35 protein-coding genes and 1 tRNA gene are annotated in these 44,732 nt (G+C 50.1%); 24 read left to right on the top strand and 12 right to left on the bottom strand.

Features of this window, described 5'->3' with window-relative positions; genetic code table 11:
- Nucleotides 1-16 precede the first annotated feature (16 nt).
- From HRU10_07145 to HRU10_07105, 9 genes are all read left to right on the top strand, one after another.
- Nucleotides 17-1,162: a hypothetical protein gene (locus HRU10_07145; protein NRA27007.1), complete on the top strand. Its 1,146-nt coding sequence runs from the start codon at nt 17-19 to the stop codon at nt 1,160-1,162.
- Nucleotides 1,163-1,315: 153 nt separating this feature from the next.
- On the top strand, nt 1,316-2,443 hold the full coding sequence (locus HRU10_07140; GenBank protein NRA27006.1) for a hypothetical protein: 1,128 nt from the start codon (nt 1,316-1,318) through the stop codon (nt 2,441-2,443).
- A 36-nt stretch (nt 2,444-2,479) separates the two neighbouring features.
- Nucleotides 2,480-2,950, top strand: coding sequence for a hypothetical protein (locus HRU10_07135; protein NRA27005.1), 471 nt, complete (start codon nt 2,480-2,482; stop codon nt 2,948-2,950).
- Between the two features lie 52 nt (nt 2,951-3,002).
- Nucleotides 3,003-4,607: a hypothetical protein gene (locus HRU10_07130; protein ID NRA27004.1), complete on the top strand. Its 1,605-nt coding sequence runs from the start codon at nt 3,003-3,005 to the stop codon at nt 4,605-4,607.
- Between the two features lie 239 nt (nt 4,608-4,846).
- Nucleotides 4,847-9,637, top strand: coding sequence for a hypothetical protein (locus HRU10_07125; protein ID NRA27003.1), 4,791 nt, complete (start codon nt 4,847-4,849; stop codon nt 9,635-9,637).
- 554 nt (nt 9,638-10,191) lie between these two features.
- Complete coding sequence (locus HRU10_07120; protein ID NRA27002.1) at nt 10,192-10,749, top strand: hypothetical protein; 558 nt, start codon at nt 10,192-10,194, stop codon at nt 10,747-10,749.
- A 207-nt stretch (nt 10,750-10,956) separates the two neighbouring features.
- Nucleotides 10,957-11,400 carry a hypothetical protein gene (locus HRU10_07115; GenBank protein ID NRA27001.1) on the top strand — a complete coding sequence of 148 codons (444 nt, stop codon included), beginning with the start codon at nt 10,957-10,959 and terminating at the stop codon, nt 11,398-11,400.
- A 23-nt stretch (nt 11,401-11,423) separates the two neighbouring features.
- Nucleotides 11,424-12,302 (top strand): hypothetical protein, encoded by an 879-nt coding sequence (locus HRU10_07110; protein ID NRA27000.1) that lies wholly within the window; start codon nt 11,424-11,426, stop codon nt 12,300-12,302.
- 430 nt (nt 12,303-12,732) lie between these two features.
- A complete protein-coding gene (locus HRU10_07105) occupies nt 12,733-13,584 on the top strand; it encodes a transposase (GenBank protein NRA26999.1) in 852 nt (283 codons plus the stop codon).
- 842 nt (nt 13,585-14,426) lie between these two features.
- Here the strand turns inward: HRU10_07105 and rdgB are convergent.
- A complete protein-coding gene (rdgB, locus tag HRU10_07100) occupies nt 14,427-15,041 on the bottom strand; it encodes an RdgB/HAM1 family non-canonical purine NTP pyrophosphatase (protein NRA26998.1) in 615 nt (204 codons plus the stop codon).
- An 87-nt stretch (nt 15,042-15,128) separates the two neighbouring features.
- Between rdgB and HRU10_07095 the strand changes: the two genes are divergently transcribed.
- The 11 genes from HRU10_07095 (at nt 15,129) to HRU10_07045 (ending at nt 29,745) form a co-directional block, all read left to right on the top strand.
- Nucleotides 15,129-15,749 (top strand): outer membrane lipoprotein carrier protein LolA, encoded by a 621-nt coding sequence (locus tag HRU10_07095; GenBank protein ID NRA26997.1) that lies wholly within the window; start codon nt 15,129-15,131, stop codon nt 15,747-15,749.
- A 20-nt stretch (nt 15,750-15,769) separates the two neighbouring features.
- Nucleotides 15,770-18,064 carry a hypothetical protein gene (locus HRU10_07090; protein NRA26996.1) on the top strand — a complete coding sequence of 765 codons (2,295 nt, stop codon included), beginning with the start codon at nt 15,770-15,772 and terminating at the stop codon, nt 18,062-18,064.
- A 110-nt stretch (nt 18,065-18,174) separates the two neighbouring features.
- The gene (locus tag HRU10_07085; protein ID NRA26995.1) at nt 18,175-19,071 is read left to right on the top strand and encodes a 4-hydroxy-tetrahydrodipicolinate synthase; all 897 of its coding nucleotides are present in this window, start codon (nt 18,175-18,177) and stop codon (nt 19,069-19,071) included.
- 32 nt (nt 19,072-19,103) lie between these two features.
- A complete protein-coding gene (locus tag HRU10_07080; GenBank protein ID NRA26994.1) occupies nt 19,104-19,832 on the top strand; it encodes a 4-hydroxy-tetrahydrodipicolinate reductase in 729 nt (242 codons plus the stop codon).
- Nucleotides 19,833-19,860: 28 nt separating this feature from the next.
- Nucleotides 19,861-20,475 carry a Holliday junction branch migration protein RuvA gene (gene ruvA / locus HRU10_07075; GenBank protein ID NRA26993.1) on the top strand — a complete coding sequence of 205 codons (615 nt, stop codon included), beginning with the start codon at nt 19,861-19,863 and terminating at the stop codon, nt 20,473-20,475.
- Nucleotides 20,476-20,514: 39 nt separating this feature from the next.
- Complete coding sequence (locus HRU10_07070; protein NRA26992.1) at nt 20,515-22,683, top strand: adenylate/guanylate cyclase domain-containing protein; 2,169 nt, start codon at nt 20,515-20,517, stop codon at nt 22,681-22,683.
- A 23-nt stretch (nt 22,684-22,706) separates the two neighbouring features.
- Nucleotides 22,707-23,921, top strand: a complete 1,215-nt coding sequence (locus HRU10_07065; GenBank protein ID NRA26991.1) for a FecR domain-containing protein — start codon at nt 22,707-22,709, stop codon at nt 23,919-23,921.
- Nucleotides 23,922-23,982: 61 nt separating this feature from the next.
- On the top strand, nt 23,983-25,314 hold the full coding sequence (locus tag HRU10_07060) for a hypothetical protein (GenBank protein NRA26990.1): 1,332 nt from the start codon (nt 23,983-23,985) through the stop codon (nt 25,312-25,314).
- Between the two features lie 31 nt (nt 25,315-25,345).
- Complete coding sequence (locus HRU10_07055; protein NRA26989.1) at nt 25,346-26,338, top strand: hypothetical protein; 993 nt, start codon at nt 25,346-25,348, stop codon at nt 26,336-26,338.
- Nucleotides 26,339-26,350: 12 nt separating this feature from the next.
- A complete protein-coding gene (locus HRU10_07050; protein ID NRA26988.1) occupies nt 26,351-28,489 on the top strand; it encodes a cadherin repeat domain-containing protein in 2,139 nt (712 codons plus the stop codon).
- A gap of 29 nt (nt 28,490-28,518) precedes the next feature.
- Nucleotides 28,519-29,745, top strand: a complete 1,227-nt coding sequence (locus HRU10_07045) for a cadherin repeat domain-containing protein (protein NRA26987.1) — start codon at nt 28,519-28,521, stop codon at nt 29,743-29,745.
- 35 nt (nt 29,746-29,780) lie between these two features.
- Here HRU10_07045 and HRU10_07040 read toward each other — a convergent pair whose 3' ends face one another.
- From HRU10_07040 to HRU10_07015, 6 genes are all read right to left on the bottom strand, one after another.
- Nucleotides 29,781-30,656 carry an amino acid ABC transporter permease gene (locus tag HRU10_07040; GenBank protein ID NRA26986.1) on the bottom strand — a complete coding sequence of 292 codons (876 nt, stop codon included), beginning with the start codon at nt 30,654-30,656 and terminating at the stop codon, nt 29,781-29,783.
- Nucleotides 30,646-31,440, bottom strand: coding sequence for a transporter substrate-binding domain-containing protein (locus HRU10_07035; GenBank protein ID NRA26985.1), 795 nt, complete (start codon nt 31,438-31,440; stop codon nt 30,646-30,648). Before HRU10_07035 ends, HRU10_07040 begins: the two co-directional genes overlap by 11 nt.
- 12 nt (nt 31,441-31,452) lie before the next feature.
- Nucleotides 31,453-32,244: an amino acid ABC transporter permease gene (locus tag HRU10_07030; GenBank protein NRA26984.1), complete on the bottom strand. Its 792-nt coding sequence runs from the start codon at nt 32,242-32,244 to the stop codon at nt 31,453-31,455.
- Nucleotides 32,237-32,968 carry an amino acid ABC transporter ATP-binding protein gene (locus HRU10_07025; protein NRA26983.1) on the bottom strand — a complete coding sequence of 244 codons (732 nt, stop codon included), beginning with the start codon at nt 32,966-32,968 and terminating at the stop codon, nt 32,237-32,239. Before HRU10_07025 ends, HRU10_07030 begins: the two co-directional genes overlap by 8 nt.
- A 449-nt stretch (nt 32,969-33,417) precedes the next feature.
- Nucleotides 33,418-33,504: transfer RNA gene (locus tag HRU10_07020), tRNA-Leu, on the bottom strand.
- A 136-nt stretch (nt 33,505-33,640) separates the two neighbouring features.
- On the bottom strand, nt 33,641-33,991 hold the full coding sequence (locus tag HRU10_07015) for a nuclear transport factor 2 family protein (protein NRA26982.1): 351 nt from the start codon (nt 33,989-33,991) through the stop codon (nt 33,641-33,643).
- 167 nt (nt 33,992-34,158) lie between these two features.
- Between HRU10_07015 and HRU10_07010 the strand changes: the two genes are divergently transcribed.
- From HRU10_07010 to HRU10_07000, 3 genes are all read left to right on the top strand, one after another.
- Nucleotides 34,159-36,237 carry a M3 family metallopeptidase gene (locus tag HRU10_07010; GenBank protein NRA26981.1) on the top strand — a complete coding sequence of 693 codons (2,079 nt, stop codon included), beginning with the start codon at nt 34,159-34,161 and terminating at the stop codon, nt 36,235-36,237.
- Between the two features lie 72 nt (nt 36,238-36,309).
- Nucleotides 36,310-36,756 (top strand): superoxide dismutase, encoded by a 447-nt coding sequence (locus HRU10_07005; protein NRA26980.1) that lies wholly within the window; start codon nt 36,310-36,312, stop codon nt 36,754-36,756.
- Between the two features lie 16 nt (nt 36,757-36,772).
- Nucleotides 36,773-37,564: a dienelactone hydrolase family protein gene (locus tag HRU10_07000; GenBank protein ID NRA26979.1), complete on the top strand. Its 792-nt coding sequence runs from the start codon at nt 36,773-36,775 to the stop codon at nt 37,562-37,564.
- 117 nt (nt 37,565-37,681) lie between these two features.
- On the opposite strand, the gene HRU10_06995 is transcribed toward HRU10_07000, so the two are convergent.
- Complete coding sequence (locus tag HRU10_06995) at nt 37,682-38,128, bottom strand: MarR family transcriptional regulator (protein ID NRA26978.1); 447 nt, start codon at nt 38,126-38,128, stop codon at nt 37,682-37,684.
- A gap of 102 nt (nt 38,129-38,230) precedes the next feature.
- On the opposite strand from HRU10_06995, the gene HRU10_06990 reads away from it, so the two are divergent.
- On the top strand, nt 38,231-41,629 hold the full coding sequence (locus tag HRU10_06990; protein ID NRA26977.1) for an MFS transporter: 3,399 nt from the start codon (nt 38,231-38,233) through the stop codon (nt 41,627-41,629).
- 1,063 nt (nt 41,630-42,692) lie between these two features.
- Here HRU10_06990 and HRU10_06985 read toward each other — a convergent pair.
- The 4 genes from HRU10_06985 to HRU10_06970 all read right to left on the bottom strand — a co-directional run.
- Entirely contained in the window at nt 42,693-43,073 is a 381-nt protein-coding gene (locus HRU10_06985; GenBank protein ID NRA26976.1) for a hypothetical protein, read from the bottom strand.
- Nucleotides 43,074-43,382: 309 nt separating this feature from the next.
- Nucleotides 43,383-43,697 carry a type II toxin-antitoxin system RelE/ParE family toxin gene (locus HRU10_06980; GenBank protein ID NRA26975.1) on the bottom strand — a complete coding sequence of 105 codons (315 nt, stop codon included), beginning with the start codon at nt 43,695-43,697 and terminating at the stop codon, nt 43,383-43,385.
- Nucleotides 43,685-43,942 carry a type II toxin-antitoxin system Phd/YefM family antitoxin gene (locus tag HRU10_06975; GenBank protein ID NRA26974.1) on the bottom strand — a complete coding sequence of 86 codons (258 nt, stop codon included), beginning with the start codon at nt 43,940-43,942 and terminating at the stop codon, nt 43,685-43,687. Before HRU10_06975 ends, HRU10_06980 begins: the two co-directional genes overlap by 13 nt.
- A gap of 521 nt (nt 43,943-44,463) precedes the next feature.
- The coding region (locus tag HRU10_06970) for a hypothetical protein (protein NRA26973.1) at nt 44,464-44,732 on the bottom strand (269 nt) is incomplete at its 5' end.

Genomic DNA, 44,732 nt, shown 5'->3' with positions numbered 1-44,732 from the left:
AGCATCTCGTTTTTCCATGCCTGAAAGGATGAATGATGCATGGGTGAAAGTCATGTATTATATTAGCGAGTTAATAACTACCAATGGAACTTCGACAAACGGTTTCACTGCTGAATCAACATCTGGCAATTGGATAAGATTTTTCCCAAGACTGTCCCAGGGAAACTTTTCCGGGATAACCCGAACTGGAGATTCGGGCATTATTTTTTCAGAAGGCAGCCATAACACAGGCGGCCTGACAATAGCTCCTTGGAATAATCAATATGCGGGCATTCGGATTAACAATTTAGGTCATGTCGGAGTTGCTGAATTTAACCCCCAAGCTCGGCTTCATGTGGCTCGAGATGGGCGAAGTGGTGATAACACTACAGCAAGAACAGCCAAGTTCGAGTCAGGTCTAACGAACGGTGCGCCAGACGTCCTAATCGTAGACAAAGATAACTCGTCTTCGCGCGCAGCGCTGCAAGTGAAAGGAGCCGGAGGTTCGAAAAATATTCTTTTTGCCGCTTCGAACGGAAACCTTGGAGTGGGAATGGTAAATCCAACCGCGGGGGTAGAGATTTGGAAAGATACAATCAAATTAGCATCGTCGTCGAATGGAGCTAATACTTGGTTTCCATACACGGACGGTCGTGTCTACATCACAGGAAATCGGGACCTCGGAGGAGGTGGGGACACTATACTGCGCTCGTATTCGGCATCAGGGGGTTACAGCGAGAAATTTAGAATTGAAGGCGATACCGGCAACGTCGGCATCGGCACCACCAATCCGACCCACAAACTATCCGTCAACGGCACTATCCGCGCTAAGGAAGTCATCGTCGAATCCGGCTGGTCCGACTACGTCTTCGAAGACGACTACCGTCTAGCTCCGCTCGCCGAAGTCGAAGCCCACATCACCGCCCACGGCCACCTCCCCGGTATCCCCTCCGCCACCGAGATCGAGCAAAACGGCGCCAAGCTCTCCGAACTCGTCACCCTACAAATGGCCAAAATCGAAGAGCTCACTCTTCACTTAATCGAGAAGGAAAAGCAGCTCGAAGAACAAGCCGCGGAAATCGCAGAAGTGCGCGGAAGTAATGTTCAACTATCCACTGATCTTTCAGATTTACGCAGATCAAACGCTCAAATCCTTCAGCGCCTCATAGCCCTCGAAAACTAACCGCACACCAAACCCAATATTCCGCGCCTTCCGCGGCGAAAACACTCTTCCTTCCCGGGACCGCCGAGCCCCAGCTGGGCACCCGAAATCGCCGATACTAATTTCACTCTCCATTCCTCCAAACACCTTTGCGCGAGTCATAAATTCCTACCAATGAAAAATCTTATCAGATACCTCCTCCTGTTTTGCTCAGTATGCATTGCTCAAGCGAACAACACATTCCCGAGTTTAGGAAACGTCGGCATCGGGACGACATCGCCACAGGAAAAACTGCACGTAAACGGAGCATCTTATCTAAGGGGCAATGTTAAGATTTTTGCTAATGAGGGGATAGGGAACGACGGAACGGCATATTTACAGGCTCGAGACAACTCGGGTGTGAGTGATATTGGAATGCAGTTCAGAACTCAGGAGAATGGCAATTACATCAATGTTCTTCGACTCTCGTATGATGGCAACGTCGGCATCGGCACATCAAATCCAAGCGCAAAACTCGATGTAAATGGTGACATCCACATGCTGGGAGGAGCATTACAATTCAATAGAACCTACGTTGATTCCGGAAACGTTCTGACCTTTCACACGAAAGATAACAACCGGCATGGAGACTTTTCATTCACTTCAGAACGCACAGATAACAATACTTCAAAGAATCTGTTGTTCATCGAAGGAGATTCGGGTGAGGTCGGTATTGGAACAGCCAGTCCAAGCGCAAAACTCGATGTAAATGGTAACATCCACATGCTGGGAGGAGCATTACAATTGAATAGAACCTACGTTGACTCCGGTAACGTTCTAACCTTTCACACGAAAGATAACAACCGACATGGAGACTTTTCATTCACTTCGGAACGCACAGATAACAATACTTCAAAAAATCTGTTATTTATCGAAGGAGATTCGGGTGAGGTCGGCATCGGCACAACCAACCCGACCGAGAAACTAGCGGTCAACGGCACCATCCGCGCCAAGGAAGTCATCGTCGAGTCCGGCTGGTCCGACTACGTTTTCAAAGACGAGTACCGCCTCGCCCCCCTCGCCGAAGTCGAAGCCCACATCACCGCCCGCGGCCACCTCCCCGGTATCCCCTCCGCCACCGAGATCGAGCAAAACGGCGCCAAACTCTCCGAACTCGTCACCCTACAAATGGCCAAAATCGAAGAGCTCACCCTCCACCTAATCGAAAAGGAAAAGCAGCTCGAAGCCGAACGCCTCAGAAACAAGGAACAAGCCGCAGACCTCATGGATATTTTTGTACGACTCAAAGCCCTAGAAAATTGATCTGCCGACTCTAGATAATTTCAAAACTCAAGACCTATGACACACAAAATTAAATTTATAGCGCTTATCGCCCTCAGCGTTTCGAGTATCGTGCACGCCGCAGATACGGTCACCATCGCCAATTCGACCTACGGACCTAATAATTCAGGAACCGCAGACACTGTGGAGGCGGGTGGATCTAATGGCCAGTTGGGCACAAAGAAAACTGACGGTGTCCAAAATTACAATGTTCGGGCCAATTCAGGCTCAAGAGTTGTATTCTCCGCACGGCAACGTGTAGTGCTCCGGCCTGGATTCCGCGCTTACACGGGCTCACAATTCTTAGCGATGGTAGACTCTGATTGGGATGGCTATTCAGATCAGCAGGAGGCGAGTGGGTTTTACGGCAGCCTCTCCCAAGCAAAAGCCCAGCTGATGGAGCTCGAATTCTCGAACAGTTCTACGCAATGGCGCAGTACAAGTTGGAATACCTTCACCCATTCGGGCCTGCTGCTCATTGCACACTAAAGTTTATATTATCATCCAGCGCTTGTTGTAATCTCCCCCCTATTTTCCGATCATGAAAAGGCTCCTACGCTCATTTGCTATTTTCCTTATTGCCGTCAATTCGCAGGCGTCTGAACACCTCCAACATCCCGATTCCTATCAATTAACGATTCGGCCGTTCGTTACGGGGAAATCTGGAAGCAATCAAGACATCGACATCTATTTTGGAGGAAATGACGGCTCGCCCAACTTTACGTATACTGGAAGCGCGGGCGCCAATGAGGAGCTTGATGTCATTATATCGCCACACGCTCATCCGGGTGACGTCTTTAGGCGTGTAATGCCTTTTCCCTACAGCAGTGACAAAGCGCCGTCTCTCTTAGGACCTGCGTGGAGGGCAGAATATTTTTCACTCACCGTCGTATCGACGGGCGTTACCGAGGTGACTTTTCAGTTTACTTCCAGTAAACACGTCGAAGTTCAGAGAGTGTCCACAGGAGTGGTCAGTGATCAGCACACGGTTGCGGTAAGCAACGGCACCACTCAAATCGACTTCTTCCTGCGCCCGATAATTTCCAATCCAATACCGGCGGGAAAGATCTACAATGACATTTCTACGAGCCAGTATTTAAAGATCAGTTTGGGCATTTTGCCAAATGGTAAAAGCGCCGGTTTTCTTGCTGTAGGAACACATTCCCATCGTGTGGGTGACGAGGAGAATTTTGTAGATTTTGAATCCTTTGGGCAGGCAAATGCGCCAATTCGTTTCTATCCCTATGAAAATATTCAGAATGCGACATCTTCAAATACGTTCACTCGTTCAATTCCTCAGGGCACAGTTACAGCATCCGTAGTAAATATGAGTAGTACTTGGGGGAACCCAAACGGTGAGAATTACCAGAAAATGGGCCTTAAATTCGTATTCGACTTGGGTAGTAATGAAGTTGTCTACGAGTTCATAACCGACTATTACAAAATCGGTGTTCCTGGAAACGATCCTAATATTCACCCTGGCATTTACGACAATGACGGAAAGAACTACGTCGGCGAAGATGAGTATGTATTCGATATCTACCGCACGGAGACTACACGCGGCGCCTCAAACACAATGCGTATGCACGTGTTTAAGCAAGCGATTGGATCGATCGCCGCCGCGGGACCGGAAGTATATGAACTCTATCACATCGACGAAACGAATCACTTTTATGAGTTTAGGGACAACAGTGCTGGAGATCCTAACGAGGGTATAGTCATCATCAAAGAAAAGGGCAGTTACCCAGCCAACCGCGTTCGCTACTTTGACTGGGATGGAGCCGTGTGGGGTGCCCCGGCATCTTCTACAACCACCGCGCAAACCTCTGTCAAAGTCACTGACCTCCCGGACAACCTCTATGACTATTATGGTGTCACACGGACCACGATTGACGGCGAAATTAAATACGACGTTTACGACGATGTAAAATCTCGCGACAGGCTCGAAAATGGTAAAATAAACCCCCTTCCCACCAGCAACCCTATCCTCAGCACCAATCTCAATGGTTCCTGGGAAAGATATAAATATCAGAAAAGTCTCAGTAGTCCTTACTTTGGCGAACTCAAAGAGTCCTACCACCCATTTTTAGATGAGCAGGGGCCAGCTCCGGTTGGGATAATACGTTCAGCTCAGCAGGCCTATTAAAAAAGACTTACAGCTATACAAATAACTGGAATGGCCGTGGTAACGCCGCGAATACCATCCTGACTTATCACGACAGCAAACTGGTAGGTAAGGTTGATTACGACTACGCTCCAATAAACGTCGGCGGCCAACTCATCTGGGAAACGAAGACCAAAGATTATCCCTCAGAGGGCGGCACACCGGTCACATCCTACTCAGCGTTTTTCCGTCCTGACACACCCAGCCATGATCTACGAGGATTGCCCGCCTACTCGATTACGCCTGATGGCCGGAAGGAGGTCACCTGGTATCATAAAGGGAGTTATAATGCATCGACAGGCGTTTTTACCAAGGGCAGTGGCAGCCACTTCCGCGTCCTCACATTGAACGGTTTTGAAAACAATGTCTCGGGAAGTTCGCTTAAAACGGCGTGGGACAGCACCACGATTCCAGCCATATACATGCATCCCAGTAAATCGACTATCGAAGAAACGATTCGCGATGCCCGAGGCTTTACCGTCCAGACAGCCACCTATCTCTATGAAAACGGCAAAGGCGCCACGATCGACCGCTCCAAGATGGAATACGACGGCGCGGGCAACCTCACCAAGCGCACGACACTCAGTGGCCTAGAATACACAGCCACCTACAAAGGCGGACGCAAGACATCCGAGACCTCTGAGGCTGGGGTCACTATGGATTACGAATACGACGCCTTTGGCCGCGTCCACAAAGAAATCGAAGACTTTGCCCCATACAAAGATGCCGAGGACAACACCATGGTTTTCCCGACCACACGTGTATTCGAATACGATGCGGAAAACCGAGTCACCGAGGTGAAGACAATCAAAGACGGCGACCCAGCCTCAGCAGGAGGCATCACCCTCTCGCAGGCTTACGACGAAGCCAGCCGCCGCACTTCATACACAGATGCATATGGACGCACCATCACTACCACATACGAAGACGGCGGAGACAAAGTTACGACAACATTCCCCGATGGCACAACCCTCATAGAGGAGAGCTATATGGACGGTCGTCCAAAAGTAACACGAGGCACTGCTACGACTGGTAAGTATCACAAATACCGCTATAAAGAAAGGGATGGCTCTACTGACGATTATGTCTTGAGGGAATCAGTCTATCCACACGTCACGACAGACAGCGCCGCAACCTCCGCAGTTTGGTGGAGTGTTACTGATCATGATTTCATGGGGCGCCCTTTCTTTGGCGCAGGCACTTTCTCCGGTACAGGCGAAGCTCATTGGTGGAAAACTTACGATACTCAGGGCCGCGTTATAATTGAAGAGCGCGAGGGCCAACCCGACACCCTTTACAGCTACAACCAATACGCTGAGCTCTTGAAAATCACACGTGATGTCGATGGTGATGGAGCGTCCAAAACCGACTCCATGGACGAAGTATCCTACCAGGCCACCAACTATAAAAAAATCGGCAACGACTGGTATATCGAATCCAAAAAAGGCATCTACCCGAAGGACAATAATTCCACACTCCTCATTTACTCCACCACCCGCGAGCAGCTCACCGGACTCTCCACATCGCGCGCTGCCTACACCGAGACCGAGGATGTAAACGGCAACAAGCAGACCGTTAAGGTCTCCATAGACCGAGCCAATGGACTTGTCACCGAAGAATATACCAACGACCTCCAAACTCAAAAAGCCTACTCCTATAGCCAATACGGGCGTCCCATTGAAAGTACCTCTTTTTCTGGAGTGCAGGTGCTAAAATATTACGACAATCTCGGCCGCCTTAAGAAATCCAGCGACCGGACCGGAGACACTACCCTCCGTTATGCCTCCAACTCCCTCAAACTCGAGGAGACACGTTTCCCCCATCACCCAGACGCTCGCGAAACGTATACCTACGATGAAAATATGCGCATAACCAAGCGCTTCACCTATACTACAGCGAGTAACTGGGTAGCATCCCGCTACGCATATAACAACCGTGGGCAACTCACTAAAGTCTGGGGCCATGTCCCCTATCCGGTCTATCGCGAATACGATTCCCGAGGGCTTTTATCGACCCAAACGACCTATCGAGACACATCGACAAACTTCACGCACTACAATTGGCCCTCCGAAATCGATGCCTCCGCTGGCGACACCACGACCTTTTATTACCACCCCGAAGATGGCACACTGGAGAAGGTCAAAGACGCCGCCGGCAAAGAGCGCAAATACGAATATAATAAAAGCGGCCAGCTTACCAAACGCACCTTCCCTCAAAGTAACCGAGAGACTACTTACGAGTATTTCGACTCAGGCAGCGACCGTTCGGCACGTCTCAAGAAGGTAGACTATGCAGATGGCTCGATGACAGATCTCGAGTATACCTATCACCGCTTCGGCGGCATCAAGACGGTCAAAGACGCTTCCGGTACCAGCACCCATACCTACCGCACCGGATCCGACTACCAGCCCGATTATGTGACGTTTCCGAACAGTCTCTACGGCGCTAACCACAACCGTCTCGATTTCACCTACTACGGCGATGGCCGACTGAGCGGGATCCGTGTCGGCAACGGCAGTACCTGGAAACATAGCAACGACTACGGCTACGATTCCGTTACTGGACGCCTCGACACCCTCACATCACCCAACGGCAACTACACCTTTGGATACCTTTCCAATAGCGACCTCATCAATGTCGTCGACCGCGCTTCCGCCAACGGACTCCACTACTACAAAGACGTAGATTACTATTCCAATCGCAACATCCCCGAACGCGTCGAGACCACCCTCGTCCGCGGACAGGTCCCGCTTGCCCTCGTCGAAGGCTACACCTACGAGCACGATATACGCAACCGGCGCACCGCAGAGACGCGCGATGGCTTCGCCTCATGGTATGCCTACGATGGCCCCGTAAAGGTTTCCTACGGCTATAACAACCGCAACGAACTTACCTGGGCACAGGGCAACTGGGAGCCCGAAGGTGCTAACACTAAACTTCCCGACCACACCTTCGGCTACCAATACGACGCAGTCGGCTCACGTATATCCACAAGTAAAGGCAACACCTCGGGCGACGATCAGACCTACGACAGCAACGAGCTCAACCAGTACACCTCACGCGCCAATAGCACTGAACATTGGTTCGCTGGAACGGCAAAAGGAGGCACAGTTAAGATCAATAACCAAAACCCTGATGTCACCGCCGGGTCCTACTTTGCCTGGGACTATACCTCCAACGCGAGCTCTGCTAAACGCCTCACAGCCAACATGACTCTGACCGGCGGCGGAAACAGCGTCTCGGTCTCACAGTCGCGCGAAGTCCCGGCAACGAACGAAATCTTCAGTCACGATCAAAACGGCAATTTGACTGGAGACTCGATGTGGACCTACGCCTATGACGGCGAGAACCGCATCAAACAGATGACCCATACAAGCGGGATGACCTACCCGCACAAACGCCTGTCTTTCAAATACGACTACATGGGCCGACGCTTTGAGAAAAAGGTCGAGACCAAAGCCAACAGCGGTGCTGGCTGGGTCACTCAAGAAACACGCCGCCACCTCTTTTCCGGCTCCCTCATCCTCGCCGAGACGGTCAACGGCAGCCTCAAAAAAGCGATGACCTGGGGACCTGACCTCTCCGGCTCCATCGGCGTTGCTGGCGGCATATCCGGCCTCTACGAAATCGAGGACTTCACCGCACAACACAGCGGCAATTACATCGTCACCTCCGACGCCTCTGGCAATGTGACCTCGCTCATCAACGCCGAGACCAACGAACCTGCGGCTATGTATGCCTACGGCCCTTTCGGCGAACGCGTCCGTGCCATCGGTCCCTATGCTCAGGCCAACACCTTTCGCTTCGCCAGCAAACCGTTCGACCCCGAGACCGGCCTGTCCAACTTCGGCTTCCGGCATTACCATGCCGACATCGGCCGCTGGACTGCGCAAGACCCCCTCTACGAACAAGGCCGCATCGCCATGCTCTCCAAGCTCGCCTCCGCCAGCCAAAGCGCCATCCGCTGGACCTCTATGGCGCACCCGGGCATGGGCGGCCTCAAGGCCGCATCCGAGGCTCAGGACGCCATGCTGTCCAACACCAGCCTCTCCCACAAAGGCGAGCAAGTTTCCTTCGGCGAGTTTAAGAATACGACCCTCGTCCAAACCTTCCGCGGCGCCGGCAAGGGCTACTCGGCCACCTCCGCCTCCTGGGGGACCAGCTCCGTAAAGATGGGGAATGCGCCTACATCTTCTCCTATAGCCACTTCTGGAGGCCACATTGGCTGGCGTGAGGCAAATCTATATGGATACGTCGTGAATAATCCATTTGGAGGCTACGATGCACATGGTTTGGAGACGGATGAAAAGGAGAAACCAAAGACGGAACGGAATTACAAGCATGACGGGCTCACCACGGTATATAAGTTGGACGGGACTACATTTGCTTCCTCACCTAGTAGAGGCTCTGGCTCTCGAAATTCGCCAAGCGCAACTTCTCCGTCCGCCGAAAACTCATCGCAAATAAGTGAGTCGGCTAGCCCAGGTAATCCTTCGACCCAAAAGAAGGAGGATATGAATGTCTATGCATTCTATGACCCCGAAGGCTACCCTGGTTACGGTCACGTTGGTCTTGGCGTGGACCTCGAAGATGGTCGAATGTTGAGAGTAGATTATGCTCAGGATATACGGGGGCCTGACAAATATTTTGATAATATTGAAGATGCTTCACAGGGGCATGTGGTTATAAAGCTTCAAAACCATAAGCTCGACGACGGATGGGCTACGGATAAGGTATTGGAGTTCTTTAACTCACCAACTAAAGAACAAATTGGCGGTTTTGGTCGCGTAAACTTGTCTGGAATCGGTATGGGGAATCATAGTTTGGCATATTGTTCAACGATTGCTGCGAGGTGCCTTGATCGCGCTGGGTATCAAACAGGATTTGATTTTGGCATTCGTGGTGGAACCGTCCGCGGATTACTCTCGCCATATATGGGAATAACTCATGGAGGAGGGACTAAATATTGGCCTAGGAATGGAGCGGAGATTATAGTTCCAGAAACAAAGTGATGAGAAATAGCATAAGATACTTCATTATTTTTTGCCTGTGTACTGCTTTTCTAGCTCTAACATATAATACTGTAGCTTATAAGCTGAGGGAGACCCAATTGTGGATGAACTACAATAGGTCTAAATTAGAGATAGATGGAATTTACTACGGGCTTTTGAATTACTCCAAGGGAGAAGGGAAGTTACCTGACTCCTTGGAACAAGTTGTAGTGAAGGGTTATCTTCCCGAGTATTCCCCCTACTATAGTTGCTCGATGGTTAACGGTACTGATTACGTCGAACAGCTTTCGGTTCATTATTCAGAAACTGATTATTTGATTATATTTTCAGAAAATCGCGTTAGCATCTCGATCCCTGATTCGTTGCTAATAGAAGTCGGAAATGATGATCCAGATATGTTAAAAATCATTACTGCGGAGGATATTAACTGACGGCACATATCGCGCCAGCTGCTTCGCATCTGATCACGCTATCTGCTGTCTGCGCTGCGTCACACTCGGCACGGTGGCCTCGTTATAGGGAAAAAAAGGGACGAAAATATATTTATAGACATTTTGTATCCCAAGCCGACGGATCATCAGCCGATGGATTTGGCGGTGCTGGAGGAAGCGTTGAAGACGAATTCTGACGAGGGAAAGCGTATTCGTGCGGTGCTCCAGGCGCGGATGGGGGATGTGTCGGAATTTATGAAAACGCTGAAGCAGCGTTTTTCGATTTGGTTTAATCGCAGCCGCGGGCGTTATGGTCCCGTGTGGTGCGATCGGTTCAAAAGCACTGTTGTCGAAGATGATCCGGCGGTGCTGCGGACAGTGGCTGCCTATATCGACTTGAATCCGGTGCGAGCGAAGCTGGTGGATGATCCGAAGGATTATAGTTTCTGTGGCTATGCTGAGGCCCTGGCCGGACAGGGGCAATTGCGAGCAGCTCTGTGTGCGATGACCCTGCATGATGATTTATCCAAGGCATTGGCACTGTATCGCACTGTCATCTTTGCCAAAGGTGTCGGGCCGAAACGCAATGGTGAGGGAAGGCAAAATGGGGTCGGGAAGGCAAAATGGGGAAGGCAAAACGGGGTCAGTCTAAGAAAACTTAAATCTTGTAAAAAAACCTAACCAACTGAGCCAACCGCCAACAACCCGATCCACGCCCTCGAGCCAATTTACGTCCCCGGCCTGGCGAGCACAGTCGTCGCCAGCTAGGCTTTCAGCGCTATCTGTCACCGCCTCTGCTCTCATCCTTCCCGGGGTGCTCCGCTCTGGCAGTTGCCTCCGCGGAGACCTCCCTCCGGTCCAGGTATTAATCTAGCACTCGCACGGCGCATGAAGCCAGCAAGCTGGGCGCCTACTGCGGCAGGTCGACCGGCACGCTGTCCTTCGGTGTTAGGTTCTCCAAACCCATTGAAGTATCAAACTGGAGTTAATAAAGGTTCAAAAACTGTCTCTGAAATCCACATCCACCCTAATGTTAACATGATAACAATTTGTCAGCATTACGAAAAAAGTGATGCGGGTGGAAGCAAAATCTTCGAGACGCCAGTCTCTGCCCAAGATATAGTAAATTCGGAAGATGGAATCCGTATGCATGTTATTATCCCAAATGGTGATATTCATTGGTATGAAAGGCCGTCTGGTGCATATTCAGGGGCTAAGGTCGGGGAGGCGCTATTTTTACAGGGCCAAGACATTGGAGGTGTGCACCTCTACAGAGATAACCAAACTGCTTGGTTGTTGAACAACGGTAGTTTCGGAAAACTATCTAATTAGCAAAACGGAAGAATTTACGAACAATGAAACTTTGGGAAGTGTTTTTTAAACAAAGTCTTACCTCTTATTATTTGATGGTCGTCGGCCTCTCAGTTTTTGGGGAGGTAGAAGAGCATGACATTACAGAGTCTTTTGTGTATGGGAGATCTCTCGAGAAAGATTCATATGGTGTTTCGCTTTATGCTCCGCCAATTCCGGAAAGTTCTGATGCTGTTATCAGTTTTTCTGGTGATGGTTTTTTTTCGGATTTAGACGATTTCATTATTTGGAATAAAGGTGGTGTTTCTGGTATCATCACGGTTAAGTCAAGTCGCGTTAAAGACTCTCGACTCTATCGGAATGGATCTTTTGTCCCTTTATCGCACATCCATAATATCTATGAAACTTTTATTGTTGATTCCGCTTTTGTGGATGAATTGATTTCTTTTATTGAGGATGATAGGTGGAATGGCCTCAATGGAAAACTTCTATCGGATCGATCCTTTCGCGACGGATATAGTTGGATGATCGACTCTACTTTTCCTGGTGGCGAATTTGTCGTAGGATTCGAAAATATTAGAAATTCGGAATTTGAAGCCGAGTTTTTTGCGATTATCGCAAGGCAAGTTTTTGATAAAAACCTTAATAGGCGCCTCATGAAAAACCTAGCAAGATATATGAACAAGAACAAGGCGTTCTATGTTCACTATATCGGTAACAAGAAAGTTATGTTCTTTGGATCTTTATTAGAGGATGACTTGAGCGAGATTCAAAGCCTGATAGCCGATGCATTATCAGCATCTTTAATAATCGATCTTTCTAATGTGTTACATCTAGAAGATTCAGTAAGGACCTGGTTAGGTTCCTATGAAGGTAAATACAGTTCATGGATAACGACAGAGGAATTGGAAATATTCAAGTAGGCTATTTAAATACACGATTAAATAAATACACTGACTATTTCAATACACAATGAGGGTGCAAAACGGGGCCAGCAGTGGTCTTTCATTAGCTGTTACCACTTTTTTTGACATCGTGATTTTGCTCAAATTGACATCGTAGGGTTTTGGGCGGTTTTGCCGGATTGAGGTCGTACTTTGTGCTCATTTTTGTCGTAGGCTTACGATGAAAAAGGCCCGAGGGGTTTTATCCATCGGGCCTTTCTTTTTTATAGAAGGGTCAGTTGCTGAGAAAGGAAAACGGCACATTTGTGATCTTTTCTGAAATATGCGAACACGACGAATTTATGGGGCGTCTAAGAGTGCGGTGTATCACTGCATGACGCGGACGGTGAATGGGGAGTTTTTCTTTGGGGATCGGGAGAAGGAAATGATGCGGAAGATGTTGTAGCAGGTGGCTGGGTTTTCTGGAGTGGAGGTGTTGGCTTATGTGGTGATGTCGAATCATGTGCATGTGTTGGTGCGGGTGTGTGGTGCGGCGAAGGAGGTATCGGATGTGGAGTTGGTGCGGCGGTATGCGCTGTTGTATCCGAAGCCGACGGATCATCAACCGATGGATTTGGCGGTGCTGGAGGGGGCGTTGAAGACAAATTCTGACGAGGAAAACCATATACGTGCGGTGCTCCAGGCACGCATGGTCGATATGTCAGAATTTATGAAAACACTGAAGCAGCGTTTTTCGATTTGGTTTAATCGTAGCCGCGGGCGTTATGGTCCTGTGTGGTGCGATCGATTTAAAAGCACTGTTGTCGAAGACGATCCGGCGGTGCTGCGGACGGTGGCCGCCTATATCGACTTGAATCCGGAGCGAGCGAAGTTGGTGGATGATCCAAAGGATTATCGTTTCTGCGGCTATGCTGAGGCGCTGGCCGGACAGGGGCAGTTGCGAGCAGCTCTGTGTGCGATGACCCTTCACGATGATTTATCCAAGGCATTGGCACTGTATCGCACTGTGATCTTTGCCAAAGGTGTCGGGCCGAAACGCAATGGTGAGGGTGCTGGGATAAGCGATGAGGCTTTTCGTGAGGTAATGGATGCTGAGGGAGCGTTACCTCTGCCCGTGTTGTTGCGTCAACCCATTCGCTATTTTACTCAGGGTGCTGTGATCGGGTCGTCCCATTTTGTAGAAAAGCATATCCAAGACTGGATGGAACGTATTGGTGATCGTAGGAAGCGGCTTCCCAAGTCTATTGAGGGCGCAGCGATGTGCGGGTTAACGAGTTTTAGAGGTTTGCGAAAACAGTAGAGTGATCATGGCACGTTCTTTGTGCTTCACGAAAGGCATTGGAGACGCAGAGAGAAGAGCCGAGCTGGAGCTCAGCGTTCCCAGGAGTGGGTGCTGTTTCGAGATTTCAATCCAGATTACGCAATAGATGAGGCAGAATCTTCTGCACTACAAAGTCATACAGAAGCCTTCGACGCACCATTCGGCTGTGCATTCATGCATTTTTAATACCTTTCGCATCAACGTCTGGCGCCTCCTCGCTCGCTCCTATTGCATAATCCAGGATTAAGGAAGCGGCGCGAAGGGAGACCGATCAATATCGCAACTGCAGTACCAAACATAACGGCCTCGGTAGTCTCATCTCTGAAAACCCTCATAATAATTAGCGTTTATTCGCGTTCATTCGCGGATAAAAACCCAAACCATCGAACTGATCTAGGTTGTGGACCGACGACGACAACGAACACGACAACGATTTAAAAAACAAATTCGCATCCATTCTGCGTTTTCCGCGTCCGAGCCCCAGTGTTCGCCATCCCGGGAACGCCGAGCCCCAGCTCGGCATTAATTGCCCGAAATAATCCGCAACAGATCTCACCCCCAGGAAACCCATAGCACAGATCGGCACAACGGATTATAAAAATTAGCGTGGATTCGCGTCCATTAGCGGATCGAAAATAAAAACCATCGAATTGATTTAGGTTTTAGACCGACGACGACAACGAACACGACAACGATTTAAAAAACAATTCCGCGCTCATTTCGCGGCCGAGCCCCAGCTCGGTATCAACCGCACCAAAATGACCCGGGACAGATCTTATCGCTAGGAAATGCAGGGTGTCTAAAAGGAAGCCTTACAAAACCTAAGCTTGGCCTTCTTGGCCGGTCACCACTCTCAAAAGCATACGCACTGCGTGCGCGCGGTGGCTCAGGTTGCTCTTAGTTTCTTCTCCTAATTCGGCGAAAGTCTCATCAAAACCATCTGGAATGAAAATGGGGTCATAACCAAAGCCCTGTGTTCCTCTTGCTGCTTCGGCGATGTGCCCAGGCACCTCACCCTGTGCTTCGAAACAAAGCCCATCTTGCCCCAGCATGCACAAGTGACACACGAACGCTGCAGCCCGATCCGCTACCCCAATCCCGTCCAGGACATTTAACAACTTCGTCATATTCTCGGCATCGCTGGCCCCTAGACCGGCATAACGGGCGGTGTGGACACCTGGGGCGCCTTGGATGACGTCGACACATAAGCCACTGTCGTCAGCCAGCACCCAGACATCCTTAGCGACAATCTTCGATCGGAGCGCCTCGGCTTTCAAACGGGCATTTCCCGCAAAATCGGGTGCGCTCTCATCCACTTCGGGCATCCCACCCCACTGGGACGCTGTGACGACATCCCAGTTTCGTCCAGCCTGCTTCACGATCCCAGCAATTTCCTCCGCTTTGTGTAGATTTCCCGTAGCCACTGCAATTTTCACCTGATTGAACCTACTTTGGCTCGTAGAACACTCCAGTTCATTTTCGCTAGACTCAGCTCTTAGCACTTCTCATCGTGTCGATTTTTTATGCCCGTGAAGTCTGGATTCCATATCATCGCCCTTTCACTCCTAATCGGCCTGTTGCCTATCTCGGCAGCCGATCAGGGCGACTGGAACCTGCTGATTAGTAAGCTTCCGAAAAGCACAACCATACAAGCAGCATTCAATGAAGTCCGAACCAGTCCTCTGCGCAAACGCCCGTCGGTGCTGAGCGGAACACTCCGCTACTCAGTGGATCACGGCCTCAGCCTTCACTACAAAGAGCCTTTAGAGCGCATCATTTTCATTCAGGGAGATTCAATCGAACTACGTGATGATGAGGGTGGGCGAAGAACGTTGCCCGACGATGAACGCTACGCATGGATTCCGGATTTGATCGGAGCGATTTTCAGTTTTGATTTAGATCGCTGGAAAGACAGCTTCGAACTACGATCCTTTACAGAACAAGAAGGCATTTGGGAGGCCTACCTAGAACCTAAGAATGATTCGAGTCGCGATCAGATCCGCTCGCTCACCATCAAGGGCGACACGACTTACATCAGTGAAATGCTGCTCAAAATGAAGGGAGGGCGCGACGTTGAGATACGCGTCGTCGATGCTAAAACAGACATCGTTTTTGATGAGCAAGTCCTGGGCTTATACTTCTGAGGATTGAAGGGACAAGGCGTATGATGATGGGCGGAAAATGGTGGGTCGTTTCCCTTATTGGGCTGATCGCATTCCTTGCAGGGGGCTTTAAAGTCCTCCCGAATGTAGCGACCAATGTATTGGACTTGCTGCCTCAAGAGGACGAGGCCCCCGAACTTCAATTCCTCGGCTTGCTCTCAAACAAGAAAACGCTGAATGGCATGGAGACAATCATCCGCGCCAAACCGGATGTAACAGCGGACCCAGAGGAGCAATTAGACATCGCAAAACGATTTGTAGCCGAAATTCGAAAGAACCCATCGATTCGCTCTGCCTATCGCATTGACGATTTGAGGGCATATGAAGGGTTGGGCGGGACACTCTTTGATGAACGTTTGAGCTTATTGTTCCCGGCATGGCTTCATCAACAACGTGATGCTTGGCAACGCGCGGGTAGCTCCACGAATTTCGATGCCTATTTGGCAGACCGAGCGGTCGAACGTCTGGACAGTTTTTTGGATCGAATCGATGCGATGGCATTTGAAGAAATGCTTCCCGAAGATCCCCTACTCCTTGTTCCTGACCTCATCGAGACCATGCAAAACAACGGGCGCAACCCGTCGAGTGATGCCTCGTTGCTCTGGGTCGAATCGGTGGCGTCGCCACTCGCGGCGGAGGGACAAACTCCAGTTTTGAGCGGAATAGAGGAAGCCTTTGCAACTGCGACTCAGGGTAATGATTCCTACGAAATCTTGTTTTCGGGCGTTGCGAAATTCGCGGAAGCAAACCGAACGGGCATCTATTCGGAAATTTCCAAACTCAATATTTTGGGAGTCCTTGGTGTTGTCATAGTGGCGTTCATATTTATGCGCCCAAAGCGGTCCGTAATTGCGGTTGTTCCGCTCATATTCATCGCTTTGGCCTGTGGCCTGTGGGTGTCTATTTCCGTTTTTGACCAGGTTCATGCAATCACTCTGGTGATCGCTTCCATCCTCTCGGGAGTTGTCGTCGATTACGGATTCCACCTCGTTCTCTCAAGCAAAGGAGAACGGGGCGTCGTCATCAAACCGCTTGTTTTGAGCGCGCTATCGACGGCAGTGGGTTTCGCAGTTCTATCGGCGGCCCCCTTGCCCCTCTTGCGCCAGATGGGGGTCTTTGTATGTGCGGGCGTTCTCGGAGCGATCTTTGCAGGGATTTTTCTTTTTAAAGATAATAAAACCCATGGAAATAGACCGACTTGGGCTAAAGATGACTGGGACATCAGCAGCAAGGTGTGTCGCGGCATCGTGGCTGTGGCTATCTCAATCGGGGTCTGCTTGTTGATCTATCACCCCATCCGTTTCCATGACGACATCCAGACATTCAATCTTCAAACCGAAGCGATTAAAGCGGAAAGCCTAGAGACGCGAGAAGCTTTTGGGAGAAAGCTGGATACCAACCTCATATTTGCCTTTGGAGATCGTGGCATTGATGCCATCGACACGGCCCGGCGGGCATTGGATAACAACAACGTCTCCGAGTATGCATCGTGGGCCGCTGGACTTACCTCAACACCGGACCTCGAGGCTGTTGAAACCTGGTTGTCTGAGCAAAATTTTATAGAAGCACTCAAGACGAGTTTAGGGGCCAAAGAGTTTTTTCCCGACCTGTTTGTCCCGTTTTTCGAAAAATTTGAAGCTTATGCCGCTTTAACCCCTGAGGCGCGCCTGGCTCAAATCGATCAAGCTTATCGGGCACTTTCCGATTCAATGCTGCCGCATTTACGCATGCTCTTTCAAACAGGAGACGACTTCGCTTGGATCGCTCAACCGATGCCTCCAGAATTCAGCATTGGCGAGACGGATGAAACCCTATTCGAGCTCAACCAAGTTCAGAACCTGAACCAGGTCCTCGCGCAATACCGGGATTGGGTGCTGCGCATGAGTCTCTATTCGTTCATTGGAATCGCAGTGACTATTGTCATTGTAACCGGGTGGCACGAAAGCTACCGGGTTTTTTCCATCTGCTTGATCAGTCTTTTTCTAAGCATAGCGACTCAAATGGTAGTTTTTGGCCATCTCCCGATTCTCAGCCTCATTGGCCTGCTGCTCGGTTTTTGTCTCTGTCTGGACTACGCACTTTTTTCTCAGCATGCCGCCCATCATTGTAGCCGCTTCCCCTTCTCGATTGTCGTGTCGGGTCTGACTACGGCCGTATCCTTCGGCGTGTTGAGCTTATCCTCTGTTCCAGCAGTCGCTTCCTTGGGCCATTCGGTGCTCATTACGGTCCTAATTGCTCTCGCGTTGGTCTTCATCAGCTTTCATGACCGTAGATCCATCATGGGCTCCACGGTTTAGGTTATGATCCCTGAAATTTATTCGACATTTCGGATGTCTAAAAATTTCTCCAAACAAAAGCCTTGGATCGTTAGAGAAAATCCTCTGACTCGACTTTTTGCATAAAATTTATGGCGGAGAATATCGATTTTTCGGGCGTTCACACAGCCCTGGCTACACCATTTGATAAGGACGGTGAAGTTTCGTATGGCTGCCTGGAGCGCTTGGTGAACTTTCAGATCAGCGAGGGCATCAATGGGATTGTTCCAGTCGGCACCACAGGCGAAACCCCCACGCTTTCAACCGGAGAACATCTCAGTGTCGTAAAGCGAACGGTTGAGATCGCAGATGGGCGCATCCCCATCATCGCGGGAGCCGGCTCGAACTCTACCCGAGAAGCAGTAAATCTCACAAAAGAAGCTGCCGCTGCCGGAGCTGACGCTATTTTGCAGGTCACTCCCTACTACAACAAACCCAACCAAGAGGGCCTCTTTCTTCATTTCTCTGCAATTGCGGAGGCCACTAACAAGCCAATCGTGCTCTACTCTATTCCGAGCCGCTGCATGATTCAGCTCGATCCAGATACGGTAGCGAGACTTTACGAAAAGTATCCACATGTATGCGTGATCAAGGAGAGCAGTGGAAAGCCAGAACGCGTGGAAGCATTGAGGGCTGCCTGTGGCGACGCATTTACTATTTTGTCAGGAGATGATTCGATGACTCTTCAATTCATCGAACGCAGTGCGAGTGGCGTCATCAGCGTAGCATCCAATGCGTTGATTCGCCCGCTACTCCAGCTTGTTAAGCTTACCGAGCAAGGTGAGCGTGCGGCGTCCATGGAGCTGGATAAAAAACTTCAGCACTTCTTTGAAGCCTTATTCTTAGATCCCAACCCAGTGCCGATTAAACACGTCTTGGTTTGGAAACAATTGATCGAAAGCCCGAGAGCACGCCTACCGCTGACAAAGATTACAGACAGCACCCTGCGCGAACTCGAGGCCGCCTGGGAAGAAGTGAAGGATCTTTAGTCCCTCCCCTTTTAAACTATACCATACTACCTATGATCAAAGTCATGATAAACGGATCCCGTGGACGCATGGGCCAAGCCATTGCCGCATGCGCGGTTGAGTCCGGCGTGCATATTTCCTCTCAGGTCGACGCAGGCGACGATGCCGATCAATTCATCGAGATTGTCGACGTGGCCATCGATTTCTCACACCACCTCGCCACCCTTCCCTTGGTGCGCACAGCCGTTGCTCACAAAAAGCCAATTGTCATCGGCACAACGGGGCATTCTCAGGCTGATCGCGATGCGATCGCCGAGCTCAGCAACGAAATCCCCATGGTCTGGGCCGGAAATTTCTCAATCGGCGTGAATCTTCTCTTTCACCTAACGAGCATCACAGCGAAGATCCTCGAGAACGGCTACGATGCTGAAGTGCTAGAGATGCACCACCGCTTGAAGAAGGATGCGCCCAGCGGCACAGCGGAGCGCCTTCTAGAAGTAATTGAGGAAGCCAAAGGACTCAATCCCGATGTCCGCACGCATGGCCGTGCGGGTATTACCGGTGAACGCACCGATAACGAAATTGGCGTTCATGCCGTTCGTGGTGGCGACATTGTGGGCGAGCACACGGTGTTCTTTGCGGGAGAAGGCGAGCGCATCGAGCTGACACATCGGGCTTCTGATCGCCGTATTTTCGCCCAAGGGGCTCTCCATGCTGCAAAGTGGGTCGCGGGTAAACCAGCCGGACTCTACAATATGGAAGATGTTCTGGGCCTACGCTAAGTCTTTGTTTCCCATTAGATAATTAGCTGTGATTGCTTTGATCTCTGGAAAGCTGCTTGAGGCGACGCCCCTTGAGGCAATCGTCCTCGCAGGGGGGATCGGCTACCGCGTCCACATCCCCGTCACCACGGCAGAGAAACTCCCTCCCGCGGGTAAGGAGGTAACGCTATTTATCCAAGCCGTCTACCGAGAAGATTCCCAGGCCCTGTATGGGTTTGCGGTGCGCTCTGATCGAGACTTGTTCGCGCTCATTGTTGAAAAGGTATCGGGAATTGGGCCGCGCATAGCCATCAACATGATGAGCCGAATGTCTTCCCAGACACTGGTTCAAGCAATTACAACCGGAGACGTCGCTCTGATCTCGAAATGCCCAGGCATTGGGAAAAAGACTGCCGAACGCTTGGTGATCGAACTTAAAGACAAGCTCGGTGGCAGCATAGCCAGTGGCACGAGTTCACAAGAGACGATCGCTTCACCGATTGATGGTTCTGTGCAGCAAAATGCATTTGCAGATGCCGTTGCCGCCCTTATCGCTCTCGGGTATAAGGCTCCAGACGCCGACAAAGCCATCCGGAAAGCTTCCCAAAAACTTGGAGCGGACTCGGCAACGGAAGCCTTAATTCGCGCCGCGCTCAACGGTTAGCCACCTTAGTAGGGCGAACAGCATGACGATAGATCTCTCGTGAAACGCTCGGCCGCTGATAAAGAGACTATCTTCGACTTTTTGAAGAAGCATCGGCCCGTTATTTTTCTGGTCTTCATCCTATTACTCGCAGGCATCATGAGCCTACCACAGGTCCAGCGCTTTGCCTTCTTCAAAGATCTGGAGGACGCCACGCTCTCCTTGCGTTTGCGGATGCGCGGAATCCAGGAGCCATCTCATGATGAGGTTCCTATCGTTATCGTCGCGCTTGATGACACCTCACTTTACACTCAACTCAACGAGGCTGATTTAGCCGCCAATCCTGACGCCATCTGGACTCAAGAACCTTGGCCTTGGAATCGATCCATCCATGCAGCGCTCATGAGAAAGCTCTTCGCAGCAGGGGCACGCGTCGTGGCGTTTGACTTTGTATTTCCAACCCCCAACGACGGAGACCTGGCATTCTACGATACGCTCGACGCGTTTCAGGAGCGAGTCGTCATCGGTTTCGACTACTCTCCCTATGAAAACGAGCTCGGCGAGACGCGGATCGATGAGCGGCTTCCCTATGATGATCTCTTACCTCTCGAAGGTTCGATTGAAACCATTGGCTTTGTCAATGTAGCCCGTGATCCAGACGGGACGCTGCGCCGTGCAAAACTGAGCACCAACATATACGCAGAGAATCAACTTTTCGCTGATAATATCGAACAACATGCGCGCATCGCCGCACTTGCTCAGCGCAGCGAACGGGAGCTTTCATTCAGCGCGCGCATCGCGTCGAAAGTAGATCCGACGACCGTCGACGACCTACCAGACTTCTTCGACATGCCCATGATTAATTTCGGCGGACCGGCATCCTATTTTCCGAGTATCAGCTACTTGGATGTGATCTTAGAGGACCGATTTACTCGGTTTCAGGACCTTGTGGATGGAGCAATTGTCATCGTTGGACCCTACTCCGATCTTTTCAAGGATGTCATAGCCACACCGTTTGGTGACATGTTTGGTGTAGAAACACATGCCCATGTAGTCCGATCCATACTCACAGATAGCTTTGTCATGGAGCCGCCCACCGGAACCGAGACTGGGCTCAACCTCCTGTGCGCTCTCCCAGTCTTGGCTATCGGCCTGGGAATCCGTTCCGCCTACCTCAAAGTGGCGTTAGCGGGTGGCTTGGCTTTGTTGTTCGTAGCGGGTGTGCAAATCGCCTTTGAATCCTCCTATCTGATTAATCCAGTCGTGCCCTGTTTGATCACAATCCTATTGGGAAGCGGCACACTGACGGCGTACGACTTTGTATTGGAGCAATTTGATCGGAATCGCCTCAAGGGTTATCTGAGCCGATACGTGTCGCCCGAGGTGGCCAATATTCTGGCAAGTAACCGAGACGAATTTAAGGCTCTCTTACAAGGAACAAGCCGCCCGATGACGATCTTGTTTTCAGATATCCGCGGATTCACCACCTTAAGTGAGCGCTACTCTCCAAAGGGTTTGGTGGAGCACTTGAATGATTATTTTGAGGGAATGGTCTCAGAAATCCTTAAAACACGGGGTTCTCTCAACAAATACATCGGAGACGCGATTCTTGCTGTCTGGGGCGATATCTATTCGGAAGGAGACAAGGCAGACTGTTTGCGCGCCGTTACCTGTGCCATGAGCATGAAAGAAGTCATGGCCGAACTGAACAAAAGCTGGGAGGGGCAAGAGGGCCGCCTTCCGATGGCGATTGGAATCGGAATCAGCCAGGGCGAAGGCTTCATCGGAAACATGGGCCATCAGAGCCGGATGGAGGTCGCGGTCATGGGTGATGTCGTCAACTTGGGATCGCGGCTCGAAGGCGCAACAAAGCAGTACCAAACAGATATCCTCGTGAGTGAGTCTGTTTATGATCTGTGCAAAGACACATTCCGTTTCCAAGAACTCGATGTCATCCAGGTAAAAGGAAAAACAGAGGGCATTCGAGTGTTTGCACCGATTAACAGACTCGATGAGAGGGAACCTGAATGGTTTGTCGAATGGGGTTTAGCCCTCAATTCCTACCGGGATAGAAGATTTCCTCAGGCGGCAGTGCTTTTCGACAAACTCTCCAAGACCCATCCAAAAATCGCGGGCGCTGCAAATCTGTATGTGGAACGAGCCCGTGAACTAGATCATAATCCTCCGCCTGAAAACTGGGACTTTGTGTTCGTTATGGAGACGAAATAATTCTAACAAATTCAACATCAATCATGAGTTGTCGCCTGCGTATCCCTCTATCAGCTTGGCCCACCCTCACATCTTTGCTCTTCGGAGCTGTTTTATCTACCTACGCACAGAGTGATCTGCTCCCGCTGCGCGAATCGGTAGTCGAGGAGGTCATTAATCAAGTATCTATCCTAACCGGGGAGAACCTCGAGGAAGTGCCTGCTGTGACCAATATGGTCTTTAAGGCACCGGACTTCCTGCAGACCGGACGCCGCTCTAGAGCTAGACTCAAGGCAGAGGACGGCACGATCACCCGTATCGGATCAAACTCTTTATTCTCGTTCGATGAAGCGAGTCGAACCATTAACTTAAAACGCGGTTCTATTCTTTTTCACTCACCCGAGGGACGCGGCGGTGGACGTGTGGTTACGGCATCTGCGACAGCATCGGTTCTAGGCACAACTATTATTGTAGCTGCTACTCAGGACGGTGGATTCAAACTACTCGTTCTAGAAGGACGTGCGCAGGTAGCCTTTCCCGACGGCACAATTCGTCAACTGACCGCGGGTCAGATGACTTTTGTCAGACCTGACTCCACGCCGTTCACCACCACAAATGCCTCTAATTCAGGAACAAATGACCCGAGCGATACGGGTGCGACTAGCGCCACAGACACCCCTGCTGGTGAACCGGGTCCTGTTCTCGAATTTGACCTCGATCGTATGACACAGGGCTCCAGATTGCTCAGCAGCTTTTCAGAAGATCTTCCGAGCATTGAACGTATCGACACCGCTACCCAGGAACAAATCGACCGTATCTCCGGCGGGGAACTGGAAGTAACAGACGCGCTCATCATCGGGGTGAACGATGATGAGGATCTCGTGGTTGCGATAGATAAGGATATAACTGAGACCGCGCGGGAGGTCCAAGACGAAGACGACACCAATGAATCCGAAGATGAAGATGACAGCTCCACTACTCCTCCCACCGAGCGAACACCTGAAGAATTGTTCAGCCAGGCCATCGAGTCGGAAGTAGATCTCAGCACTGGTTTTCCAGAAGACAATCTATTCGACCTTCCTGGGTTTACCCTAGATTCAGACGACTTTTCAACGATTGAGGAAGCTTTCCAGTTTTACGGATTCATCGCTGGGACAGTCACAATCCCCGAAGGCCGCCTCGACCTGAGTGACATCGCCCTAACGCAAGAAGGTGCTGATTTTTCAGAGATTAATCTGGGGGGGTGTAGAACGTCTTGAGATCCTAGGAGATGTCATCTTTTCAGGCCTTACCAACAATTCTATAGTCGGAATCCGATCCTTGGGAACCCTTTCTATAGCCAATGGTGCAACGATCGGAATCGATAGCGAAAATAGCGTCTTGTTTGAGATGTCAGGCTTCACGGTAGATCCCTTGACGGACACGACTATACTCAATGAGCGGGGTTCGGTTTTTCTCGGTTCAGATGGGGGTAGTCTTGAACTTAGAACCAGCACCATTTCCGCAACGGGTTCACTGCCTGAAGCATTTTCACCATTCCAACAAGATGGGAGAAACTTTTTGGAAATCGAAAGCGAGGAAAATCTGTGTTTCGCGGAGTCAACAATCCTCTCGTCAGGATCTATGTTCATCAGCTCGGAAGGCGAAATGCGTTCAGAACAAACTAGTTTCCAAGCAGAAACCACTTTCGTTGGTCAATTTTTTGAGGGTTACACGATCGAAGAGACCACTACCATTGAAGCCGAAGATCTATTTTTGCTCGGCGGAAGCGGCTCCGTTGTAGACTCTGAACTCACTGGGTCGAGCTCATTGGCATTTGAAACATCTGATCAAATTGATAGCCAATCGACTCCGAATATCGGGTTAATGATCGAAGATTCAGTTCTGAACGCTGGAACCTTTTCACTGTTCTCAAGCAGCACATTTAAAATGGAGACGAGTAACATTACTGCCGAAGGGCCTGCTCTATTCTCCGTCGATAGTGACCTGACGATTTCTGAATCATCTATCACCGCAGATTCACTCAGCATGAATATTCAGAGAAATGCTGATCTTGACGACGCATCCATAACTACGGCGGGTGCCGTAAACCTAGAGAATCGAGCTGGTATCACAGTTTCAGAAGGCTCTAGCATCGAAGCCTCTGACGTGTTGTTATCCGCGAGTGAAGGTTCCATCACTATAGATGACTCAAACCTTGCAGCTGATGAATTCATCGGCATCCGGGGATTCGAAATTGTCACCCTAGACACTGCGGATATCGAATCGAGCTACCTTGAGATCGACGGCGCGACCGTGGATATCGCTAGGAGTCGTTTCGACTCCGATGAGCTAAACATCTTTGCGGATGCTGATCTCTCTCTCGCACAGCTTGACCTGCGCGGACTGAGTGAGATCAGCATGGCAGCGCGAACTTTGATCTTGTCGGACATACAGTTCGCATCGACATCATCAATCCAGTTGGGATCTGAAAATGGGCAACTCGCCCCTGATCCGAACAGCGGAGCAAGTGCCCAAACGGGATACGTGAATTTCATCCAAAACGTCACTCTAGATAACCAGCCTGCTCAGGACTTCGTATCGACGGTCGATGGAGGAAATGCAAAACCCGATCAAGCAGTAATCGATATCTTTCAATCGACCAACGAGTAGGCCCTCTATGTTTTATATCTATCCCTGCACTATGCTCACACGTACTGCCATACTATCGATTTCCCTTCTCCTGGGCTCCACACAGTTCTTCGCTCAGGGCCTCTTAGATGCTGAAAATCTAGATCAAGCCTTTACAGATGCACAGCCCGGTCAGATCGACCAAATACCTATTTTGTTTGAAGATGAGCTGGAAGACATCGGTCCTCAATACCTTCTCACGCCTGGCCAGCCAGCGCACGATTGTTTTTATGCGCTTCTCGACGCGCAATTGCTGTATGTGTCGAATCCAACCTTAGCTGAGGACGCGATCGCCGAAGGAACAGACTTACTGGTATTCACAGCGCAAATAGAAACCAGGACCCGCTTTGAAGAATATTTTGGCGGAAAAGCTCTCGCCAGCCTAGGTATGCGCTATCAGGTTTTCCGCTATGGTAGCCTTTCTGATCCAGATGAGCTGATAGGAGGATCACCCGCTTCGGACAACGACTTCGAAGCCGCTACTTTCTACGGATATGTTAAGTGGATTAAGGACAAGTGGACAGTACGCTTCGGCTTGAACTGGACCCAGCTAGACAACGACACCAGCGATAGCGGTTTCTACAAAGAGCTGTCTCCGAATATTAGCGTTACTCGCTTTTTTTCTCTATCCAATGATACCGCTCTCCGCATCGGCTATACAGGAAGCTGGTTCATTTCAGAGAGTGAAAATTTCGACCTCCCCCGGGACGATTTTAATGACCGAATCACCAACCAACTCTTCGGATCTCTGAGGCATCAACTCTTTGAGAAGTTATCGATCAGTCCAGGGATTAGAATAAGTTACGCCTACTACATAGATGATCTCAACGGTGATCGGGAAGATATCAATCTAGGAGCAAATCTGTACCTGTCCTATGAGGTCTCTACCCACGCTTCGTTACGCTTCCAATCTTCACTTCAAAAGCGATATTCCTCGAACGATGTAATTGTTGATTACGACTCTTACGATTTTGGCTTCGGTGGAACGTTCTCTTATCAGTTTTAATCCCTGCCATCCATGTTTACTCACCTCAGCAAACTACCGCGCCATGTCTTGAGTCTTGCGATCGCATGCAGCATCCACATGACCGCTTTCGGCACGAATCTCTACACGCCTGTGATAGAGCCAATTGAAAACCAGGTTATCGGCTATGAAGAGAGCCTCTTCGTCAGCATCGACGCAACTGATAGCGATCCTGATGACATGCTCTACTATTCCTTGGACAGCGCGTCGATTGCCCTAGGTATGAGCATCGGCTCAGACGGTATCATCTCTTGGAACCCCACGATTTATGAACTCTACAACACCTACACGGTCACAGTTACGGTAGAAGACAGTGGGGATCCCCCTTTTTCTGCAAATGAGAGCTTCACTGTCGAGGTAATCGACTCGGGAAGCGAAGGAAGCTACGGTTACTACCCAGAGGTCTACGGGGAATATTATTTATACTATGATGAAAATGAAGGTGCCGTCCAACTGGACCCAAGCTTCGATTTTCGTGATGGCGACTTCGATATGAGCGGAGGTACCCTTTCAGTATACGCTGATTCCGGAACCAGTGAAGACAGTGTCTTTTCCCTTGTTCCGTCGGGCGCAATCAGCCTGGTTGGTAATGATGTGTTTTATGACAATGGTGAAGATGAAACTTTTAAGTTTGGTACGGTGAACAGCACATCCGTTACGGGGAGTGATCTATTGACCGTAACCTTTAACTCGAACGTGAGTGAAGAGGCGATTGATGAGCTTGGCTTGAAATTTAAATACGAAAACACCTCCGACAACCCACCGCCCTTGGTCAATGCGAGCATCGAAGCTGTCGACTCCGCGAGCAATCTGGGCAGTAATTTCATTCAGATCGAGATCACGCCAATTAATGACCCTCCAGCGATAGCTGAGATTTCAAATATACTCGCGAAACCAGGCGACTTCATAGAAATCATCCCCTCTGTAACCGATCCTGACAGCAAAGATGCCGACCTATCGTTCTCGTTTATGGTGTCGCCGTCTGATCCTGGTTTTTCATTTAATTCATCGACCGGGCAATTGAACTGGGTGCCGTCCACGATCGATGTTGGTGAATTTGATGTCTTGATCACCGTTGTGGACAATGCCGAATTAGGAGAGTCTTCACCCTCGGACTCTACGCCGTTCACCATAACAGTGAATGATGGTGTGTTGCTCCTTTCCACCGCTCCAGTAGTCACAACCGACACTTCCCTTCTCTTCACCGAGGACGGAGATGCAGTGAAAGTCTCACCATCCTTTGCCGTCGCAGATTCAGATTTTGATTTAGGTCTGGGTCAGCTCAAGGTTCAGATAACAAATAATCCATCCTCCGAAGACTCCTTATTCATCCAGGATACAAGCGATATTTCAATAAGTGGGAACAGTGTCTTTCACCAAACTCAGCAAATCGCGACCTTTTCGAAGAACCGTGTCAGCGAGGACGAGATGCTAGTGTTCAACTTCGAATCGATCGTCACAGATATCCAAATCAGTGACCTAGGAAGAGCAATCTTCTTCAACAGCACCGACGACACCCCGCCATCCTCCAAAGAGATCACGTTTTTCGTTTATGATGGTGCCGCCCTCGGATCTAGCAATTTCACCTCACTTTCAATTACCCCAGTTAATGACATCCCCAGCATCGTCGAGATTCCGGATTTAAACCTACCAAGAAACACCCCCATAGACTTCAACGTATCGGTATCTGACCCAGACGACTCCGAAGAAGACCTCTCTTTTTCAATTAGTGTTTCGCCCAGCAATCCAGGTATCATCATTGGATCCAATTCGGGACGCATTCAATTCACGCCAGATATTTCAAATGTGGGCCAAACTTATGCAATTACCGTAACGGTCACAGATGACGAAGATGGCGCCGATACGGAAACCTTCAATCTCACTGTGCAAGGCGAAATCACGATTGATCCCATCGCGGATCAAACAGTCTTGGAAGGAAATTCTCTCAGCATCAGAGCCAATGCCACCTCAGCCGGAACCGTCGTCTATACCATTGATAGCACATCGCTTGAGAACGGCTTTCAGATCAATACCGAGACGGGGGTGTCATCTCCTACGACTCTGCAAGCGGACAGGCACCGACACAGTATACGATCGAGGTCTCCGGGTTCGATTCGACCACCTCAAACCTGATCGCGCAGACATCATTCAAGGTCAATATCGTGGCGGCTCCGCAAAATGAAGAGCCCGTCGAAACTGAAGATCCGATTGAAACCGAGGACCCCAATACCCCGCCGATCATCTCTGATACCATACCAGCGCGCGTTCCTGAGCTTCAGACCACCGAGGCAGAGATTAAAATCGATGATGATTCGGATATTGTTTCAATTCGCTTCGAAGACTTGCCTGACTTTATCCAAGTTGGAAATTTGAGTGAGGTAACTGCAACGAGGACCTCTGAAAGCCTTGAGCTCGTTATCGAGCCAGCTGTTGAAGACATTGGGTCTCACACCTTCAAAGTGATCGCTGATGATGGTGTCAATATAGCCGAGAAGACATACACCCTTGTCGTCTTCGATACGCAAATCGCCCCGACCTCCTCCGGGTTTTCTGAAAGTCTTCTCAACGAAGGAGATAGGAGCCTATCCCTTAATCTCTTCGATATTTTCGAAGATAGAGATAACGGCTCTGAGAACCTCTCATATTCGATAATTCGCAATTCGAATCCTTTCATCTATCGCACGATAGCATTCGATTCCGATACTGGGATGCTTTCATTCACATTTGATCAGTCCATTCGAGGTATTCTGGACATGCAGATCCAGGCGAAAGACAGCGACAACCTAAGTGCGACCGTGGACATTTTCATTTCTCTGCGCGATTCGAACGTCCAGGCAACGCGCGTTGCGGCATCGGCTGAGGAAGTGACTCTTCGACCCGCGCAAATTCTCGCAAAAAGCGTTCCTGTATCTGTCGAAATCCTAGCTGGAGAAGCATCGTTTAGCTACACAAATTGGGAATCTGAGTCAGCCTCGCTTTATCTCAAACAAACGGCCGAAGATGAGCAACGCGCTCTGTTTAAAGTAACCTACAACGACTTGGAAACCGGTGAAAGTGTGGAAACACTCCTCCCGATCACAGTTACTCCGAGGGTCTTCGATGCAGACATCAAAATCGTCGATGGTTGGATGCTATCAGATCTATTTGGACTATATACGCGCTCAGGTGAATGGCTCTATTCAAAACCGCTTGGATGGCTATTCATCGACTCAGTCGTTGGAGAAAAGGTTTCGCTCTACTCACCGACACGCGGCTGGTTCTACACTGAGAAAAGCTTCGGCAATTACCTGTTTGATTGGTCAGACCAAAGTTGGAAATACATCTACGTCGATAACACCGCACATGCCTTTATCTACGACTTTAGCAGCGCGAGCTACTCAAAGTGGTAAAAAATATGGATCGCATCAAAGACGACGCTTCCAGCTCAAGCATTCGATTTTCTTGTTTGCGTGAGTAGTTTAAAAGCACGCTCTATCGCCACACATAGCACCCAATAAATCGCTGCTGTAATCAACCAGATCTCGAATACAAGCGAAGACGAATTAGCCATCTCTTGGGCAGCAAAGGTCAGTTCTTGCACACTGATTAAGGATACGATCGCAGTGTTTTTGACGATCGAGACTAGAATGTTTCCCAGCTGAGGCACAACGACCCTGAGCACTTGCGGGAACAAAACAAACCGAAGCTTCTGCCAAGCCGAAAGCCCCAGAGCTTCAGCGGCCTCCCCCTGCCCCTTGGGTACCGCCTGAAAACCACCCCGCACCACTTCCGCCACAAATGCGCCTTCCAAGACCGCAAGACTCAAGATTGCAGCGAGCATATTCTCGAGCAACGCAGGCTGAACCAAAAGAAACTGTAGTAGCTCGCGACCCTCCAACATTCCCTTGAGCCCCTCCAAGGGTAGAAGCAACAGGATCTGTGGAGTAATAAAGAAATAGAAAATAAAAATAAAAACGAGCGGTGGAATATTACGCATGCCATAAACATAGCTAGCGCTCATGAGACTAAAAAATGGGACTCGGCTCGTTCGCATCACCCCCACTAACGCCCCACCCAACAGCGCAAAGATCGCCGTTAGCAGACAAACTTTGACTGTATTGAGAATTGCAAAACCGAAGTAGGACCAGCCGAGAAACCGCTCATTAGGTGTTGAGATGAACTCCCATGCGCGTCCCCAATTCCAATCGTAATTGAATGTGCTGAGAGCCCGATGGACAAAAACAACAGCCACGAGAGCAAGCAGCGCCAAAAACGCCCAATCCAGCCGACGGGCCAGCGGAGACACCGACCTACTCTGCATGGGTTTGGTCCGCCCAATCCAGTGTGCCAAACCAGTAATGACGCCGTTCCTTCAACCAACCATCCGCTAACCGCTTTTCAATCCAAGTATTAAACACTGCTATGGTCTCAGGCTCTTTCTTGACAAAAGCCATGCCCTCACCCCCTTCAAACAACAGCGCGTCAAAAGGAAGATAGAGCGTATCGCTGTTTCTCACCGTTTGATGCTCCGGCTTGGGACTCGATGCCAGTGCCGCATGGGCACGACCATTCAAGACTTCCTGAAACGCTTGAGTGTCATCATCAAATTGTCTTAGCCGCGCTTTCGGAAAAAGTTCTTTCGCGGCCTCAGCAGCTGTCGTTCCTCGCCGTGCGGTCAAAGTGACGCGACGCGAGTTAAAATCATCCATTTCGAACCCTTTAGCCTTCTCAGTATGAGCAGCGATATTGACTCCGCCCAAAGCATACGGGTCCGAGAAATCCACTGTATTTTGACGTTCTGGAGTAATGGTCATACCTCCAATAATGACGTCAAATTTGCTCGCGAGCAGGGCCGGAATGATCCCATCCCAAGCCGTAGGCACGAACTCAATCTCCAGTCCATGATCCTCAGCAAACTGCTTGGCCACATCGATCTCAAATCCGATTAAGTTACCTGCCTTATCGCGCATGGCCCAGGGAACAAAGGTCGACATCCCTACGCGCAACGTCCCGCGATCTTGAACCTTTTCCCAGATAGTCTGAGAGAACACAAACGGAGCTGATGCCAAAGTGAACGTAAGCAAAAGAAGAATAAATCGTTTCATATCAAAAATCTGTCAGGCGGTTCTCCATTTAGTCTCAAGCAATTGAGCTGCCACCGACAATGGGATATTAATACACAAGTAAAGGGCACCTATCGTTAGCCAAATCTCAAAACTCATAAACGTATCGGCAATGATATCCTTGCCCTCAGTAACGACCTCAAAAATTGAGACGGCACTCAGTAACGCCGAGTTTTTGATTAGATTCACCGCTTCGTTGGTCAATGCCGGTAGCAAGATCCTGATCGCTTGAGGGAAGAGCACCTTCAGGAGGACATCCACCCTGCCCAGACCCAAGGCTGCCGCAGCCTCAGCCTGCCCTTTCGGAATCGCATCGAATCCACTGAGAATGATCGGCGCTAAATAGGCACCCTGAAAAGCAACCAACCCGCCCACAGCCACCCAGAGACGATCCAAGCCCATCACCGGCCCAAAAATAAAATAAAACACATACAGTTGGACCAATAAAGGCGTGTTTCGGACGACTGAGAAGAAACCGTATGCCGGGACACGTAGGGAGTAGAAAACACTGCGCTGTGCCCCTGCGAGCAAGACGCCAACGGGTAGAGCCAAAACAATACTCAGTGTTGATATTTTGAGGGTCTCCCCCAGCCCAAATAACAAATTCCCTGGATACACACCTTCGTCATCAATGATAAGCAGTGTTTCAGGCACACGCTCCCACTGCCATGTATAATTCAACGCACCAGCCCCTTGCAGAATCATCCAAAGCAAAACGGCACCTAACACACCCAATGGGAGCCATCCTTGCCAAAAAATTGATCCTCTGCTCTGCTGCTTAGCCATGATCTAGAACACGACTGAGAAATTCCTTGGCGCGCTGTGAGTTGGGTTTACCAAAAAAATCCTGAGGCGACCGGTCCTCAACGATTTCCCCATGATCCATAAACACCACACGATCTGCTACCTCCCGCGCAAAGCCCATTTCGTGTGTCACACAGATCATAGTCATACCCTGACTGGCTAAATCACGCATCACTTCCAGCACCTCAAAAATCATTTCAGGATCCAGTGCCGAAGTCGGCTCATCAAACAGCATGACCTTGGGCTCCATACACAAACTTCGCGCAATCGCAGCACGCTGCTGCTGTCCACCGGACAGCTGCCCGGGTAATTTCTGGGCTTGATCTGAAATCTTGACACGATCCAGTAAAGCCATCGCTTTTTTCTCAGCGCTGTCTCTATTGAGACCCTTCACTTTGCGGGGTGCCAACGTCAGGTTATCCAAGACACTCAGATGGGGAAAGAGGTTGAACTGTTGAAATACCATACCCACCTCGGCACGCACTGCTTGGATCTCAGCATCACGAAATTTCACCGGGCTGCTTTTGATAAAAATGCTGCCCACATCCGGCACCTCAAGGAAGTTGATACAACGGATCAGCGTCGACTTACCTGACCCTGACGGACCACAAATCACAATACGCTCGCCCTCCTCCACCTCAAGACTGACACCTTTTAGAGCCTGAAAATCTCCGTAGAATTTTTCCACGCCGCTCATTCGGATAATTGGGGTTCTCGAATCAGACATCGACGTCGACTAAAGACATCCTCCGTATCATTACCAGCGAAAGGAGGTATTTTCTTCCTAAAAGCCGACTTTTTTCATGACGGAGCTAGCGTTAGCCACGTCGCTCTGTCGGGGCGCATGCGCTGTTGTTCTAATATCACCAAAACCCACGAGCCAACAGAGCGGCCCCGCTACAAGCAAGTTCCAAATCCTCTCATTCGCCTACGCTTTTAGACACTCAACTGACTTAAAACCTGTCTATGTGAGCTGGTACCCAGGGCGGGAATGGTGAGCTTAAGCTCATCTCGACAGGGTCGAGACCACCTACCGGCGTCCCATCTCCACTCATTTTATTCGCTCCGTCAAACCCGCTGCGGGTTCGCCTCCCGCACCCTTATTTTGCCTACGCTTTTAGAAACTCAACTGACTTGAAACCTGTCTATTTGAGCTGGTACCCAGGGCGGGAATCGAACCCGCACGCCCTTGCGGGCGGGAGATTTTGAGTCTCCTGCGTCTACCAATTCCGCCACCTGGGCGTAGGCATAAGTAAATACATGACTTCGGCTTACGTTTCGAGCAAGGACGAATTTAAATTCAGCAATCTCGCCGGATCCAAAGGAGCCCGTTAAAGTTAGGTTAACAATGACCTCAATCAGTGCTCCTAGTCACACCCTAGCTTTGACTCCTGACAACGATCCGGCTGATTTTGCCATCGCAGAGTTCGACTGATTCGTAACCTCGACGCAATAGAGTAGAGCCATCTACTCGTGTGGCACGGCATGTAAAAGCGACCTCGGCCGACTGCTCTGTATCATTCAGCAGTGCATCGATAGTCCAGGTAATCTCAGAGAACTGGGCGAAAAAGCCATGCATCATCTCAAGCACAGTTTCCTTACCTCGATGAGAGCCAGCATTATCTGAATTATACTCAATTTCATCATATAGCATCGCTTCGATTGCTTCGAAATCGCGTTGATTTGATGCGTCGAAATAGCTGAAAATTTGCCTTGCTGGTGAGTTCATCTAGATAAGAACCTAATATGATCAGATTTGTCCTGTAAGTCCTTTTCCAATCATTTGAGGATGTTTTCTTTCACCGACCAAAGCCTTCCGATAAATTTTGGCGAGTGATACCCTCAAATTGACGTTCCGTTTTGCTCAATCCATTCCTCTTATAACTATCTTTTTATATGTCTACCGAGCACCCTTTTCTTGATACCTCATTCCACATCCGCTGGTCGGAACTCAAACCCCAGCATATCGAGCCCGACATTCAACAAGCGCTTGAGGCCGCTCAACAGGAAATCGACCGCCTGGCCGGCCTACCCCTCGAAGATGCGACATTCCAAAACGTGATCATTGGATTGGAGCATGCCACACGCGCTCTTTCGGAAGCGTGGGGAAAAGTCGGACATCTGGATTCAGTGCTGAACTCTCCAGAATTACGCGAGGCCTACAATGGCATGCTTCCTAAGGTATCCAATTTTTTCTCGCATATATCGTTGAATAGCGACCTCTGGAAGCGCGTACGCTATGCCCGTGACAACACTGACACTGCATTACTTTCGCCCGTAGAAATGCGCCTCTTGGAAGAGACAGTCATTGATTTCCAGGAGCAAGGGGCAGATCTCCCAAACGACGAAAAGAAAAAGGTAGCAGCTATCAATCAGCAGCTTGCAGCTACGACCCAAAAGTTTTCAGAAAACGTTCTCGATGCGACCAACGCCTGGGAGAAAATAATCACCGACGCAGCCTTGCTCTCGGGCTTGCCCAGGTCGGCCCTCGAAGCGGCACAGCAGGACGCTGAAAATAAGGGACATGGCACTGCGAGCGAACCTGCTTATCGTTTTACCCTCCAGGCTCCGAGCTACATGCCCGTCATGCAATACGCAGACTCCGAGGAGCTACGGAAAGAAGTATGGGGAGCCTTCAGTAAAGTAGCCCGCGAGGGAGAGACAAACAACATCCCGCTGGTCACCGAGATTTTATCTCTTAGGCAACAAAAAGCGCGGCTCTTAGGAAAAGAAAATTTTGCGGAATTGGTGTTAGCGCGGCGCATGGCTAAAAGTGGAGAATCGGCGCTCAATTTCGTCGAGAATCTTCATAGTCGCGTGGCAGATGCCTTTAGAAACGACTACGCTGACCTTCAGGTGTTTAGGGGACCCACGCCTCTTGAGCCTTGGGACATATCTTACTGGTCGGAAAAGCAACGGCGCGCCCAATACGCCTTCGACAAGGAAGAATTACGCCCTTATTTCCCAATGAATAAGGTGATTTATGGCCTTTTCTCTTTGGCCGAGGATTTATTTGGAATCGCCATCAAGGAGGTCGAAAGCGAATGCCGAGAAGAGCCTGCCTCCGAGAACACTACACCTGAAGTCTGGGATAAGGATGTTCAATTTTACTCGGTTCAGGATAAGGCCTCAGGTCGCCATTTGGGTTCTTTCTATGCAGACTGGTATCCTCGAGAATCAAAGCGCGGGGGCGCTTGGATGAACTACCTTTATACCGGCGAACGTGGCACAGAGAACCAGGACACTCCACACCTCGGCTTAATTTGCGGAAATATGACGCCATCCGTAGCCGGTCGTCCAGCCTGTCTCACCCATAACGAGGTCGAGACCGTGTTTCATGAGTTCGGCCACCTCTTACATCATATCTGTGGCGAAGTAACTGTCCCATCTCTCAATGGCGTTAACGTCGCATGGGACTTCGTAGAGCTTCCCTCTCAAATTATGGAAAATTGGTGTTGGGAGCGAGAGAGCCTCGATCGTTTCGCACGGCATGTAGACACTGACGAGCCCATCCCAGACGACTTATTCGAAAAGATGCTCAAAGCGCGCAATTTCCAATCTGCAGCTATTACGATGCGCCAGCTCTCATTCGGCAAAATGGACCTTGACCTCCACATCAAATATCAGGGCGACGACATCGAGGATCTCGACGCTACACTAGATAGCATACTCGACGGCTATACCCCTCAACTGGCTACAAAATCTCCTTACATTGCGCCACGATTCACACATATTTTTGGCAGCTCAGTTGGCTATGCAGCTGGTTACTATTCATATAAATGGGCAGAAGTGCTGGATGCGGACGCGTTTTCGAAATTCAAAGAAGACGGCATCCTCAACCAGCAAACCGGGCTCGATTTTCGTAATAAAATCCTAGCCAAAGGAAATAGCGAAGCACCTGAGAAGCTCTTTTATGACTTCATGGGCCGGGACCCGGACCCAGAGGCACTGCTCACACGCGCTGGTCTCGTATGAAGCAGCGCTCACGCTAGAGCCTAAAAAATTTATCTCCATAGCCACTATCACCCACCTCAAGATATAAATGATATGCGCATACTATTAGCAATAGTCTCACTCGCGGCTTTGACCGCAGTAACTTCACATAACGTTCTCGGTCACTGCCAGGTTCCCTGTGGCATTTATGACGATGCAGCCCGCGTCCATGCCATGTATGAGGACGCAGTAACAGTCGAAAAAGCCACCACAATGCTCGCTGAACTCGATGGAAAAGCTGACATTCAGTCCCAACAACAGATTGTTCGTTGGGTCATGAATAAAGAATCTCATGCTCAAAAAATTATCGAAACGATGGGCGACTATTTTCTGACACAGCGGGTCAAGCCATCTCAAGAGGACTATGCTATACGTTTGCAAGAACACCACGCGGTGATTCTTGCGGCGATGAAGGCCAAACAGAATGCCGATGAAAAATTTGCTCTAGAGCTAAAACAAGCAGTCGCTACTCTCGAAAAATACTATCCCCACGAACATTGAAAATCGTATAGATAGAATGAAACAGCTCATCGCCCTGTCCCTGATCGCAGCGTCTGCTTTACACGCAGACTTTATAGAAAAGACCTTCACCTATGTCTTCGAGGAAACCACCTTTGAAGCGACGGTCGTCTACGCACAAGACACAGCCAAAGACGCATCCCTACCAGGGATCCTCATGGTTCCCAACTGGATGGGGCCGGGCGAGCGAGCGACGGAACGCGCACGACTCTTAGCAGATGATGAATTTGCAGTGTTCGTCGTCGATATGTATGGCGTCGATATACGCCCCAATAATGCCTCAGAAGCTGGGGCAGCGGCCGGCTTCGTCCGTGGAGATCGCGCGCTCATGCGACGCCGAGCTCAAGAAGCGGTCAACCAATTTGCTGCTCTATCTGGATCACATCCGATTGATGGTGAGAACATCCTAGCCATAGGGTTCTGCTTCGGCGGAGGCACCGTCCTTGAGCTAGCCCGCAGTGGAACCAAAGATGTTAAGGGCGTTGTCTCGTTTCATGGCAACCTCGATACTCCAGATCCAGCAATTGCTCAGAACATTCAAGTCCCTGTGATGGTTCTACACGGTGCTGATGATCCCTATGTTCCAAAGGAACAAGTAAATGGATTCGAAGAAGAAATGCGCGCTGCCGGAGTAGACTGGCAACTCGTGTCCTACGGAGGAGCCGTCCATTCGTTCACCAACCCATATGCCAACAATCCAGGTGCATCGATCTACCACGAGCGCACCGCAAAACGGGCTTATGAGAAGATGGATGAATTCGCTGAAGAAGTCATGGGGCTCGACGACTAGCAAGATCGGGTCCACTGATATTTTGTAGGGTGATCGCAAGAGCGATTGCCATTGAGCGGATCAAAGCTCAAGTAAAGCAATGGCCGTCGCCATTACCCTACGCTCAAATGACACGTATTACTCGGGGTCTTTTAAATCCGTGTAGAGATAATCCAAGACATCGCAGGTCGTCCGGATCGCTTCGAGCGATGGGACTTCGGAGAGCTGGTTAATGTAGCCATGTTCTCGCTGCATCATGCTTTGGATCATTTGCTCTCCACCCTCCGATAGAGCGATCAATTGCGAACGTTTGTGATGCGGATTTTCTTGGGCCTCAACAAGCTTGGCACTCAGAAGCTGGTTGATCTGAGTCTGGATAATCTGTCGACTGACAAAGCGTTCACCGGCAAGCGCTGGCACGGTCATGGGGCCGTTTTCAGCAAGCAATAGGAGCAATGCGCGCTTGGGGCCGGTAATTCCCAAATCACCATGCAACTGATCCGACAAGTGTCGGAATCTATGGTAAGCACGCCGCACTGCCTGTGTGAGATGGACAACATCTTCGACCGGTAATCGTTCTTGCATACCCGAATGTCTAGTATGCTCAGAATAACGACAATAATATTTTCAATTACATATTGACATTATTATTGTCGTATAAATCTTAACGGCAATTTAATTGTCATTATGGAAATAAACAATCCCTCGCATAACGCTATCCGCTGGCACCAGACCGTCCAAATCTCAGGAGCTCTAAACGATAACCTCTTCAAGCTCATCGCCCTCTTCGCCCTTTTTTCATGGCATGGACCTGATGAACGGACTCGAATCCTCGCCCTTGTCGGTGCTGTCTTTGCCCTCCCCTTTATAGGATTCACATCACTGGGCGGATATCTTGCTGATCGGGTCAGTAAATCAAAAATAATTTTAAGGCTCAAACAGGCAGAGTTGATAATCATGGGCCTCGGTATCGCAGCACTGGCAACTGAGAGCGTGCCGATGCTCTTCGCAACGATGCTTCTGATGTCGACGCAAAGTGCTTTGTTTGGCCCTTCAAAATATGGACTCGTCCCAGAAATTGTCGCCGCGCGCGATATCACCCGAACCAATAGCCACCTTCAGACACTTACTTACCTCGCAATCATTGCAGGAGTGGCATTAGCTCCGGCTTTTACAGCGCTCAGCGGCGCAGCTTATCATGTCGCAGCATTGGGCTGCTTTGGTATATCTATCGTAGGTTTTTTCGCCGCAACTCAACTCGACAAGGCACTGATAGGCGGCCCTCGAGAAAGCCTCAGATCCAGATCCGGCTTTAGAGAGAGTATTTCAATCATTCGCCAGGACCGGTGGCTCCTACTCGCGATCATTGGCCTCGCATGTTTTTCATTTTTCGCAGCCTTCACCCAACTCAACGTTATCGATTTTGGAAAAGAGCACCTAGGTTTATCGGATGAACAGTCTGGAGTAACTCTCCTGATCATTGCTTTGGGTATAGGGACGGGCTCCTTACTGGTTGGCCGGCTGAGCCGCCATGCTACGGAATTCGGTGCTGTTCCCTTGGGCGCACTGGGCATTGCTATGGGATTATTTCTACTCGGTTCGGTGGGCAGTCAAAGTATCTGGGCAACCTGCCTGTTTCTGTTCCTAATCGGCGTTGCTGCTGGCTGCATGACGGTGCCCCTGCATGCGTTTATTCAACAACGGAGCCCGAATGCTAACCTCGGCACCATCATTGGTATTTCCGGCCTTTTGAACTGGATCGCAATTTTCGCAGCTTCCCCCGTTCTCTATCTGAGCGATACACAGACTACATTGGCGTCGGCAGATCGTTTTGTGGCTCTAAGTATACTCGCTTTGGGACTCGTCTATCTCACGGTAAGAACGATTCCAGATTTCCTGGCACGCCTGATCATCAGCCTAGTAGCACGTTGCTTCTACACCATCCGACACCATGGAATTGAGAACATCCCTGCCGAAGGACCGGCATTAATTGTGAGTAATCACGTGTCTCTCTTAGATGCCGTCTTTCTCACCAGCGCCCAACCGCGCCGCATCCGACTGATCATGTCACGCGATTTCTATGAGAACTCGGGATGGTTCACCCGTTGGATATGCGACCTCGCTCGCGTGATTCTCATCCACGAAAGCGAAAACCCCAAAAAGCTGATACACTCCCTAAAAACCGCTCGCCAAGCATTGGTCGACGGCGAACTGGTTGGCATCTTTGCGGAAGGCCATCTCTCCAGACGGAACCTAATGTTGCCCCTCAAATCTGGTTTCACCCGGATCGTCAAGGGAACCCATGCTCCGATCATTCCCGTCTCGATCCAAGGAATCTGGGGGAGCCACACGACCTATTCTTCTGGATTGCCTGCAATCCGACCCTGGACAGACAGATCTCGCATTGTATCTGTTTCATTCGGCGCCCAACTACCCACACAGTCACAACCGGGGGACATCGCTGCAGCCATATCTCAACTTGCAGCAGATCAAGCGAATACCGCCAAGACTTCCTACAAAAATTTACCTGCCGCTTTCCTATCGCAGGCACGCAAATCTCCAAACGCTCCGTGCATTTCCGATAGCTCCGGCAAGCAGCTCAACTACAGCGAGGCACTCACGGCGACGCTCTTATTGAAGAAAAACCTACTCGAACGCTTCGAAGGCCAGGCACAGCACATTGGAATCTTGCTTCCTGCGTCTGTAGGCGGCGCCTTGGCCAACCTAGCCATCTCATTTACTGGCCGCATTCCAGTAAATATAAATTTTAGAGCTGGTTCCGATCACATTGCTTCTGCTGTGAGCCAAGCCAAGATCCGCTGGATCGTCACTGCCCGGGCGATGCCACTTCCTGATGGCATTCCCGCGTCCATCCGCGTTCTGTATGTCGAGGAACTCCTCAGATCGGTGACGAAGCGACAGCGTTTAGAGGCTTACCTTCGGGCGCGTTTTCTCCCGCAACGCTTTCTTCTCAATCAGACGACATCAAACTCTGATGATACTGCCGCAATCCTATTTACCAGCGGTTCGACACGAGCTCCCAAGGGTGTGTGTTTATCTCACCGAAACATCCTGTCCAACGCCGAAAGTTTCGGCTCTGTACTTAACGCTCAGACAGAAGACAAGGTATGCGGAACCCTTCCATTCTTCCACTCATTTGGTTTTACGGCCACACTCTGGTGTCCGCTCATCAATGGCATCTCAACGACCTATCATAACAATCCCTTGGATACGCGCCGCGTAGGCCAATTAGTCCAAGAAGAGCGAGCGACCATTTTGCTCTCAACTCCGACATTCCTAAATGCTTATCAGCGCCGCGTCACCTCTGATCAGTTCGCTTCATTGCGTTGGGTTTTTTCTTCAGCCGAACGGCTCTCGGAGGAGCTGGCTGACAGTTTTGAGGAGAAATACGGCATCCGTCCGCTCCAAGGTTACGGAGCCACCGAGCTCTCGCCCATCACCACGATAAGTCTGCCGAACCATACCATCGATGGGCTCCATGAGATCGGGTCCAAACCCGGAAGTGTCGGACGTGCCATACCAGGCGTCGCCCTACAAATCATCGACCCCGAATCAAAGACAGCCAAACAAACCGGCGAGCGCGGGCTCATCCGCGTCAAAGGGCCTAATACGATGCAAGGCTACCTACATCAGCCAGAATTGACTGCAAACGCCTTAGAGGATGGCTGGTATAACACGGGCGATATTGGCTATCTTGATGCAGATGGTTTTCTATTTATCACCGACCGCATCGCTCGCTTTGCTAAGCTTGGAGGAGAGATGGTGCCGCTCGGGGGCGTCGAAGAAGCCCTGAGTTCAGCAATCGGAGTTGACGCTACGCATATCGCGGTGACTGCCATTCCAGATACTTCAAAAGGAGAACGCCTCATCGTTCTTGTTTCGGAGCCCATACCCGAAACTGAGCTATTGAGGCAACAGCTCCTAAACCTGCCGCTACCCAATCTTTGGAAACCGGATTTGCAGGCCTTCATCCATGTCCCAGAGATCCCTCTCCTCGCAACAGGTAAGCGCGACTACGGGCGCATCCGTAACATGGCGGAAGACTTGGTAAAAGTTCCGGCATGAATTAGAATGAAACCACAGCCATCCCATAGGGATTCGACATTTCACTGAACCACCGGTAGCGCAATTGACTAAGAGACGGCGTAGCATCGCATTGCCTGCTTTGGTGATCGGGAGTTGCTTGTCACAATCTCCAGATTGATCACGACGCGGCGTCATACCCAAAAACGGACCGATGTCTCGGGCTTTGTTGAAGCGGTCAGGATCGTCTACAGTGAGGATAAAAGCTAGAGCTGTTATGGGGCCGACGCCACCGACACTTTGTAGACGTTGAGCATCTGGATATGTGTCCTCAATCATTGCGGTAATCCGTTTATCTAGCAGGCGTATTTCCTCAGTGTGGACCAGGATGCACTCAAGCATAGCATCCACCAAACGTGTATGATCGTCGTCGAGGTGTTCCCGGGCTTTGCGCGCGAAACAGGCGGCGCTCCATCCAGAGGGAAGGATCATTCCGATGCTTTTGAGTAAGGAACGGACACCGTTGATGAGGCTGACGCGGCTGCGCACTAGCGCATCGCGTGATTTGAGAATCATAAAGGCTTTTTGTGACGCCTCACTGCCGTGTCGAATGGGATAGAGGAGTTTTGCGTCCATGCGCGCACGGAGCACGAGAGTGCATAGATGGCGCAAGGGTGACGAGGAGGGTGCCCGCTTGTTGGGCAGACGAGCAACCATTCTAGCGAGCATCTCTGCATCCTTGCGATCAGTCTTATTGTCGGCGGTGTATATCGCCCGGACTTTCCTTGGGTTGGCAACGATCACCCGATGCCCGGCTGCTTCGAGAAGACGGCTTATCCAAGGGCTGTGGGTTCCTGCTTCCATGACTATAGTGGAGCTGGGATAGCGCGCTGACAGACAGGAGAGAGCTTCTTTCTCGTTGGCTATCGTGCTCTCTTAGACGATATCTCCGATGGAATTTAAAACGCATAAGGCATGCGTAGCGTTTCCAAGATCGAGGCCGAGGGTGTGGGTGTCTTTATTAGCGTTTTCCATGATGAGAAGGGATCAGATTCTGTGCCGCCTTCTCATTAATTCTGGTTCTGTCGTTTCGGACAGTGGACCTCTAGGAGTTCTGCTGCTCCAATATCCTCTCCCTCACATTTCCAACAGCTAGATCTACCACAACATATTCGCTCTTCGGCAGATCCTTCAGCTCAGTAAGCGCATAAAACTCATCCACTACTGATCGATCAATCTCGACAATACCTCGTCCAGCCCAGTGCCGATCAGACCCAGTCTTCTTGACTCCAGATATCCAGTATTCGTCACCGTCTTCCAGATTGTAGTAATTCGCACCAACGCCGGCCCCTTTCAATGACTGAAATGCTAGATTATTGAAGTATATGGTCCTCCCCGACTTCGAAAACTCGCCATTCCCAATCCAAGCCGGACCGTCGTCTGAGAAGCCAGACTTCAACTCAACATATAATAACGACTTCTTCATTTCTCGATTCTCTCAGATTCGGCTTATGTGAAAACTCTCCACAGCAGCCAGAAACAGTTCACTACTGTTCCGATCACTGCAGCAATCACTGCAAATTCAAACTCCTTTGTGAAAAATGACACCAGTCCAGCAATGACCACAAGAATCTTGATTAACATTGCCACTGGAATTATCATATCGGGCAGACCGTTGAAGGCAGGTGCACCGATGGCAAGGTTCTTCGACTGCGACCTAATCGTTTATCCAATTTTCCATACTATAAGCCACGCGGCACACAATCACTGTTACCTCTCCCGGCTTGTTGGAAACTTAAGCTTGGGATTCTCCTTCTTCAATATCCTCAAGGCTAAATTCTCTCTCAGCTCTGCGAAGGTGAATAATAATGACCCTACCTTCATCGATACGGTAATACAGGTAAAGAACCCAAATCACCAATCTCCGATATAAGGTCCCCTTCAGTTCATCCGGCACGTTCCCCATCAAAGGAACGCTTCCTAAAAGATCAGTTCTCTGAAAGACCAAACTCACCAACTTCTTGGCTGCTTCGAGATTTTCGAGTGCGATATTATCTGCAATTTCGTCGAGATTCTGAAGTGCCGGGTCAGTCCAGATTACTTGAGCCATCGAGACATCCTCTTCTTCGCATCACCGGAGGAAATAACTCTTCCTTCTTGATATGCGCGCTCGCCTCGTGCCAATCCTTCGAGTAACTTAATTCGCTCCTTCTGACTCTCAAAATCCTCTGTATCAACGAGATACGCCTTGGGTATCCCGTGCTCAGTAATAAGAATAGGCTCTCGATCTTCTCCCAGTCCCTTCAATATCTGAGTTGCCTGCCTTTTAAGTGTAGTAACTAACTCGACCTTCATAGTGACACTAGAGTATCACTTCTCCGCATTTTCAACATTTTTCCAACGCAAAGTATAAGTGTCACCGATGACAAGGTTATTCAACATGCAACCACACCGTCAGCCCCTTGAGCTAAAATGCCACGCGCGTAGCCCTAATCGGTGTCTGCTACTACGCCTTCCATGAGAAGGCGGGTTTGTCAATTAGATTCAAAGTTTCAACTTTGTGTGATGGTTATAAGGTTTAGTCGCAAGCAGAAGTTGGTCTTGATTGAAGAGTCCAAGTCAGTCTGACTTCTCCCGCTGAGCGGGACACTCTTTTATGAAGCTTACCAGGCTTCGGTGCAGAAAGGAGTCCTGTCTCAAGCGCTGCCTTCTTGTTCACGCATTCGTATATGACGGTGTCTGGTTGGTTGAGTCGACGGTGTCAATGCGGGCGGTGCATCGCAGTCGCTTGGACGGGACTTTTTTGGATCCAAAGTCTCATGACAGGTCTGCTGCTAGCTGGTTGAGATTTCCGGATTCAATTCAGTGCGGGTTACTCAGGCAGCCATTGCTCCAGATAGAGGGCGTCCTGGATAGGGTTCGTATGTTGCCCCAGGTGTTTTGAGCAGCTTCATGAGGACTACGGCAAGCTTGCGCGCTACGGCGACCACGGCGCGTTTGCGGGCGTTTTTACCTGGGCCTTGGGAGATGCGCTCTCCGGCCTCGCGCAGATGGCTGGGCGGGCCGAAGGGGCCTAGGATGTATTGGGAGCAGTTGACTAAGAGGCGGCGCAGCATGGCGTTACCTGCTTTGGTAATGGGAAGTT

This window comes from Opitutales bacterium (genome assembly GCA_013215165.1).
In the GTDB taxonomy this organism is placed as follows: domain Bacteria; phylum Verrucomicrobiota; class Verrucomicrobiia; order Opitutales; family JABSRG01; genus JABSRG01.
The sequence above is the reverse complement of the archived record's forward strand: the minus strand, read 5'-3'. Positions and strand labels throughout refer to the sequence as shown.

Excerpts from the sequence above, each read along its gene's own strand:
- HRU10_07145 (NRA27007.1), top strand. The coding sequence starts at position 17 with ATGCCTGAAAGGATGAATGATGCATGGGTGAAAGTCATGTATTATATT.
- HRU10_07140 (NRA27006.1), top strand. The coding sequence starts at position 1,316 with ATGAAAAATCTTATCAGATACCTCCTCCTGTTTTGCTCAGTATGCATT.
- HRU10_07135 (NRA27005.1), top strand. The coding sequence starts at position 2,480 with ATGACACACAAAATTAAATTTATAGCGCTTATCGCCCTCAGCGTTTCG.
- HRU10_07130 (NRA27004.1), top strand. The coding sequence starts at position 3,003 with ATGAAAAGGCTCCTACGCTCATTTGCTATTTTCCTTATTGCCGTCAAT.
- HRU10_07115 (NRA27001.1), top strand. The coding sequence starts at position 10,957 with ATGAAGCCAGCAAGCTGGGCGCCTACTGCGGCAGGTCGACCGGCACGC.
- HRU10_07110 (NRA27000.1), top strand. The coding sequence starts at position 11,424 with ATGAAACTTTGGGAAGTGTTTTTTAAACAAAGTCTTACCTCTTATTAT.
- HRU10_07095 (NRA26997.1), top strand. The coding sequence starts at position 15,129 with ATGCCCGTGAAGTCTGGATTCCATATCATCGCCCTTTCACTCCTAATC.
- HRU10_07090 (NRA26996.1), top strand. The coding sequence starts at position 15,770 with ATGATGATGGGCGGAAAATGGTGGGTCGTTTCCCTTATTGGGCTGATC.
- HRU10_07085 (NRA26995.1), top strand. The coding sequence starts at position 18,175 with ATGGCGGAGAATATCGATTTTTCGGGCGTTCACACAGCCCTGGCTACA.
- HRU10_07080 (NRA26994.1), top strand. The coding sequence starts at position 19,104 with ATGATCAAAGTCATGATAAACGGATCCCGTGGACGCATGGGCCAAGCC.
- HRU10_07065 (NRA26991.1), top strand. The coding sequence starts at position 22,707 with ATGAGTTGTCGCCTGCGTATCCCTCTATCAGCTTGGCCCACCCTCACA.
- HRU10_07055 (NRA26989.1), top strand. The coding sequence starts at position 25,346 with ATGCTCACACGTACTGCCATACTATCGATTTCCCTTCTCCTGGGCTCC.
- HRU10_07050 (NRA26988.1), top strand. The coding sequence starts at position 26,351 with ATGTTTACTCACCTCAGCAAACTACCGCGCCATGTCTTGAGTCTTGCG.
- HRU10_07040 (NRA26986.1), bottom strand. The coding sequence starts at position 30,656 with ATGCAGAGTAGGTCGGTGTCTCCGCTGGCCCGTCGGCTGGATTGGGCG.
- HRU10_07035 (NRA26985.1), bottom strand. The coding sequence starts at position 31,440 with ATGAAACGATTTATTCTTCTTTTGCTTACGTTCACTTTGGCATCAGCT.
- HRU10_07030 (NRA26984.1), bottom strand. The coding sequence starts at position 32,244 with ATGGCTAAGCAGCAGAGCAGAGGATCAATTTTTTGGCAAGGATGGCTC.
- HRU10_07015 (NRA26982.1), bottom strand. The coding sequence starts at position 33,991 with ATGAACTCACCAGCAAGGCAAATTTTCAGCTATTTCGACGCATCAAAT.
- HRU10_07010 (NRA26981.1), top strand. The coding sequence starts at position 34,159 with ATGTCTACCGAGCACCCTTTTCTTGATACCTCATTCCACATCCGCTGG.
- HRU10_07005 (NRA26980.1), top strand. The coding sequence starts at position 36,310 with ATGCGCATACTATTAGCAATAGTCTCACTCGCGGCTTTGACCGCAGTA.
- HRU10_07000 (NRA26979.1), top strand. The coding sequence starts at position 36,773 with ATGAAACAGCTCATCGCCCTGTCCCTGATCGCAGCGTCTGCTTTACAC.
- HRU10_06995 (NRA26978.1), bottom strand. The coding sequence starts at position 38,128 with ATGCAAGAACGATTACCGGTCGAAGATGTTGTCCATCTCACACAGGCA.
- HRU10_06990 (NRA26977.1), top strand. The coding sequence starts at position 38,231 with ATGGAAATAAACAATCCCTCGCATAACGCTATCCGCTGGCACCAGACC.
- HRU10_06985 (NRA26976.1), bottom strand. The coding sequence starts at position 43,073 with ATGAAGAAGTCGTTATTATATGTTGAGTTGAAGTCTGGCTTCTCAGAC.
- HRU10_06980 (NRA26975.1), bottom strand. The coding sequence starts at position 43,697 with ATGGCTCAAGTAATCTGGACTGACCCGGCACTTCAGAATCTCGACGAA.
- HRU10_06975 (NRA26974.1), bottom strand. The coding sequence starts at position 43,942 with ATGAAGGTCGAGTTAGTTACTACACTTAAAAGGCAGGCAACTCAGATA.